Consider the following 56,195-nt stretch of genomic DNA (forward strand, 5'->3'; position numbering starts at 1 on the left):
AGTGTCCGGTCAGTTCCGTCTTGCGGTGGCGTCGCCGCCCGACCGCGCCTTCGCCGTCCCACACCAACACCCGGGGCACCGCTCCGAGATTGTGGATCAGCTGCCACCAGCCCGCGAACAGGTCTTCGGCGCCGCGGGTGGGGACCAGCACCGCGGAGAGCCAGCGGGAGTATCCGCAGGTCATCGTCAATACCGGCAGTTTCGTCGGGGTCCGGGATTGGCCGTGGTCGACGGGCAGGGTGATCGGGGGGAACCAGAAGTCGCATTGGGCGATCTCCCCGGGCAGGTAGGTGGTGCGCGAGGCCGGGTCCGGGGGCAGGTAGACCGGGCGCAGTTCGGCGATGCGGCCGCTGAGCACCCGGATCGAGTGGTCCCAGCCGATCCGTTCGGCGATCACCGTTGCCGGCATCGTGGGGAACTGTCTGAGCAGTTCACGGATGCGGGGTTCGTACGGGTCGACGATCGAGCCTGCTTTGGCGCGTTGGTATTTCGGAGGTCCGTCGGCGGCGAGTGCCGAGCGGACGGTGTTGCGTGATATCCCCATCACCCGGGCGATTGCCTTGATCGGCAATCGTTCGCTGCGATGCAGACGACGAATTTCGGCCCAATCTTCCACGGACAACATCCCTTCGTCCCTCCTGGCTCGACTCGAACCAGGATCGGTGGAGAGGGGGTCAAATTTGAGATGCCATGCCGGGGTCAGTATTCACGTGCCGTCGACAGAAGGCTTTGGTCGGTGAGGCGGACGCCGTCCGGACTTGCCGAGCTTGCCGCACACCTCGTGATAGATGCTCAGGCCGTCGAGCGACAGGTGACCACTGCGCGGTCCTCACTCGGGGCGTCACTGCACGTCGCCGTGTGCGTAGAGTCGGGCGACGTCGGGAGAGTCGAGCCACTTGGAGTAGGTGGGCGACTGTGGCCAGCCATCGGGCGAATCCTGCCATTCCTCCTGGCGGCCCCACGGCAGGATGTCGATCAAGGCGAAGGTGTAGCTGAGCTGTTCGGTGCCGCGGCCGGTGGTGTGCCAAGTGCGGTAGACCTTGTCGCCCTCGCGGAGGAAGACATTGACCGCGAATCCCCCGCCGGGCGGTGCGTCGACGTCGGCGGCGAACGAGCTCTCGGACGACGAATACCAGTCCATTTTGTTGCCGACCTTCGCCTTGTAGGCCAGTGCGTCTTCGATGGGCCCGTTGGTAACAATGACGAAGCGGGCGTCGTAGTTGTCGAGGATGCCCAGCCGAGTCCACTGCGACGTGAGGCTGGTGCAACCGCCGCACTGCCACTCCGCGCCGTCGGACCACATGTGGTTGTAGACGATGAGCTGTGAACGGCCGTCGAACACGTCGATCAACCGGATCGGGCCGTCCGGACCGATCAGTGTGTAGTCGGGTAGTGCGACCATCGGCAGTCTGCGGCGCTGTGCGGCGATGGCGTCGAGTTCACGGGTGGCGGCCTTTTCCCGCCGACGCAGGTCGTCGAGCGCTGTCTGCCAGGTCTGCTGGTCCACGACCGGGGGGAGGGAGTCGGCTGTCGGATGGGTCATCGTGCCTCCAAAGTCGAACGGATCTGCTCTGCAGTGTTGACCGGGAGCGGACCCGGAATTAATCGCGTTCGGTTCGGGCGAGGACAGCAACAGGGATCAGCGCTGCACTCGTCAATTCCGGATCTACCAGCGGTCCAGGTCGCCGGATGAACACCGGCCCGATAGGCCGTTGCGGCTCATCGGTCTTCGGCTTTCACTCTGATTGTGAGAGTGCCTGCCTCCGAGGAAGGTTCGACCGTCACCGTGGGCGTACTGGTCCGGATTCCGAGGTACGACTGGGCAATGGTGGCGCTGCTGGGATAGCTCAGCACCTCGACCACCGCAGCGGCCTCGCCCTCCGGTGACAGCCGGGCCGGCAATGCGCTGTGGTGCCACGGAGTGCCGGTTTCCACTCCGCTCAGATCAATCTGCAGCAGACACGAACCCGCGACCGGCACGACGGCGTCGGTGGCGCGCAGTCGGGACTCCTGCACGAAACGGGCAGACCACCCGATCACTCCGTCACCGCTGACCGCGAAGACGACGGTGTTGCCGTCGCCGAGTTCGACCGACTCCAGCACCGGATGGATCACGGGAGGAACGCCCTCACCGAGTTCGAGTGAGCGGTCCCCCGGAACGATGGTGGGTCGCGTCAACGCAGGATCCCCCACCCACAGTTGCCCCGAGAACGAATCGAAGCGATCACAAGACCCCGGCGCCGCTCGCTCGGATCCGGCGACGCTCGAACCGGTGACATCGACCGTGACGCACGCTGTCGTCACCGCACTGACCGACGCGGCCAGCGCCATGGACACGATGCAGCGTGTAGACCAGGTCATCGCGTCCTCTCTCTCCTCGGATACGGTCTCTCCTGCAACTGCTCACCGGTGAATGATCGTGGTCCCGAGCAGCAGCGTCCCGGACAGAAACGCGAAGACCTCATCGATCTCACCGGGTGTGCAATCCATCAGAACCTTGACCTCCACATCACGTTTGCCGGCATCGACCGTGAGCGCGGCCGCGGTGACACCGGCACCTGCGTTGCTGCCGACGAACACGTCCACTCCCTCACCATCGACAGTGGTGGTGCCCTCGAGGAAACCGTAGTCCAGCGGATAGGTCACGTCGGGGAATCGAGGATGCGCAGACCCTTCGGCTCGGTCGATCCGGATCGGCGCCGAGCGAGCGAGCGCGTCGAGGGCATCGAAGAACGACGACTGCATCGGCTCAGTATGCCCTTGTCGACGGCCGCATCGCGCATCGTCCCTAGAAGGCTGTCGGCCCTACCCCACCTCACGAGTCCCGCTCCTCGTAGTGCGCAGCGGTTTACTTCCAGTGGGATTCCAGCGCGTCGACGAGTTCGCGCGCTCGCTCGTCCGGGAAGAACAACCGTGCCTCAGGCACTTCCACGACCTCGGTCGCACCAGGAATCAGATCAACGAGCCAATCCGCCCAGGAACGACGAAAGAATATATCGCCGGTGCCCCACACGATGGCGGTCGGCACCTCGCACGCACCAAGAGCCGGCCGTATCGGAGCGAGCAAAGAGGGTGTCATCGACGAGAGCAGCGCTGTCATGAAACGAGCACCGTCGAGACTGCTCAGGGGCGGCGCCAGATAATCGATGATGACGTCGTCGGGCACAGCGGAGACGTTCTGGTAGCCGGTGCGGTAGATGTGCTTGGCAACTTTGGGAAGGCGAGAAAGTGGACGAGCTGCGTACAACATCCGGGCCTTGGCCGCCCACACGGCAGGCCGGAACGCCGGCGGCGGGAAGTTACCCTCGGTATCGCAGTTGGTCAGCACGCACGACGCGAACTGCCCCGGATCTCGGGTCAACACGATCTGGCAGACGGCGCCGCCGGTGTCGTTTCCGACGAGGTGAATGTCGCGCAGACCCAGCTCGCGAATAACGGTGTCGACCGCATCAGCGAGCCCCCACACCGAAGGATTCCCGAGCGGAGGCGTGTGTCCGTGGCCGGGGAGATCGATGCTGATGCAACGACGGTGATCGGACAGCAGTCGGACGCAGTTACGCCAGAGTCTGCCGTTGGTGAAGACACCGTGCACGAACAGCGTGACCGGGCCTTGACCGACATCGATGTAGCTGATGCCGCCTACGGCGTGTCGGTGGGCTGCGAATTCGTCGGTCATGCGTCTCCTCTATCTTGGCCTCTCGAGGCTCAGGCTGCCGCTGATGCGCGGCCGGTCCATCGCCTGATGCTCGGGACATCGGCGATGATGATCCGGGCCGACTGAACCGCAGGTGCGATCTGAGCGCAAGGTCAACGATGCGTGACGAGCTCAGAATCCGATGCAGTGAAGCGGCATCAGACTGCCAGAGCACAGAGCGCCGAGCACGAACTCTTCATGCGGAACCATCGGAGTCGGAAGTTCTTCTACATCGAACCATTGCAGAGCAGCTGCCTTCTCCGGTTCCATCAGTCGCGGCTCTGATGACCAACTGCGACACTCGACGAAGAAGTCCACGCGGTGGTCCTTGTAGGAGTCGCCGGGGAGCTGCCGGCGATGCAACGTGGTCAGCGACACCAGATCAGCAGGATCGACCGCGACTCCGAGCTCCTCGGCGCACTCGCGCACAGCGGCATCGAAGACCGACTCGCCCCGCTCGACGTGCCCTGCCGCAGCATGAGCCCAATGCCCGTCCAGGTAGCCGGTCCCCTCCCTCAATTGGAGCAGGACCTGTTCACGCCCAACGAGATTGCGACGAAGCAGCAGATATACAGCCGGCACCAACTGAAAGCGATCATTCACTCGCCCACGGTAGCGGCCCACGGCGACACACAATGCCAGGGTCAGCCGCCGGACACCTCCTCTCCCTGACCCCGCTATGCCTCCTACCGGTCACTGTCGGACCCCCGCCCATCTTCAGCCTTCAGCTCGATGATTCGCGCAGAAGCGTATCCAGGATGTCCGCAACGCCGGTCGGATAGAAAGGACGGTTCGCCTCAGCGATCGAGACCCATCGAATCGGGCTGCCTTCGTCGAGCACCCGCAACTGCGCGCTCCAAGGGATCGCATCGATCTCGACCGAGTCAACCGCGAAGACGTGGACGATCTCGTGTCCGCGGTTGCCCTCGTACTCGAAAATGTTCTCCACCACTGCGAGTAGTTCGGTAGCACCGAGAGTGACGCCCAGTTCCTCGGTGAATTCTCGTCGCAATGCGGTCTCCGCAGTCTCACCGAACTCGATGCCGCCACCGATCGCGCGGTGAAACGCTTCGCCGGTCACCCGGTCCACACCATCGAGCACGAGAACGTGCCCCGATCGGATGGGTAGCCCTACCGAGAGGTTCCTGATCGAGGACACGCAATCCACTGTAGGGCTGTGCGGTACCACCGTTGTCCTGGACGGAGTTCTCGAAGACGAACAGGTCGGCGGTCATTCGCTCGTACGCTGCTGCGACGACGCGCCCTTCGGTGCGCTCGAGCACTGTTCCCTCGGAGAAGAAGTCCATGAGCAAACGAGGCCTGCGCCCACGACCAACCCGTCCCTACCGCGGCATCCGCCGCCACACCGCGCGCGGCAGCAATCGCATCCCGAAGAACACCGGCCGCAGCACCGCAGGCACCCACACCTCACCGCGACCGCGGTGCAGTGCCCGCACCGTCGCGTCCGCCACCTGCGGCGCCGTGCTCGAGAACGGTGCCGGGCTCATCCCCTCGGTCATCCGGCCGATCACGAACCCGGGCCGCACCAACAGCAGCGACACACCGCTGCCGTGCAGGGCATCGGCCAGCCCGGATGCGAATCCGTCCAGGCCGGCCTTCGCCGACCCGTACACATAGTTCGCGCGGCGCACCCGCCACCCGGCGACCGAGGAGAACACCACGAGGCGGCCGCTGCCCTGCGCCCGCAGGCGCTGGGCCAGGACGGTGAGCAACCCGACCTGGGCGACATAGTCGGTGTGCACGACCGCGACCGCGTGCGCCGCATCGGTTTCGGCGCGGGCCTGGTCTCCGAGGATCCCGAAGGCGAGTACCGCCACATCGATGGGGCCGTGCGCAGCACTGATCGAGTCGAGCACCGCGGTGTGGGTGTCGAGTGCGTCGGCGTCGAATTCGACGGTGTGCACCGCCGCCGCACCCGCAGCCTGCACCTGTGCCACCGGCCCCGCGAGGTCGTCGGCGCGGCGCGCTGCCAGCACCACGATGCGACCCGGCGCCAACCGGGCGGCGATCTCGACGCCGATCTCGCTGCGTCCGCCGAACACGACGACGATGCCCGCTGCCGCCGACCCGGCTGTGGTGTTGCTCATGATGCCAGTGTGCCGCGCGGCTCTCTCGGAAACGAGTCGGGGTCGTGTCATAGGGTGCCGACGGCGCACTTCGGCCGACCTACTCCTCGGAAACGGAGCATCACCGGTGACGATCGACACCCCCACCAGCACCTTCGCTGGACTCCCCGTCGAGCACTACAGTTCGGACACCACGGCCCCCGCCGATCCCGCCGCGGTCGCATGGAAGGTCGCGACAGACTGGCGGCGCGGCGACGACGCATTCGTCGACGATCTCCTGTCCCTCGCGGGGCAACCCTGGGCCGGACAGATCACCACGCTGGTGTTCGGATGTTGGACCGAGGCCAGCGATCCACTGCCCGCAGACAAGGTGGTGCCGCTGCTCGCGGCGTTCCCCGCCGTGAGGCACCTGTTCGTCGGCGACATGACTTTCGAAGAGTCGGAGATCTCGTGGATCGACTGGGGTGATCTCGGCTCGGTCCTCGCTGCGACCCCTGAGCTCGAAACCCTCCAGTTGCGCGGCGGCAGTACCTCCATCGTCAACGATCCGGTCTCGTTCGCTACACCCACGCTGCCGCGCCTGCGGTCGCTGACCGTCGAATCCGGTGGGCTGCAGCAGGGCTACCTCGACGCGCTGCTCGCGATCGACGCACCCGACCTGACCGACCTCGAGCTCTGGCTCGGCGTCGACAACTACGGAGCCATCACCGATTTCGAGCCGCTCACCGGCCTGCTCGCCGGCGACCGGTTCCCGGCGATGACCCGCCTCGGGTTACGCAACAGCGACCTCGCCGACCGCATCGCCGCGGCACTGCAGCAGGCACCAGTTCTGCAGCGCATCACCGCGCTCGACCTGTCGAACGGCACGCTGACCGACACCGGCGCCGACGCGCTCGCCGCTGCCGATCTGGGAGCGGTGCGCAGCCTGATCCTCGACCATCATTTCGTGTCCGACGAGGCATTGACGCGGCTGCGCGCGGCGCACCCGCAGATCGAGATTTCCGCCGCCGACCGGCAGGAACCCGAAACGTACAACGACGAGGTCTACCTGTATACCGCTGTCTCCGAATGAGATCCACATCGGGGATGCTGGTGGTCGGGAACCCGGGCAGTCGCCGCACCACCCTGCTCACCGCGGCGTTGCATCGGGCGGGTTGCCCGGCGCCGCGGGTATTGAGCTGGCGGGCGGTCCTCGCCGACGGGCCCGCTCACGCGGGTGCAGTCCTCACCGAGGCCCTGGCCACACCGGGGGCGCCGACGCTGGTACGCATCGACTCCCCCGGCGACGACCCGGTCGTCGACCGGTTGTTGAGGGGTGCTCCCCGGTGCGCGCCGCACGGGACGATCACCGCCGGGCCCGCCTGGTATTCCGGGTTCACCACCGCCGCCCGCGGACTCGGTGCCGCTGCCGACTCGGCCGGCGCGCGGATGACCGCCGATCCCGACGACCTCGCGGTGCTGTTCGACAAAGCCGCCTGCCACGCGCGTCTCGCCGCCGCCGACATCCCGGTACCCGCTGCGCTCGACGAGCCCGGCATCACCGCGGTCGCTGGTTGGCACGAGGTACGGGCTCGGCTCCGCGACCGCGGTTGGTCCCGGGTGTTCGTCAAACCCGCACACGGCTCCTCGGCGTCGGGGGTGCTTGCGCTGCAACTGCGCGGGCAGGGCACCGGTGCGGACGTGCTCGCCCGTGGCCCGGTGCAGTGGCACGACGGGCAGCCGGTCAACAGCCTTCGTGCCGGAGTGTTCCGCGGCGACAAGGAGGTCGGTGCGCTCATCGATGCGCTCGCTCCGCAGCGACTGCATATCGAACAGTGGTTCCCGAAACTCGTGCTGCAGGGCCGGGCCGTCGATGTGCGGGTCTTGGTCGTGGCCGGCGCCGCGACCCACGCGGTGGTCCGCACATCGCACGGGTCGGTGACGAACCTGCACCTGGGCAACGCCCGCGGCGACGTCGCGGCGCTGCGCGCGGCGATCGGCGAACCGGGGTGGCGGCGGGTGCTCGAGGTTGCAGAGACTGCCGCCCGGCGTTTTCCCCGCACCCACACCGTCGGCGTCGATGTGCTCGTCGGGGCGAGAGCCGCATCGTCGGGGCCGCAGCCCATCCCGGTGGCCGTCGCCGAGGTGAACGCCTTCGGTGATCTGCTGCCGAACCTGCCCGGCCTGCGCTGCCGCGAGCACGACACCTACGACGCCCAGATTCACAGCCTGACCGGAGTGTTCACCGCATGACCCAGATCCCCGCGTTCCGCGACGTCGTCGGCACTCACGACATCGTGTTCGTCACCCTCGACACCTTGCGCTTCGACGTCGCCGCCACCGAACTGGCCGCCGGCCGCACCCCGCACCTCGCCGCGTTGCTTCCGGGTGGGCGGTGGGAGCGTCGCCATACCCCCGCGACGTTCACCTTCCCCGCGCATCAGGCGTTCTTCGCCGGGTTTTTGCCCACCCCGGCCGACGGCGGCGACCACGAGCGGTTGTTCGCCCCGGAATTCCCCGGACACACCGAAGCTCTCCTCGGGTCCGGCACCTGGCTGTTCGGCCAGGCCACGGTCGTCGAGGCGCTCGCCGCCGCCGGCTACCGCACCATGTGTATCGGCGGCGTCGGCTTCTTCAACCGGCAGACCGCCGTGGGTTCGGTGCTGCCCGATCTGTTCGAGGAACGCCACTGGTCCGAGGCCACCGGCGTGACCGACCCGGCCAGTGTCGATCATCAACTCGACATCCTCGAGCGCCGCCTCGCGGTCGACGATCCGCGGCCACGGTTCGTGTTCGTCAACGTCGCAGCCCTGCACCAACCGAACCACTTCTACCTCGACGGCATCGCCAGCACCCCCGAGACGCGCCGCCCCGACACCCTGGCCAGCCACGCCGCGGCCCTGAGGTACGTCGATTCGCGCATCCCGCGGCTGACTGCGCTGCTCAGCACCGCTCCCCGACCGGTGTTCCTGATCGTGTGCTCCGATCACGGCACCGCATACGGCGACGACGACCGGCACGGGCATCGGCTCGCGCACGACTGCGTGTGGACGGTGCCGTACGCGCACACCGTCCTGCCGCACCACACACCTGGAGTCCCCGCATGAACGACACGCGCATCGATCTGGATGCCTCCCCGTACCAGGGATACCTGTATGCGTATCCGCACAAGAGCGCCTACCGGCCACTCGACCCGGCACCACGCCTGCGGGACGTGTGGGCCGGGCAGGACCTCTCGTCGCTGTTCCTCTACGCGCACATCCCGTTCTGCGAGATGCGCTGTGGTTTCTGCAATCTGTTCACCACCGCCCGCCCACCCTCGGGCCGCGTCGCCGACTACCTGCGGGCACTACGCCGCCAGGCACGGCAGGTCCGCACCGAACTCGACGCAACCGGCCGCGATGCCCGCGTCGCCACCGCCGCGATCGGCGGCGGAACCCCCACCTATCTCGAACCGGTCGAACTCGACGAACTGTTCGACATCCTCACCGGCTTCGCCCCGGAACTGCCGCAGCTGTCGATCGGGGTGGAAACCTCTCCCGCGACGGCCACCGCCGATCGGCTCACGGTGCTCACCGACCGCGGGGTGCATCGCATCAGCATGGGGGTGCAGAGCTTCCTCGACCGGGAAGCACACGCCGCGGGCCGCCCCCAGCACCGCGCCGACGTCGACGCGGCCCTCGATCGCATCCAGGGCGGCCGCTTCCCCGTCGTCAACCTCGACCTGATCTACGGCATCGACGGGCAGACCCCCGACACCTGGCAGTACTCCCTCGACACCGCGCTCGCGCGACGCCCCGAGGAGATCTACCTGTATCCGCTGTACGTGCGGCCGCTGACCGGGCTCGGTCGCCGTGCCCCCGACGAGCAGCTGCCGGACCCGGAATGGGACGCCCGCCGCCTCGACCTGTACCGGCAAGGAGTTACCGCGCTCACCACCGCCGGCTATCGGCAACAGTCGATGCGCCAGTTCCGCCGCGCCGATGTGCCCGGCGACGACACCGACTACTGCTGCCAGGACGACGGCATGATCGGGCTCGGCTGTGGTGCCCGCTCCTACACCGACACCCTGCACTATTCGTTCGACTACGCCGTCGGGATCCCCGCGGTGCGGGCGATCCTCGACGAATTCAGCGCCACCACCGATTTCACCCGCGCCACCGTCGGGGTGCACCTCGACGCGCAGGAACAGCGCCGCCGCTGGCTGATCAAAACCCTGCTGCGCACCGACGGGATGCGCACCGCCGACTACACCGCCCGGTTCGGGACCGACCCGACCGTCGACATCCCCGAACTCGCCGAGCTGACCGCCCGCGGCTGGTCCCTCTACCGACCCGATCCGGCCGGTGGCACCCTGATCCGGCTCACCGACGACGGGCTCGCTCACTCCGACGTCCTCGGTCCGTGGCTGGTGTCGACGACGATCCGCGCGGCGATGGCCGCGGCCGCAACCCGATGACCAGCGGCCCTCGTTCACCCGAGCTGACGATTCTCTATCGCGGTCCGCTGGCGAGCTGCAACTACGATTGCCCGTACTGCCCGTTCGCGAAGCGCCGCGACAGTCCCGCGACGCTGCGTGCCGACCGGGCGGCACTCGCCCGATTCGTCGACTGGGTCGCCCGCAACCCGCACGGGCATCGGCAGCTCTCGATCCTGTTCACCCCGTGGGGCGAAGCGCTGACCCGCTCCTGGTACCGCGACGCGTTGGTGACGCTGTCGCACCTCCCGCACGTGGGGACCGTGGCGGTGCAGACCAACCTGTCGTGCCGCACCGGCTGGCTCGCTGCCGCCGACCCCACCCGGCTCGCCCTGTGGTGCACCTACCATCCCGGCGAAACCACCCGCGAGCGATTCGTGGCGCGCACCGCCGAACTCGATGCCATCGGGATCCGGCATTCGGTGGGGATCGTCGGGCTCGCCGACAACCTCGACGCCGCACGCGACCTGCGCGCGGCGCTACCTCAGCACACCTATCTGTGGGTCAACGCCGAAGAGGGCCGCAGTTACGACCCGGCCGAGGAAGCGGTGTGGACCGCGCTCGATCCGCTGTTCGCATACTCGGCGCACCCGCACCCGTCGGTGGGGCTGCCGTGCCGCACCGGGGAGAGCGTGATCAGCGTCGACGGTGACGGGCTGGTGCGCCGCTGCCATTTCGTCGCGGCGCCGCTCGGCAACCTCTACGACGGCACCTATCTGCCCGCACTACGGCCGCGTCCCTGCCCGAATACGGTCTGTGACTGCCACATCGGATATGTGCATCTCGAAACGCTGCCGCTCTACGAGGTGTTCGCCGGCGGGATCGTCGAACGCATCCCCACCGACTGTCGGGATCCCGCGGTCGTGTGCTGAGGGGTCATCTCGGCGCTGGCGGCAGGACGTCGACGTGCAGCGGGCTGCAGGTCTCGATGAGCCAGTCGAGGCCGGGGCCGGACTGGAAGATGCGGCCGAACGAGCTGTCCTGTCGAAGTGCGTTGCTGCAGCGGTCGCCGAACAGGACGACAGCCCGAGTGTCGTTGCATGTGCGGGAGGTCCACGCCAGCCCGTCGAAGCCCGCAGCGTGGGCAACCTCTGCCCACAGCACGGTGCGCGGGTATTCACTGGCCTCGGTATCGGTGACATGCCGGGCCTCCACGCCGAGGCGACGCAGGCCGAGGCCACGCAAATTGGCGAGCCGCAGGTTGCGGGTCACCTCGATCTTCCCCATCACTGTGTTCGCGTATGCGGCATACGGGAGGATGCCACCGCCTACTGGAATGTCGTACAGCAAGGACTCGGCCAGCGCTGCCTCTTCTGTATCAGCGGCGTACAGGACCGGCACCGCGGGTCTGCCGAAAAATGCGAATCGGGTTCGGCTGCCGAATCCGTGATTGAACTCGCCGACCGTGCGAGTGTTGTTGTGTACCCGATATAGGCGTTGACCTGCAGTGAGGGGGTTGGTGTCGGCGTCGAACGGCTGCGGCGGCGCGCCGGCCGCATTCACCAGGAGACTCCGAAAGCTTCCGTGGCGACCGCCAGGAGCTGGTCGGCATCATTGATGATGTCCACGGGCCGATCACCACCGAGGTAGGTCGTCGGCGCCATCATCCATTCGATCAGGCTCGCCTCATCCCAGCCGTGCTGATCCCCGATGTCGCGGAGCGCTGCGATCACGGGCAGGATGCCGACCGCCGCGAACTGGAAGGCCGGGTACAGCAGGTATTTTCCGCGTCGCAGCGCGAGTAACCGCCCCTCGCTGCGGGCTGCCGTGGCCGCGTTCCGCCGGGCAACGGCACGAGAGCTCATCCGGTCAGCGGCCTGCGCGCTGGTGAGTAGGCCGAATTCCGCGTCGATGCGGTCATACAGATTCTGCTGGGCCTGCACTGCCCGCGCCAACGCGGGCGATGCCGCTGTCAGCTGTGCTGCGCGGATCGCGGTGCCGAGCGCGGTGACATTGCGTCGAGTCTGTGCCAGGTCGGATGCGACGGCCATCGCCACGTCTTCCGGTGTTGCTGCGTCGGGGTGCATCACATACCTCCACATGCGTTCTGTGCAGTTGATGATGTCGCACTAAACGCATTGTGGCGGTCTGCCTTGCTTCTCCACCACGGGTTTCACCGTGCTGAGCCGAGCATCAGCCCGGCAACACCGTCAGCCCGTGCGGACGCCGATTGACCGACTCACACCCGGCGTCGGTGACGATGACGATGTCCTCGATGCGGGCACCCCATTCGCCGCGGAAGTAGATGCCCGGTTCGATGCTGAACGCCATGCCCGTCCGCAGCGGTTCGGTGTTGCCGCCGACGATGTACGGCTCCTCGTGCACCGACAATCCGATGCCGTGCCCGGTGCGGTGCACGAACACCTCCGCGAGGCCCTCGGCGGCGAGCAGATCGCGGGCCGCGGCGTCGATGTCTTCGGCGCGCGCGCCCGGTTTCACGGCGTCGACCGCGGCCTGCTGTGCGGCCTCGAGCAGAGCGATCTTCTCGGCCACCGCGGGATCCGGGTCGCCGATGCTGTAGGTGCGGGTCGAATCGGAGTTGTAGCCCGGCTCGACCGGCCCCCCGATGTCGATGACCACGATGTCTCCGGCGGTGATGACCCGCTCGGACACCTCGTGGTGCGGGTCGGCGCCGTGCGGACCCGACCCGACGATCACGAACGCGGCCTCGGTGTGGCCCTCGGCGAGGATCGCGGCGGAGATGTCCGCGGCGACCTGCGCTTCGGTGCGGCCCGGGCGCAGCCACTCACCCATCCGGGCGTGCACCCGGTCGATGGCAGCGCCGGCGCGGCGCAATGCCTCGATCTCGTCGCTGTCCTTGATCATGCGCAGTTCCCGGATGACCGACGTGGCGAGCACCGGGACACAGTCGAAGGTGGCGGCGAGCGGCACCAGGTGCAGCGCGGGCATCGCATCGGCGACCGCGATCTTCTCACCACCCGGAACAAGCTCCGCGACGATCGCATACGGGTTCTGCCCGTCCACCCAGTCGCGCACCGGCAGTGCCAGTTCGGCGACGGCGGACTCGGTCAGCGACGCCAGTTCCAGACGTGGCACGACGACCGCGGCGGTCGATCCGTCGGTGGGGATCACCAGGCAGGTGAGTCGTTCGAAGGATTCGGCGCGGGACCCGATCAGATACCGCAGGTCGGGGCCGGGGGTGATCAGGAGTGCATCGAGTCCGGCGGCGGCGCCGAGTTCGGCGGCGCGGCGCAGTCGGGCTCCGTAGCGGACGGCGGGGAAGCGGGACTCAGCGGTGCTCATGCCGTCGAGCCTAATGCCCGGCGGTGGATGGCAGGATGAGGTCCGTGACCGAACCCGACACTTCCGGACTTCACACCACCGAACCCGACACCCCGGCGCCGTCGCTGTTGCTGCTCGACAGCGCCGGCTTGTGGTTCCGCGCGTTCTACGGCGTGCCCGATTCCCTCACCGGCCCCGATGGCACCCCCGTCAACGCGATCCGCGGATTCGTCGACATGGTTGCGACGCTGATTCGCCGTCATCGCCCCACCCGGATGGTCGCCTGCCTGGACCTGGATTGGCGGCCCGCATTCCGGGTCGCGGCGGTGCCCAGCTACAAGGCGCACCGCGTCGCTGCCGACTCTCTCGACGGCACCGTCGAAGACGTCCCGCCCGCGCTGAGCCGGCAGATTCCGGTGATCCTCGACATCCTCGCCGCCGCGGGCATCGCCACCGGCGGCGCCGACGGTTTCGAGGCCGACGACGTGATGGGTACTCTCGCCGCGACCGAACGCACCGATCCGGTGGTGGTGGTCAGCGGCGACCGGGATCTGCTGCAGGTCGTCACCGACAGTCCGGTACCCGTGCGGGTGCTGTATGTGGGTCGAGGCCTGGCGAAAGCCGAGTTGTACGACCCGGCGCTGGTCGCCGACAAATACGGAGTGCCTCTGGACCGGGCAGGCGCCGCCTACGCCGAACTCGCGGCGCTGCGCGGCGACCCGTCGGACGGGTTGCCCGGCGTCAAAGGCATCGGAGACAAGACCGCCTCCGGACTGCTCATGCAGTACGGGTCGCTTGCCGCGGTGCGCGCAGCGGCGCTCGACGAATCGACGTCGATGGCGAAAGGCCTCCGCAGCAAACTTGTCGCCGCCTCCGACTACCTCGATGTGGCGATGCCGGTGGTACGGGTCGCGACCGACGCGCCGGTGCAACATTCGAAATCCGACGAATTGCCGTCGTCGCCGGCCGATCCGGACGCGTTGACCGCGCTCGCGCAGCGGTGGGGTGTCGAACGGTCCGTGGGGTCGCTCACCACGGCCCTTGCCGGACAGTAACCCGCATGGCCGACCAGAATCCGATCGGGACGATCGGACGTCTCACCCTGGCCACCCGCGGGGCCGACGGGCCCGGACAGGTGGAATTGACGATCCGTGGTGGCCGCGAGACCTACACCGCATGGTCCACGGAGCCGCTTCCCACGATGTCCACCGTCCTGGTGGTCGGCAGCCGCGGTGGTCGTGCCCTGGACGTCGAGCCGTGGCTGGATCTGAACTTCGAACGTGAGACAGGCAGTACCTAGCGAGAAGGAGATCGAATGTTCGGATATCGAGTACCCGCCCCCAACGAGGCCCTACTCATTTCCGGTGGGAGTCGAGGGGGCGACGGGGCACCGTTCCGTGTGGTCACCGGTCAGGGTGCGTTCGTGATCCCTGTCGTGCGTAAAGCAGACATCCTGTCGCTGGACCTGCACGAGGCCCTCATCAAGGAAACCTGCGTGACCACCCAAGGGGTGGAACTGTCGGTCAGCGCGGTGGTCGCATTCAAGGTGGGCAACGACAACGAATCGATCGTCAACGCCGCGCAGCGTTTCCTGTCCTCCCAGAAAGGTGCGATGGCCGGCACCGTCGGGGAGATCTTCGCCGGTCACCTGCGGTCCATCATCGGTTCGATGACGGTCGAACAGATCATCCGTCAGCGTGAAGTCCTCGCCTCACAGGTGCTCGACAGCTCCAATGTGGAGATGGGCCGCATGGGTCTGATCGTGGATTCGATGCAGATCCGGTCCATCGACGATTGCGGCTCCGGTTACATCGATTCGTTGCGCGCACCGCACCTCGCGCAAGTGGAGCGGGAAGCGAAGATCGCGCAGGCAGAAGCAGATCGGGCCTCCGCAGAAGCGCAGCAGGAATCCCGTCGCCGGCAGGCCGAATACACACGCGAGACTGCGATCAAGGAATCGGAGATCCAGGCCGAGACCGACCGCGCCAAGGCGGAATCCGCGCAGGCCGGACCGCTCGCGCAGGCCACCGCGCAGCGCGAGGTCCTCGAGGCGCAGTCGGAACTGGCCATCAAACAGGCGGAACTGCGGGAGAAGCAACTGCAGAGCGAGGTCATCAAGCCGGCCGAGGCGAAGGCCCGCGAGACCGAGATCCTGGCGAAGGCGAAGGCGGAAGAAATTCGGATCCTGGCCGAGGCCGCCGCCTCCAACGGTCGTGTCGCGCTGGATCAGACGCTGATCGAGCAGTTGCCGCTCATCGTGGAGGCCGCCGCGAAGGGCCTGGCCAACTCCAACCTGACCATCCTCAACGGTCAAGAAGGTGTCAACGACACCATCTCCGGCATGGTCGGGCAGGGCCTGGCCGTGTTCGGGGCGCTGCAGAAGGGCATCCTGAGCGGCGACAACGACGACGATCGGACAGGCCCGCACGAGATCACGGGGCTGACCCGGTAGTACCCCCGGCGCCTGGACACACGGCGCGGCGGCTGCCGCCCGTGTTCCGGCGTCTGGACTATGTTCCGTCGTCTCGCCTATCGGATGTGCGCGAGAAGCGCTCGGCCGGTGTTCCATTCACCGACCAGCGCGGGGCCGGTCGGTTCGGTGTCGACCGGGCGGTGGTGCACCACCACCGTCGTGTCTCCCGCCTCGATCACGGTGTCGGTTCCGGCAGCGGTTGTCCGTAGCTCGGTGACCGTCGGAACAGCCCCCGATCCGGACCCGGTGCCCCGGACGTGCACCGTGTTCTCGACCTTCAGTGGCTCCGTGCCGTCGACGTGCAAGAACTGCTCGGCTTCACGTCCGGCACCATCGATGGTGGCAAGCAACTGCCCGACGTAGACGGGGTCGGTCGTGGCGTCGTAGATGTAGCGGTGCCCGAGCACCGAATGCTCCATCTCCCCCACCGGTCGCGCTTCCGGCAGCGGTGCCCCGCGGTAGGTCAACGGCACCTGGAAGACGGACCCGTCCGCGTCGCGCACCAGATGGATTTCGATCCCGACTTCACCGTCGGGATCGTCGAAGCGGTACGCACCGACCTGCTCGAGCACAGGCGTCGTTCCCGGGTAGTAGTCGGCGGACGACAGCCAGGCGGCGATCACTTCCGGCTTGGTGGGCGATAATTGGGCTGCATACAGGAATGCCACGCCGTGAGCATAGCGGCGGCAGGCCTCCAGCTCAGGACAAGGCGAACTCCGCGTGCCACGTTCGAGGTGGATCCATCGTCTGTTCGAGGACGATGACGTTCTATGGTGGCTGCGGCATCTGGGACCGGCATTCGGGTCGGACCCGAAGATCCGCGGCGACGTTCTGGGCCGGTATGTGCTCACCGCCTACGCGTACGGAGCGAACCTCGGCGCAACGGAGGTGGCCCGGCACATGCGCGGCGAGGTGTCCGCCCACGAGCTGTACACCGCGGGCAACAAGCACTTCACCGCCGACAAGGTGCACCGGTGCTCGGCCGATGTGATCAACGCGCCCACCACCCTGGACGTGGCCGGGATGTGGGGCGACGGGCAGATCGTCGCCGTCGACGGCTTGCAGATCGGCACCTGAGAGGAACAACCTGCTCGCCGAGTCGCACATCCGCTACGGCGGCTACGGCAACCTGGCGATGCGGTTCGTGTCCGACTCCTACATCGCGCTGTTCAGTCACCTCGTGCCGTGCGGGGCGTGGGAAGCCGTCTGCATCGTCGATGGGTTGCTGCGCAACGAATCCGACGTCCAACCGGATACCATCCACGCGGACACGCGGGGCCAGTCGCTGCAGGTGGACGGCTACCGGTACCGCGCGACTCGGATAGACAGCAGCTCAATTGAGGACCACCGACCGATGCGCTCGGCACATGTTCCGAACAGAGGCGCTCAGTTCTCTGCTGCCGCAACATCACCGCTGGGGCGGCCGGCTGATGTCCGGTCAGAACACGGTCGCACATGGCGGGCGACTCCGTTCAGGCCCCAGACTGCGATGAGCACACCAGCGATACCGATTCCCATCGCAACAAAGCCGAACACGGTGTCGATGGTGCCAACCCCGAGTGTCCGGCCCAGCTCCGTCGCGGTGAGCAGGTTCGCGACGAGCACCACTGCCGCAATCGTGCTCATCGTGGTCGATCGCTCCGGAATTGCCAGGGCCAGTACCACGAGCGCGACGGCGAACAGGGGACCGAAGAACCCTGCGACGGAGGGCAGCAGGGACACGACCGCAACTGCGAGCACCCAGCGATAACGCACCGGAGTGGAGGTGCCGGCTCGATGCGCCCGCCACACACAGGCGGACCACAAGACCACGCATGCGAGAGGCGAGAGGAACCACCCGGCGATACCGGCTGCAGCGCTGCCGTTGATGAACCAGGTCAGTGCCCAGGCCAGGGTTGCCACTCCGAGAACGCTCAGGGACACATCGGCTACGAACCGGTCTCGATGTGCCGGAGGTTGCTCGGTTGCGGTGCACTGATCACTCATGTCCGTCACTCTAGAGGCGACGAAGCACGAAATGGAGACGGTCACGATACCGCTCGGTGCAGATGCAGAACCCCCACGGCCCAACGCCGTGGCAGTGCGTGATTGTCACGAAGTGGACTCCCGGTCCTTCGCAAAACCTGTTGCCCGGCCGCCGCGGCCACTGCTACTTTCCGGAGGCCGTGCGAGAGAACGAGGAGGTGGTACCCGTGAACGCAGTATCGACATGGGTGCTCCCCTCCGGGTCCACGGTCGGACGATAGGTCGTCCGGGAGCGCCATCATGAGCACTCCCGAAAGGCACGGCCATGTACTTCACTTCCGAACAGCGTCTCTACGGCAGCGTCCTCGAACGCGAATTCACCCTCGGCGAGATTCCCGGCATCCTGTGGACGCCCGCATCCGCCTCCACTCCGGTCCCGCTGATCCTGCTCGGTCATCCTCCACTCGGACTGGACACGATGTACCCGCGACTGGCGGCCCGGGCGCGTGCCGCGGTAGCAGAGGGATACGCCGCGGCGACCATCGAGCTGCCCTGGAGCGGTGACCGGCCTCGATCGACCGCCACCGATCAGGCCCGAACCGACCTGCACCGGGCGCTGGAAGCCGGCGGGCCGATCGACGACGAGATCGTCGACCGGCTCGTCCTCCCACTGGTCGACAAGGCCGTCCCGGAATGGCGGGCCACCCTGGACGTCCTGCTTTCGTTGGCCGAGATCGACGGCCCGGTCGGGTATTCCGGCGGGGTGATCGCCCTCGGCGTCCGGCTGGCGGTGCTCGAGCCGCGGATCTCTGCCGCCGTGCTGTTCGCGGGGAGTTTCGTGCCCCGCATCATCGTTGAGGAGGCCCGGCAGGTCACCATTCCGCTGCATGTCCTGCTTCAGTGGGACGACGAAGGTAACGACCGGCAATCGGCGTTGGACCTGTTCGACGCTTTCGGCTCCACGGAGAAGGCGCTGCACGCCAATATGGGCGGTCACGCCGGCGTTCCACAGCACGCGGGCGACGAGGCGAACCGGTTCTTCGGCCGGCACCTCAAGTGAGGGCCCACCCTCGGGCCGGCGGCACACCGTAGGCGTTGTCGGCCCGAGCGCCGTTCATCGAGGGCAGTTCCGGGCGGCACTCTTCGATGAGCGGTCGACGGGTGTCGTGGCCCGCCGGTGCCCCTCCCCGAGGGGTGCACAGTTTTCGGACCCCCGAAAATCTTGATCGTCATAATAGGGAATTATGACGATCAAGCCGATTCCATGCGCAATTACGCATATGAGTGCTCGATCTGTAACGGAACGCCACAATAATTCCCCATAGTCGGAGTTCGAAGGTTTCCCAACTGTGAGTTTGGTATTTCATAACGTTTCATTTCGTGTTTCGTTTCATGTTATGTACTCTTATAGTATGGTTGGAAACGGTCGAAAGGGACGCGAATGAGCGAAACCACGGATGTGGACCCCGCCACGGGCACAGAAGCCGAAAAGCCACGCGTCGGCCGACCCCGGAAATACGACTCCCCCGCCGACCGGGTCCGCGCCCACCGCGAACGCGCGCGGCGCCGCAAAGAAGCCGAACAACTCGCCGAACTCACCGACCCCGCCACACCGATCGATGCGGCCGCGAACCTCACCGCCGCAGTCACCGCACTGCGCGCTCTCACCGCCGCGAGCATCGAACAGCACACCGCCGTCGCCACGCAGATCAGCGCAGCCCTCGACAAACTCACCGACCCCGGCGCACTCGATGCGCAACTGCACCGGGCCGCCACCGAACTCGCGAAGGTCAAGGCCGATGCCGACGCCGTGATCGCCCGACTCAAAGAGCGACTCACTCAGGCCACCGACGACCGCGACAACGCCGACGCCGCCGTCGAGGCCGTCGACCGCGAACTGTCCGACGCCCGCGCCGCGCACAGCGAGAAGTTCCGAATTCTCGAATCCGAGCACCACGACGAACTGGCGCGCGTCAACGAAGAACATGCCGACGCCTTACGTCGACATCGCGACGAACACGCAGCCGCGGTCGCCGAGCACGAACAGACCGTGAACGAACTGCACGCGACGATCGCCACACAGCGCGAACACCTCGACGCTGCGACCAGCGAACGCGACCGTCTCCGCACCGATCTCGGCGAGACCCGCGACCGGCTTGCCCGCGCCGACACCGCCGTCGAACGCGCCCGCGCCGACACCGAGCGCCACGCCGCCACCATCGGCCGTCTCGAATCCGATCTCGGCACCGAACGGACCCGCATCGCCGAACTCCGAGATGCACTCGAAGAGGCACGGGTCACGTCCGCCACCGCGCGCGCCGCAGAAACCGCCGCCCGCGACCGCGGCGATGAACTCCGTGCCGAGATCACTGCGCTCCGTGTCGAACTGTCCGCACTGCGGTCCGACGCCGACACGGCCCGCGCGGAACTTGCCAGGATCCGCCCCGCACTCTCACCCACCGCCGCCGAACCCGACGTCTCCGACCAGTCGATGTGAACTCGCTACGTTCAAGGAGACGACGTGCAGGAAGTGCACCTGATCACAGCAGCAGGCGTCGAATTATGGGCGGAGGTCACCGGGAAAGGTTCACCGCACGTCCTCGTACCCGGTGCAGGCGGTGATCATTCCACTTGGGATCCGCTGTGGCCGCAGCTCACGGCGACAAACCGCTGGGTGCAGGGGTAGCCGTAGTACTCGGGAAAAATCGGGCGGATACGACTGAGCGAATATAGGAGAAAACACATGAACGATCAACTCGTCGACGCAGTCGAACGCACTGCCACCGACACCACACCACCGACGACGTACCAGATCAGTGTCGGGCGGTATCCGTTCGAGCACCTGACCATCACTCACTGGACGGAGGACTGATGAGCACTCAAGAAAGGGGTCCCGGTAGTAATGGCGCAAAAAACAACGAAGTTCGCGTAGTGCCTGGTCAGCGGCGATTTCTCGGTTCGGGCTGCGGGCCGGGGTGGTTGGTGCTTGGCTTGTCTGCCGATGAGGTTGGTCGGCGTGTTGGAGGCTGGGGTTCGTGGCGACGCGGGTATTCGCGGACGAGGAGTTGCAGCGCCTGCGGGAGTTCCCGGAGATCAGTCGTGAGGAGTTGTTCCGGTACTTCACGCTGACCCCGGCGGATCTGGCGTTTGTTGCTCCGCAGGGCAGGGGCCCTGCGGTCCGTCTGGGCCTGGCGGTGGCGTTGTGCACCTTGCCGTGGCTGGGGTTCGTGCCGGACAAGGTGCCGTCGGCGCCGCCGGTGGCGGTGGCCCGGCTGGCGGATCAGCTGAATATCGATGCAGCGCAGCTTCGTTCGTATGGCAAGCGGGCGCAGACGCGGACCGAGCATGTGCGGCTGGTGGCCCAGTATCTGGGGTGGCGGCCTGCCGGGGCGATGGAGTTGAAGGAGCTGGATGAGTTTCTGCTGGCGCGGGCGATGGAGCACGATTCGCCGACGCTGTTGTTCCGGCTGGCGTGTGAGTACCTGATCTCGGCGCGGGTGATCCGGCCGGGCCCGGAAACGGTGGTCCGCCGGGTCGCGCACGCTCGCACGCGGGCGCAGCGGGAGACCTACGACCGGTTGGCGCGCGAGTTCACGCCGCAGCGGTGTAAGGAACTGGATGCGTTGCTGGTCGTCGACCCGTCGATCGAGATGTCGCGGTTGCGGTGGTTGTCGACCGGCCCGGTGGAGGCGTCGGCGACCGCGGTGAAGGCCGAGGTCGAGAAGCTGGTGTTCCTGCGCAACCTGGGCGCGGATGAGCTGGACATGTCGGTGCTGCCGGCGGAGCGGCGGCGGTTCCTGGCGACGGTGGGCCGCCGCTTGACGGGCCAAGCCCTCGAACGCCGGGATCCGCAACGCCGCTACCCGATTCTGCTCACCGTGTTGGCGCAGTCGGCCACCGATGTGCTCGACGAGGTGGTGCAGCTGTTCGATCAGGCGATCTCGGCCAGGTTGAGCAAGGCCGAACGCCGGATGCGCGACGAGCTGGCCGAGCGCGGTAAGGCCGGAGAGGATCGGCAGGGGTTGCTCGACGACCTGCTGGCGATCGTCTGTGACCTGCAGATCCCCGACGAGGAGATCGGCGGCCTGATCCGGGGCGATCGGATCGGATGGGAGCGGTTGCGGGCCGCGGTCGCGCAGGCCAAGCCTCGGCTGCCGCGCGATCACGGGCACCTGGCCGCTCTGGACAGCTCGTACTCCTACCTGCGGCAGTTCACCCCGCAGGTGCTGTCGACAGTCCGGTTCGCCGGCGGCACCGCCGCGACCGAGCTGCTGATCGGGGTGCACATGCTGCGGGAGCTGAACGCGACCGGTACCCGCAAGGTGCCCGACGACGCGCCGACCGGGTTCGTGCCGACGAAGTGGCGCGGCTACCTCGACGAGGCCCGCAAAGCCGGTAACACCACCGCCTATCGGCACTACTGGGAGCTGTGCGTGCTGCTGGGGCTGCGTGACGGGTTGCGCAGCGGGGATGTGTTCGTGCCGGGGTCGCGCCGCTACGCCGACCCGGCCGCGTACCTGCTGACCCCGCAGGCGTGGGAGCCGCAGCGTGACGAGTTCTGCCGCCTGGTCGGCAAGTCCGCTGATCCCGCTCGCGCGCTGGCGACCGCCACCGACGAGCTCGACGCCGCTATGGGCGAGTTGGAGAAGGTGCTCGCCGGCGGCGACGGGCCGGTCCGTCTCGATGAGGCCGGTGACCTGGTGATCTCACCGCTGTCGGCGGAGGATGTGCCCGCGGAGGCGACGGCGCTCAAGGCCGAGCTGACGGAGATGCTGCCGTTCGCGCCGATCGTGTCGCTGCTGATCGAGCTGGACAAACGCACCGGCTACCTGGACTGCTTCACCCACGCCGGCGGCAAACAGGCCCGCAGCCCGGAGCTGAAACGCAACCTCATCGCCGTCCTGCTGGCCTACTCCACCAACCTCGGGCTGACCCGAATGGCCGAGGCGTCGGGCCTCTCCTACGACATCCTGGCCTGGACCAGCGAATGGTATGTGCGGGAGGAGACGCTGCGGGCGGCGAACCTGACGATCATCGACTACCACCAAAGGCTGCCGCTGACCCCGGTCTTCGGCGCCGGCACCCTGTCGTCGAGTGATGGGCAACGGTTCCCGACCCGCGGCAAATCGGTCACCGCCAGAGCGTTGAGCCGCTATTTCGCGAACGAAGGACTGAGCACGTATACCCATGTCACCGATCAGCACGCCACCTACGGCACCAAGGTCATCGTCGCGACGAGACGCGAAGCTCACTACGTGCTGGACGAAATCCTCGGCAATGCAACGGATCTGCCGATCACCGAGCATGCGACCGACACGCACGGCGTCACCCTCGTGAACTTCGGGCTGTTCGACCTGCTCGGATTGCAGCTCTCGCCCCGCATCCGGGACCTGGGCCGGATCACCCTGTATCGGGCGGCGCCTCGGGCCCAGGTGGAGTCCGCGTTCCCGCACGCCGGGCCGCTGCTGACCCGCAAGCTGAATCTGGATCTCATCGCCGAGCACTACGACGACCTGCTCCGGCTGAGCGGGTCGCTGAAGTTCGGGCACGCCACCGCGTCGCTGCTGGTCGGCAAGCTCTCCGCGTCGGGCCGGCAGAACGCCCTCGCGGCGGCGCTCAAGGAATACGGGGCGCTGCGGCGCACGATCTACGCCGCCCGGTACCTGTCCGACCCGGGCTATCGGCGCAAGATCTCCCGACAGCTCAACAAGGGCGAATCCCTGCACGCGCTCCGCCGCGACCTGCTCTACGCGCACGAAGGCGCCGTGCGCGCGAGGCACCTGGAGGGACAGACCGAACAGGCATGGTGCCTCACGTTGGCGACCAACGCCGTCATCGCCTGGACCACAGAGTATTACGGGCTGGCGACCGAACAGATGCGGCGGGCCGGGCGGCGCATCGACGACGAGGTGCTGACGCACATCTCCCCGGCCCACAGCGAGAACATCAACTTCTTCGGCGCCATCGAGGTCGACATCGACGCCGAACTCGCCCAGCTCGGCCCCACCGGGTACCGGCCGCTGCGCGTGCGGGACACCCTGTTCTGACCCGCAGCGCCGGCCCGGATCGGCGGCGGCGCGATCTAGCAGCAGGCGCTGGTTCCGGTGGTCGTGGTCGGGTCGGTGATCGCGTCGGCGAGGGGGCGGGCGAGCTGGTGGTAGGCGTCGGTGACCGGCAGCACCGTCATGCCTGGGAATTTCGCCTGCCAGTGGTGGGCGGCGTCGGAGGTGGCGAGGAACATCTGCGGGTTGCAGCAGGTGGCGCGGAGGTGACCGGGCTGGATCCGGTCGGGGTCGACGAAGGCCACCATCGCGGTGGCCGGTTCCAGGTCGCTGACCCCGGTGACGGGGTCGATGGTCAGGCGCACGGTGGTGCCCGTGATCGGGCAGTCGGATTCGATGCAGGCGGGTGCGCCGATGACGGCGGGGAAGATGAGGGTGTCGGGGGCACACCAGGTGTAGAGCTGGTGGCCACCGACGCTGAACCGGTGCGGGGTCGGGTTGAGGGTCAGGCCCCAGCCGACGATCCGGCCGGCCTCGTCGTATTCGACGTCGGCGCCGATCGGCGTCTGCGCGGGGTCGAGGTCGGGCACTCCCGCGGCGGCGGCGAGTTCGGTGACGGTGACCGGGGTGCCGTGGGCGAGCAGCCGCAGCGCGGCGCGCATCAGCGCCCGGTCCCGGCCGGCGGGCAGGATCTTGGCGAAAACGTCGGCAGTGAGGTTGTCGGTACTCATGGGATCGGACTCCTCGAGGGCGATCGGACAGTGACGGTGCCGACGGTAGGGTCTGTCCCCGGGGTGAGGGTCAAGCCCGTAGCTCGCATCCGCACGGGTCACCGGCCCAGCACAGGTCGTCGGTGGCCAGATGCGCACGGTGTGCGGTTTCGAAGGCGTCGATGCGGTCGAGGATCTGCTCGGCATCGGGCGCAGCCGCTGCCGCGACCGCTGCAGCAGCTCGGCGAGATGGGCGCCGACCGAACGGCCGTGGTCGTCACGGTCGGTGGAGGTGAGCTGGCAGATCTCGGCGATGGTGAGCCCGAGGCCGCGCAGCTCGCCGATGAACCGCACGCACCACTCCGCGTCGTCGGTGTAGAGGCGGTAGCCGGCCGGGCTGCGGCCCAGGGTGTAGATCAGGCCGAGGTCGGTGTACTCGCGCAGCGCCTTCACCGGCACCCCGGTGCGGGCCGAGAGGTCCCCGATCGTCATGTGTCCGTTCATCACTGCCTCCCGTCCGACGGCGTCAGCCTGCGCAGCAGGACAGTTTGGTGACGTCGGTGGTGAAAGTCTGCGCGGTCAGTTTCAGCGCTTCGGCCATGGTCAGGTACGGCGCCCAGGTGTGGGCGAGCCGGTCGACGGTCAGACCCGCGGTCATCGCATAGGTGGCGGCGGTGATCAGGTCCCCGGCGCCGTCGCTGAGGGCGTGCACGCCCATGATCCGGCCGGTGCCGGCTTCGGCGACGATCTTGACCAGGCCGCGGGTGTCCCGGTTGACCAGCGCCCGCGGCACGCTCGACAACCCCAGCACCCGGCACTGGCAGGCCAGCCCGGCCGCGGCGGCTTGCGCGTCGGTCAGTCCGACCGAGGCGATCGCGGGGCTGGTGAACGTCACGCGCGGCACCGTGGTGTAGTCCAGGACGCGATCGGCACCGGCCAGGGCGTTGTCGGCGACCAGGGTGCCCTGCGCGGCGGCCACGTACACGAACTGCGGATCCCCGGCCACGTCCCCGGCCGCCCAGATGCGCGGATTGCTGCTGCGCTGGCGGTCGTCGACCACGACCGCGCCCCGCTCGTCGACGGCGACGCCGACCGCATCCAGGCCCAGCCCGGCGGTGTTGGGGCGGCGGCCGGTGGCCATCAGCACCTGCTCGGCCCGCAGCTCGGTGCTGGCGCCGCCGCCGGTGCGCACGGTCACCACCTTGTGCCCGTCGTCGGCGAGGACCTTCTCGACGGTGGCGGTGGTGAGCACGTCGATGCGCTCGTGGGCGAAGACGGCCTCGAGCGCGGCCGAGATTTCCGGTTCCTCACCCGAGGTCAGCCGGCTACGCGCGATCACCGTGACCTTGCTGCCCAGGCGGGCGAACAGCTGGGCCTGCTCGAGCCCCACATAGCCCGCACCCACCACGATCAGCGACTCCGGCAGCTGCTGGAGGTCCATGGCGGTGGTCGAGGTCAGATACCCGGCCTCAACGAGGCCGTCGATCGGCGGAGCCCAGGGCGCGGCACCGGTGGCGATCAGATACTGGTCGGCCTCGATCACCCGTACACCGCCCTCGGCGCGCGCGACCCGCAGCACGGGTGCCTCGGCGCTGCCGTCGAACACCGCGGTGCCGGAGACGATCTCCCACCCGTAGTCGGCGGCCAGGTCGACATACTTCTCCGCCTGCAGCTGCCCGACCAGCGCGTCCTTGCCCGCGATCAGGGCGGGGAAATCCAGCGGCACCTCGGCGGGGGTGAGCCCGGGGAACCGGCCCGCCGCCTCGGCGGCGTGGCGGGCCTCGGCGGCGGCCAGCAGCGCCTTCGAGGGCACACACCCGACGTTCACGCACGTGCCCCCGACCGTCCCGCGCTCCACCATCACCACCCGTTTGCCGAGGTTGACCGCGGCGATGGCGGCGGCGAACGCCGCCGAGCCGGAACCGATGATCGCCAGATCGGCGCGGGAATCTGTCAAGGTCACGAGGGTGCCTCCTGGTCGGGCAACCGCTGAACCGACAACGGCTGCTATTCGTGTTGACGAATATCTACCGGAACCATATTATGCGTTTATCCGAATAGTTCAAGTCTCGTGGAGGCGATCCCATGGCCCGGTCCACCACCGCCACTGTCACCGTGCCCGGTGCCGAGTCGGCGTGTACGCATCTGGATACGACGGCGAAGTTTTTTCGCGCCCTGTCGGATCCGACCCGGCTCAAGCTCCTCGAATTCATCCTCGCCGGGGAGCGCACCTCCGCCGACTGCGTCGAACACGCCGGCATCTCGCAGCCCCGGGTGTCGGTACACCTGTCCTGCCTGGCCGACTGCGGGTATGTCCTCGCGCGCCGCGACGGGAAGAAACTGCGGTACTCCGTGGGTGATCCGCGGGTAGCTGACCTGGTGATGCTGGCGCGGTCGCTGGCGGCCGACAACTCCGCCGCGCTGGGCTGCTGCCCGCGCATCCCCGCCGCGGACGGTAGTGGGCGGCGATGAACACACCCGACAACAAGGCGATGAACACACCCGACAACGACTCGGGCGGGTTCGGTGGTCTGCTCGCAGTGGCCGGTGGCGTGCTGGTGATGGTCGCCTGCTGCGCCGGTCCCGCCCTGATCGCCGGCGGCGTGCTCGCCGGTCTCGGCGGTGTCTTGACCAGCCCGTGGCTGCTTGCCGCAGGCGTGCTGGTCGTGGCCGCCGCCGTCGGCTACACCCTGCGGCGCCGCGCCCGTAAGGCCACGGGGTGTTGTCCGCCCCGACCCGGATCCCCTCGGTCGGCTCCGGCCGACCGCGACCGGACGGAAACCCCGGCATGACCGTCTCGAACTCTGACACCCCGATGAGCGGTCGCGAGACCGCGCTGACACTCCCTCGCCCCCCGCACGAAAGGCCACTGTCCTCGAATGGCCACTCTGCCACGCTTTCGCCGCCCCGCCCTCGCCGCCGCCGCGCTGGCGCTGTCCGCAGCCCTGGCCCTCACCGGGTGCACCTCGACCGACACGACGGCGCAGGATCCGGTGGCGCCGGTGCAGGTCGACACCGTCACCGGCACCTCCATCAGCGTGCCCGGTGACAAGCCGACCGCGTTGTTCTTCTTCTCCGTCGGCTGCGGCGAATGCGTGGGCGGCGCGAAATCGGTGGCGCAGGCGGCCGGACAACTCGGCGACAAGGCGTCGTTCGTGCTGGTCGACATGGATCCGGGTGAATCCGCGCAGACGGTGGCCGGGTTCCAGGACTTCACCGGCACCCAGGCGCTGCCCGCCGTGATCGACACCGGCGCCACCCTCACCACACGACTCTCGGTGGCGTCGCTCTCGACGCTGGTCGTGGTCGATCCGGCGGGCAAGGTCACCTACCGCGCCACCGACCCGTCCGCCGACCAGATCACCACCGCACTGCGCGACGCGGGAGCGGCGTGATGGGCGGACTGCTGGCGCTGGCGTTCACCGCCGGGATGCTCGCCCCGGTCAACCCGTGCGGATTCGCGCTGCTGCCCGCCTGGATCACCCACACCCTCGGCGACACCACCACCGACGCGTTCCCGGTCCGCATGGCGCGCGCCCTGCGCGCCGGGACCGCGCTCACCCTCGGATTCGCGGGCACCCTCGCCGCGGCGGGCCTGGCCGTCAGCGCCGGCGCCCGCGCGCTCATCGCCGCGGCCCCCGCCTCGGCCTGGCCGTCGGCGCGGCGCTGGCGGTGCTCGGGCTGGTCATGCTCACCGGCCGTGGCCTTGGCCTGCGCCTGCCCCGCCGCGCTCAGCGCCCGCCCCGCGCATCGATGACCACCACCGGTATGGTGGCCGCCGGTGCCGGCTATGCGGCCGCGTCGCTGTCGTGCACCTTCGGGGTGCTGCTCGCCGTGATCGCCCAAGCCCAGGCCACCGCCGGATGGGCAGCGCTGCTGGTGGTGTTCGCCGTCTACGCCGCCGGGGCCGCGACGGTCTTGCTGCTGGTCAGCCTCGCCACCGCCGCGGCGGGCACCGCTGCCACCCGCTACCTCGCGGTGCTCGCCCGCCACGGCACCCGCATCACCGCCGTCGTGCTCGTCGCTACCGGCGCCTACCTCGTCTGGTATTGGTGGCCCGCCGCTATCGGCAGTACCGGTGGTGCCGCGATGGGCTCCACCGCCTGGTCCGCCGCGGTGAGCATCTGGATTCAAAACCACACCGGCACGGTCATCATTCTCGCCGTGGCGGCCGTGGCCGCCACGCTTGCCGCCACCGTCGTTGCCCGCAACACCCGGGCCCGACACCGCGACGCCACCCCCGACAACGACTGCTGCGCCCCCGCACCCGCCACAATCGAGGAGAAACACGCGCGCTGACCGCGCCGACCGGTCGACTGCCGTACCCCTTCCAGAGCGATTCGATCGAGGAAAGGCACCGAGCACATGAGCGAACGCTACGACACCCTGGTACTCGGCGGCGGCATGGCCGGCCTGCCGCTCGCGCTGCGCGCGGCCCGGCACGGCCGCGTCGCGTTCGTGGAGAAAGAACTGCTCGGCGGGACCTGCCTCAACCGCGGCTGCATCCCCACCAAGACCATGATCGCCTCCGCCGCCGTGGCGCACCAGGCGCGCCGCGCCGCCGAATTCGGGGTCCGCCTACCCGGACCGGTCACCGTCGATTTGGCCGCCGTGGTCGACCGCAAGAACACCATCGTCGACTCCATCCGCGCGGGCTCCTACCGCACCGTCGAGAAATCAACGGACCTCGACTTCTACCACGCCACAGGACATTTCACCGCACCCCGCACACTCACCGTCGACGGCACCGACCTGACCGCCGACCGGATCTTGCTGGTCACCGGCACCCGCAGCACCATCCCCGCCATCGACGGCCTCGACACCGTCCCCTACTTCACTTCCCGCACCCTGCTGGACCTCACCGACCTGCCCTCACATCTGCTCGTCGTCGGCGGAGGCTACGTCGGCTGCGAGTTCGCCCAAATGTTCCGGCGATTCGGCTCCGAGGTCACCCTCATCCAACGCGCCGACCGGCTGCTGCCCGGCGAGGACCCCGACATCTCCGCCGCCGTCAGAGAGGGCATGACCGCCGACGGCATCACCGTGCTCACCGGCACCACCTGCACCGCGGCCACCGGCACCACCGGGAACATCCGGCTCGGCTGCACCGGCAGCGAAGCCGACGACATCACCGGCAGCCACCTGCTGATCGCGACAGGACGCACCCCCAACAGCGACAATCTCGGCCTCGAGTACCTCGGTCTCGAACCCGACCCACAGGGCTTCCTCACCGTCGACGCCTCCCTGCGCACCGACGCCGAAAATGTTTGGGCGCTCGGCGATCTGCGCGGCGGGCCCATGTTCACCCACACCGCCCGCGACGACGCCGACATCGTCTACCGCACCATATTCCGAAGCCAGGACCGCACCACAACCGGGCGCATCGTGCCTCACGCGGTGTTCACCGACCCCGAAGTCGGCGCCGTCGGGCTCACCGAACCTGCCGCCCGCGCCGCCGGCTACGACGTCGTCGTCGGGCGCCAGGACTTCACCGGCGTCGTGAAAGCCCGCGCCATCGGCAACACCCGCGGCCTGGTCAAATTCGTCGCCGACGCCGCCACCGACCGTATCCTCGGCTGCCACATCGCCGGACCCGACGGCGGGAACCTCGTTCACGAGGCCGTCATCGCCATGACCACCGGCGCCACCTACACCCAACTCGCCCAAGCCATCCACATCCACCCCACCCTCGCCGAAGCGGTCAACACCGCCGCCGGCGGCGTCCACCGCGAAATCGGCGCATAGACACCCCATGAGCATCGCCCGGTACTCGGGTGAGGCCATTTTCCGACTGCCACGGATAACACCCTGTTATCTGTAGCATCATGACATCCGGCCTGCGCCGACTCCGCTCCGGCGGTGCGCGACGCGGACCTGTTATCTGCGGCAAGCCCAGTGAGGGAGGTACCACCGTGCCGTCCGGGATCACCGTCCGCGCCGCCGGCGACAGCTTCCTCGACTCGATCGGCTCCCCGAACACCCGCCGCGCCTACGGCATCGCCGTCGACAAGACCACCGCCACGCTCGGCGAGACCCGGCGGCTGGCCGACGTCGCCGACGATGAGATCGGTGAAACCCTCGAAACCCTGTGGGGCTCCTCAGCAGTCAACACCTGGAACGCCCGCCGCGCCGCGGTCGCGTCGTGGCTGGCGTGGTGCCGCGAGCACGGCCACACCGCCCCGGCGGTCCCGGCCTGGGTGAAACGCTCCACTCCACCGGACTCCACCACCCCGGTGCACTCGCGCACCGCGATCGACCGGCTCATCGCCCGCCGCGACATCGACCTCCGGGAGAAGACGCTGTGGCGGATGCTCTACGAAACCTGCGCCCGCACCGAGGAACTGCTCCAGGTCAACATCGAGGACCTCGATCTGGCCGGGCGGTGTTGCCCGGTGAAGTCCAAGGGCGCCAAGCCCCGCACCCGCCGCCGCGGTGCCACCTACCACGAGTACGCGCACGAGCTCGTGTACTGGGACGCGGGCACCGCCCGGCTCCTGCCACGCCTCACCAAGGGCCGCACCCGCGGACCGCTGTTCGTCACCCACCGCCGACCGGGCCCCGGAAAGGCCGCCGCCGACCGGGACATCTGCCCCGACACCGGGCTGGCCCGGCTGTCCTACGGCCAGGCCCGCGCCGTGCTGGATGCCGCCACCGCGACGAATGGGCCCGGCACCGGTTGGGATCTGCACGAACTTCGGCATTCCGGCCTGACGCATCTCGGCGAGGCCGGTGCCAGCCTGGTGGAGCTGATGGCCAAGTCCCGCCACCGCAAACCCGAGAACCTACGCCGCTACTTCAAACCCTCACCGGCAGCCATGCGCGGCATCACCAGCCTCATCGGCCCCGACCGCAGCCACCGATAGCGGCCACCAACAAGAGCGTCCGTCTACCCGCTGACCAGGCACTACGCGAACTTCGTTGTTTTTTGCGCCATTACTACCGTGACCCCAGAAACCGACGCTTCGGTTCCGGGCGCTGAGGGCAACGTAGACGGACTTTCTGCCGATTCCGCAACTCGGTTGGTACCCCCGATACTTCCCGGGGGCTCAGGGAGGCCAGGGACCGATACCGCACCGAGCGGGACGCTGCCCGCGAGGAGGTGGCCGACACTCAGGCTCGCATCGAACAGATGCAGTGTGCCGAGGTCGAACGGCTTGCAGGCGAGCACCTGGCAGTCGGTGCGGACCTGTTCGTGAACGGAAACGACCTCACGTCGTATCTCACCGAGGACGGTTTCGTCGACTCCGACCGCGTACGCGAGGACTCGCAGCTCCTGCTCGGAGAGCGTCCGGGCCTGCGGAAGAACGCTCCCGCGATCGACCCCACCCAGGGACTCGGAGGTTTCAAGCCGAAGCAGCCGACCCCGTCGTGGGGCGTGCTGTTCCAGTGATCTTCGAGTAAGCGGTCTGTGACCGCTACTTAACACAAATGAGGCTGTGCCTCAACGGGATTCGGTCTGTGACCGCCTCCTGATTCACCACCCATCAGGGCCTCTGGCAATTGAGCCAGGGGCCTTTCCTATTTGTCCAGGAGGACACCAACATGGCATTCACCAATTTCGCTACCGGTGTGGATCTCACTCAGGCAGCCGGTGCGTTCACTCCGGAAGATTTGGGCAAGCTTGTCGACGTGGCCGTCCAGGCCGACTCGGTGGCAGCGCGGACGATCACTCAGCCGGGCACCGGCAAGGATCTTGTTCGCTACCCGAAGCTCGTCAGCTTCCCCGAGGTGGCGCACTACACCGAGCTGGCCGAGATCGCTTTGGCCGATCCGAATACCGACGAGGTGCTGGTACCGATCTACCGCACCGCCGGAGCACACCGCACCTCACGCGAGCTTGCGGAGGACTCCACTCCGGACACCGCAGAAATGGTGGCGAGTGTGCTGGTCAACCAGATCATCCGCTCGGTCGACGCGGCCTACCTGGGTGAAACGACCGTGAACGGCCCGTCAGGCCTTCTGAGCACCGCGTACACCACGGTCGAGACCGGGGCGTCGCTGTCGAATCTGGACGCGTTCATCGACGCGAAGTTCGCCGCCGAGGCCAACGGCGGCAAGCTGACGTCGTGGATCATGCGCCCTGCCGTTGCGAACTCGATTCTCAAGCTCAAGAAGCTGGGCACCGGTTCCAACGAGTCGTTGCTGTCGTACAACGACGCGGGCGATCTGGTGATCGCCGGCCTCCCGGTCATCACCTCGGCTCAGGTCGACGAAGCAACGATGTTCTGGGGTGTCAGCAAGGCGCGGAACGTCCTGGTTACCCGGACCGGAACCTCGGTCGAGCGGTCCACTGATAGCGCATGCGCTCGACATCATGGCGAACTACCGTTACGGCATCGGTTTCCTGCACGAAGAGGCCAACGTTCGCGGCTACGACGCAGCCTGATGACTGAATGAGGCCGGTCGGGGGCGGCCCTCCACGTGAGCCGTCCCCTTCCGGTTGCCTCTCAGCTTTCGCCGGCTGCATCCTTCAAGAACTGCCTTGCGAGTCGAATGAGCTCGGGGACCTCGGCAGTTAGTTCCAGTTGGTATTTGCCGTACTCAACTACACCGTCGACTACGACACGGTCGTGTTTGAAGATGGTTAGAGCATCGGCATCAGGGCCCTTCGTTCCCAAGCCAACTGCTCGATCCTCGATATGCTCGTAGGAGTTCCGGATAGCCCGCAGGGGATCGCACTTTCTGGAGATCTCCCGCGGAACCCGCGAGGCGGCCCCAATCTTGGACCTGGCTTTGATGCACATGTCCAGAGCGCGGCTTAAAGCCACGACTGCCAACTCGGTCGCTCCTACAAGCTCGAAGATCGCACGACGGGTGGCAGGTGCCCCCTCCGGATCGGATTGGCGAAGTTGCTCGATCCGCTGAAACAACGTTTGGGCTTGATCGAGTCGACGTGCTGCCGCGAGTAGGTACCGACGCTTGTCGTCGGAATGGTGCGTTCCGAGGGACATCCAAGTAAACAGGACCGGCGTCAGCGGAACGTAGCCGTCGACCCCTTGGCTCTCCCACTCGTCGACATAGTCCAGTTGCACCTCCGGTTGAAGCACAACCTCGTCGCCGGGCTTTACGTGGCACCGACGACCGTCGTCTTCCTCGCCGTACCGCAAAGTCCTAACAACAACTTTGCCTGGTTCTTCCCGAACCGGAACGATCCGTTGGCTAATCAGGAATCCCTCCGCGCCCTCCTGCTGGGTGTGGATGCTGGCGTGCGAGAGGTGCTCCATCATGACCACCTCGTCGCCCTCGTGCACCGGGATAGGAGCAGAATCTGGGTCGCACGGGTCAGCTGCCCGGACATACAGCGTGCGACCAACGCGCGAATGAAGGACGGCACGTTCGGGCGCGTCCCAGTTGGCCCGTTGTATGAACTCAAGGGGCCTAGTTGGCTCTCCTCGACCGTCGCTCGGATCAGGTACTGTCCGCGCATTGATCTCCGATGTCATCGGCAGATATTCACAGCTCACGCAGTACGGCACAAGCGATCAAGCGGGCACCCGATGGTCTACCTACCCACGGGGGGAGCCCTTCCCCGGCCCTTCCGGATCGGTTGGTTATGCGTCTGAGCCATCGTGTGCGGCTTTCAGAACCTGATTTCTAACCAGATGCCCTGATCAGGGCCCATTTCCCACTTCAGATAGAGGAGTTGAAACGACTATGCGGCCACGAATGCCGAAGGGTTTCGGGTCGGCAGGCCAGAAACTCTGGAGAACCGTCCTGGACGAGTTCGACCTCGACAACGAGCCAGCCAAGCTGGAGATCCTCTTAGCTGCGCATCGACGACTGGCTGAATGCCGGCATCAACACATTGTGGGCTTGTGCCCACGCCGGTTCGCGGTTGAACGCTGTGAACAACCCGTCACCGGCAAGTTCGCGCAGATTGCTCACGGGAGGCACGACGGCCTTGGTGAATCGGGACTCGTCGAACGCCTCCGCCACAGCGTCGCCGCCTCCGACCACGATCAGCGTGCTGCCCACGATGCTGATCTCGAACACGTCGCCCAGTTCCCGCACGAACTCCATCTCGCGCTGGACCGCTTCGGATCGAGCCGCAATGCGTCGCCGATCACCGGCATCCGCCACGCGGGTCGTGGCATCGTCGGGTTGCACGCGTCCGCACATCAGGCGTCGCCGCCCCCCGAGGGCCGTTCATCTGGGGTGCCTGCCGTATGCACGCTGCCGTGGCTGGGTTTCGTACCCGATGACGTGACCTCCGTACCGCAGTCAGCGGTTCTCCGGCCGGCCGACCTAGCGTGCGGAAGTGCACTGACTTCCCCAGCGCGGCGGTCGGGGAACAGCCACCGGTTGTGCGGGGTGACCGTGATCGTGTCCTGGGCAGTCAGCGCCCGGTGGCGCCATCGACCTGTTCGCGGAGGATGTCGGCGTGGCCTGCGTGCCGGCCGGTCTCCTCGATCATGTGCACGAGTGCCCAGCGGACGCTGGGAGCGGGACGTTTCGACCGGGGCACGGGTCCGTCGAGATCGGTGCACCCATCGAGAGCTTCGTTCGCGCGCTCGACCGTCTCGCGGTAGCGGGTGACGACATCGGCCACGCTGTCAGCCGGTGAGGCTCGGAACGTCGCCTGCCAGTCGGTCACATCGGCCCCGAGGAATATCGCGCGTTCGACGAAGGTCAGGTGATTCAGCAGTCCGAGCAGGTTCGTACCCGACGACACCGTCGCTGTTCGTACCTGCGGTTCGGGGGCGCCGTCGACCTTCGCAGTAATCGAGGCCCGGAGGTAGTCGAGGAATGCGCGCAGAGTCGCGGTTTCGCTGCTCCCTGTCCGGGGCGGCGGGGTATCGCGGCGCCGGTTGGTGGTGGGCACGGCGGTCTCCTTCGTCGGTGGCGGATCAGACAGTGCGGCGGATCATGAGGACGTGGTCGGTGACCTCGGCGGTGCGCCCATCCGGTCCCGTCGCGATCCGGCGGAGTGCGTCGGCCCGCTCGACCAGCCACGTCGCCGGATCCAGAGCGATCCCCGCCGCGACTTCCTGCGGGCTCTGGTAGCGGAGGTCGGGGTCGTGATTCCACGACCACGGCGCGGTCGAGGCGTGGTCGACGACCAGCAGTCGCCCGCCCGGGCGCAGCGCGTGCGCGGCCGCGCGCAGGACGGTGGCCCGGTCCAGATCGAAGGGAGTATGTAGGTAGTGGGCGGAGATCAGGTCGAATCGTCCCTGCGGGAAGGATTTCCGCAGGTCATGTTGCTCGGCGGTGACGCGGTCACCGAGGCCGTGTGAGTTGGTGAGGTCGGTCAGCCGCGCGAGCGCCACGGCCGAGATGTCGACGGCGGTGACGTGCCAACCCCGGTCGGCGAGCCAGAGCGTGTCGCCGCCGTCGCCGCATCCGAGATCCAACACGTCTGCGGGTGACAGATCCGAGACCGTCTCGGTGAGAAGGGCGTTCGGCTGTGGGTCGGTTGCTGCTGAACGGGCTGCGTAGACGCCGTTCCAGAAGGTGACCGCATCGGTGGCGCTCATCAGGACTCCTTTGATCGGGGCACCCCCAGTGTTTCGGACCCAGCACGATCTGGCACGCAATCCTGCTGTTCCGGCAAGATGGACTCATGGATCGCGAAACGGAAGTCGTGCTCGACGTGGTCGGCCCGCGGTTGCGTGCGCTGCGTCGCGACCGCGGCATCACCCTCGCCGGCCTGGCGGCGCGGACGGGGATATCCGAGAGCACCCTGTCTCGACTGGAGAGTGGGCAGCGCCGGGCGACCTTGGAGTTGCTGCTGCCCCTCGCTCGCACCTATGACGTTCCGCTGGACGATCTCGTCGGTGCCCCGCGCACCGGCGATCCGCGAATCCACCTGAAGCCGATCCGGCGGTCGGGGCTGATCTTCGTGCCGCTGTCGCGGCGGCCGGGTGGGGTGCAGGCGTTCAAGATGATCATTCCCGCGGTGCCCGAGCCGCTCGAACCGACCCCGCAGACTCATGACGGTGTCGAGTGGTTGTATGTGCTCAATGGTTGCTTGCGGTTAGTGCTCGGTGAGCGCGAACTGACATTGACGCACGGTGAGGCCGCTGAGTTCGACACTTCCTTGCCGCACTGGCTCGGCAGCGCCGACGGCGGTGCGGTCGAACTATTGATCCTGTTCGGCGTGCAAGGGATGCGCGCGCACGTGCGCGCCGACGCACCTGGGTCATCGCACGGCTAGGGCCATACCCAGCTGTAACCGCACGAACACCACACCGCCGGCCATGGGAACGTCGGCCCGCACCATTCTTCGAGGTAGTGGTGTTGCGCGGCAGTTCATCCGTTGCGGGCGATGCCCGCCGCATCGGAGTCGGTGATGATCGCCAGTGGATGGCCGACCGCTAGCGAACGACCGCACGATCCCCTCAACGCCATTCGGCGTATTCGCCCTGTTGAAGCCCGGCGCGAACCTGCCGATCCCTGCCGGTGCGACACGACTCGAACTGCACTCGGCCAGGGCCGAGATGCTGGGTCGTGTCGCACTCGCTGACGATCCCGCGGGTGCGGTTGCCCTCCAGCGCAAGTTCACCGCCACCGTCATGGGTCAGGTCACCCCGCCGGCGCCGCCGGCGATCCCGCAGTTCACCAACGCAGATCTTCTCGGCACCGAGATCTTCGACAACCTCGATGAGGACCTGTCCAGCGCCCACCGATGTCTCACCCGTCGCAGGGCGCATGCAGGTCCTGGCCTATTCCATTGCCGACCATTTCTCAGCCGATTCGGATGCGCGTGCCAACGCGGATCAGTTCCTGAGGCAGACAGTGGCACCGGAGTTCAAGAAGTACGCACTCACCGAAACTGCGCCGTACATCAACAACTGGGTCGGAGGCGGCGCCTAGGGTAACTACGGCAGCGACTACGCCTTGCGGAGTGCTGTGAACATGGACGGTATCTGGGCAAACACAGCCGAGGAAGCCCTCTATTCCGTCTGCGCCCACGACAGCACCGGGCAGCCCTCTCTCCGGTGCCGGCAGCTACACCCTGCACTTTCCGGCCGACAAACTGCCCACCGACCCGGACAGCCCCTTCTCGCTGACGTTTCGCTGCTACCTGCCCAAGCCCTTCGTCGGTGGCGGCCAATGGGCACCGCCGCCGGTGGTATCGGACGACGAACAGGTCACGCAATGAGTTGAGCACTCACCGGGGTTTGTTCAGGGTGCAGTCTGCGGATCGAGACAGCGGGCGGCGTTGTTTGTCGGTGCGGACGAGGATCCGGGAGGCGGTCACGATCCAGACGCCGCAGGCCACAGCGGTAGGCACCCGATCGATCTGTCGGACGCTGCGGTCGGAGAGGCCACGCGCACCTTCCTGGACCCGTCCCCGCGACAGGTTCATCATGGAGAGGTGACCCGCTCACGGGGGCATCGACTCCGCGGCGAACGTATCGCCGCGTGGTCAAGCTCGTCGCGGGAAATCCCGCATTCATCGACCATCTCCGTGAGCACCGTCCCATTCACCGAACCCCGGAAGGAATGGCACCGTGTCCAAGAGCGAATCCGAGAACCCGGCGATCCCCTCCCCCACACCGAAAGCACACCGACCTCGAACGATCCGCGACTGGTGGCCCGACCAACTCGACCTGAGCGTTCTTCGTCCGCAGTCCCCTGCCACCGACCCGATGGGTGCGGACTTCGACTATCCGACCGAGTTCGCATCCCTCGACGTCGATGCGCTCGAGCGTGACGTCTTCGAGGTGATGACGACGTCGCAACCGTGGTGGCCTGCCGACCACGGCCATTATGGGCCGCTGTTCATCCGGATGAGCTGGCATGCGGCAGGCACCTATCGGATCGCCGACGGCCGCGGCGGCGGTGGTCAGGGCGCACAGCGGCTCGCACCGCTGAACAGCTGGCCTGACAACGCCAGCCTCGACAAGGCCCGTCGGCTGCTGTGGCCGGTCAAGAAGAAGTACGGCAGAAAGATCTCCTGGGCCGACCTGATCATCTTCGCCGGCAACTGCGCCTACGAATCGATGGGCTTCACGACCTTCGGTTTCGCGTTCGGCCGCGAGGACATCTGGGAACCGGACGAGGTGTACTGGGGTCCGGAGGACACCTGGCTCGGCGACGAACGCTACAGCGGCGAAAGGGATCTCGCCGGTCCGCTCGGCGCGGTGCAGATGGGTCTGATCTACGTCAACCCGGAAGGCCCCAACGGCACCCCGGATCCGATCGCCGCCGCCGTCGACATCCGCGAGACCTTCGGGCGGATGGCGATGAACGACGTCGAGACCGCCGCGTTGATCGTCGGCGGCCACACCGTCGGCAAGACCCACGGCGCCGGTCCCGCCGACCTTGTCGGTCCGGAACCCGAAGCCGCCCCGGTCGAACAGCAGGGTCTCGGCTGGAAGAGTTCTTACGGGACCGGCGTCGGTGCCCACGCGATCACCAGCGGCCTGGAAGGCACCTGGACGCCGACTCCGACGACCTGGGACAACTCGTTTCTCGACACTCTCTACGGCTACGAATGGGAGCAGACGACGAGCCCCGCCGGCGCGTACCAGTGGATCCCGAAGGATGGCGCCGCGGCCGATGCGGTGCCCGACGCGCACGACCCGTCGAAGCGGCATCCGCCGGTAATGCTCACCACCGATCTGTCGTTGCGTTTCGACGAGATCTACGGTCCGATCACCCGCCGCTGGCTCGATCACCCCGAGGAACTCGAGGTGGAGTTCGGTAAGGCCTGGTACAAGCTGCTGCACCGCGACATGGGTCCGATCACCCGCTATCTAGGCCCGTGGATTCCGGAGGCGCAACTGTGGCAGGACCCGGTGCCCGCGGTCGATCACCGGCTCGTCGGCGACGGCGACGTCACCGCGCTCAAACAGGCGATCCTCGACTCGGGCCTGTCGATCCGGCAACTGGTGACCACCGCGTGGGCGGCCGCGGCGAGCTTCCGCGGCACCGACAAACGCGGCGGCGCCAACGGGGCACGCCTGCGGCTGGCACCGCAAAAGGATTGGGAAGTCAACGAACCCGCCGACGTGGCGGAGGTCCTCGCGGTGCTCGACCGGATCCGGCAGGAATTCGACGACGGGCAGACCGGCGACACGAAGGTCTCGCTCGCCGATCTGATCGTCCTCGGCGGATGCGCTGCCGTCGAACAGGCCGCGACGGCAGCGGGACACAATGTCACGGTCCCGTTCACGCCGGGCCGCACCGACGCCACACAGGATCAGACCGACGCGGAGTCGTTCGCGGTGCTCGAACCCAAGGCCGACGGATTCCGCAACTACCTGCGGGCCGGCGAGAAACAACCACCGGAACGGCTCCTTCTCGACCGGGCGAATCTGCTCACCTTGACCGCACCCGAGATGACGGTGCTGCTCGGCGGGATGCGCGTGCTGAACACCAACCACGGCGGAGGCTCTCATGGTGTGCTGACCGACCGGCCCGGGATGTTGACCACCGATTTCTTCGTGAACATCACGGATATGGGTATCGAATGGTCGCCCTCGACCACCGAGGAGTACCTCTACGAGGGCCGCGACCGGGTCACCGGTGCCCACCGAGGGACCGCGACCGCCGTCGATCTCGTCTTCGGTTCGAACTCACAGCTGCGCGGCATCGCCGAGGTGTATGCCTGCGATGACGCCCAGCCGATGTTCGTCCGAGATTTCGTGGCGGCGTGGGACAAGGTGATGAATCTGGATCGGTTCGACGTCGCCTGAATCTGCGGCGATCGTTCAGCCCAGGTCGGATACTGCGGTGTTGGCGCCGCAGAGAACCACACACAGGGTCCGGCCCGCGGTCGCGGTGACCGCCCCCGTCAGGACGGGTGCGAGCGCCGCGGCCGTGCCGTGTTCGACGACGATGCGCAGTTCGTCCCACAACCAGCGGCGCGCCTCGACGATGCGGGTGTCGTCGACGACGAGGCTGTCGATACGGCCGGTGCTCGCCGCCGCCCACGCGAGGTTCCCGATGCGGGTCGCACCGAGCGAATCAGCGGCGATGCTGTCGAGCTCGATGTCGATCGGTGTTCCCGCGGCGAGCGCGCGATGCAGGGCTGCGGCTCCAACGGGCTCGACCCCGCGGATCCGGTCGGTGTCGTGGGCGCCGGCGGCGATTCCAGCGACCAGGCCCCCACCACCGACCGCGACGAGATAGTCCAGGGGCGTGGACAGCTGCTCGGAGAGTTCGAGCGCGATGGTGCCGGCGCCGGCGACGATGTCGGGCAGGTCGTAGGCGTGCAATTGCAGGGCACCGAGCTCACCGGCGAGGGTCGCAGCGCGCGCGGCCGCCTCTGCGTAGGACGACCCCACTCGGTGGACGGTCGCACCGAGCCGCTGCAACCGTTCCAGTTTCGCCGGCGGCGCAGATTCGGGAACGACCACGGTGCACGGTGTGTCCCAGTATCGCGCGGCCCACGCGGCACCGATCGCGGCGTTGCCTCCGGACGCGATGAGTACACCCGCGTCGGTCAGTGTGCCGCTCTCACGGGCATGGCCGAGTGCGTTGAGGCTGCCGCGCACCTTGAACGACCCGCCGTGCTGCACATGTTCGAGTTTGAACGCCACCTCGATCGGGCCGTTCGGGGTGGGGACCGTCGCGGTGAGTACCGGGGTGCGTCGCACGACCGGGGCGATATGGCGCGCGGCGTCGATGACGGCGGGGCGGTCGACCGCCGCGAACGACGGCGCTGCCTCGTGTGGGATGTCGGGATGGAAGCTCACCGGTACACGATCCACCCGAAGAGCCGGAATTGCACAATCGCGTCGCCACTGTCACACATCCGGACGCGTCGGCTGACGAGCATCCGGAGCGCCGACAACGCGCCGCCCCTGGTGTAACAACTGGTGCAGTCGACGCAGGGCGGTTTCGGTCATCGCTACGAACTTGCGTGACACGGCAGATTTGCTTGTTGCAGAGGATGTTTCGGTCGTTCCCTACTGGTTCGAGGCCGATCGGGGAGCGGAGAGTCGACAGGCCGGCGAGCATCTTCTCCATCGCCATCTTGCCCAGGACCTGAAGTCGAGGTGAACAACTCGTACGGCGGTGCCGGCAACGCCCCCTCGCCTGCTGCGATTGCGGAGACTCTCGCCCTCGTCGGCGACAAGCGTGTGCGTGCGCTGATCTACAACGTGCAAACCGAAGGTGCGGTCACCGCGAACCTGCGCGACGAAGCCCAGGCGGCGGGTGTTGCCGTTGTCGAGATCACCGAGCCCCTTCCCGAGAACACCGACTACATGGCCTCGCTTCGCGCCACCCCGCAGCGTCGTCGCACACGAGACGAGGTGGTCGACGACGCTGCACGGCAGATATCGAACGGTGCGCGGGTGCGTCATGGATGCGCCGCTGCGAGCAACTCCTCTTCGTCACCCCACGGCACGACCTCACCTGCGTCTATCCGGAACACAGTGTCACACAGCCGGAGAGTGGACGGGCGGTGTGTGATCCACAGGACCGTGCGATCCGCCCACGCCGACTGCAGGCGATCGAGTACGCGTGCCTCGGTTCCCTCGTCGAGTTGGCTGGTCCCCTCGTCGACGATGACGAGCCGACCGTCGTGGAGCAGTGCGCGCGCCAGTGCCAGGCGTTGGCGTTGACCGCCGGACAGTTCCGCACCGCGTTCGCCGACGCTCGTGTCCAGTCCGTCGGGCATCGCCCGCACCGTATGTTCGAGATCCACCGAGCGTAGAACGTCCCACAGAGCAGAGTCGGAGGCGTCCGGTGCGGCGAGCCGAAGGTTGGCTGCGATGGAGGCACGCAACAAGAACGGCTCCTGGTCCACCACGGTGACTCGGCGGCGCAGCTCGGCGAGCGGGATGTGTCGCAGATCGTGCCCGTCCCACAGCACCCGGCCACCGGTCGGATCCCATATCCGCGCGAGCAGTGCCCCGATCGTCGACTTGCCACTGCCGGTGGGGCCGAGCAACCCGACGGTCGCGCCGGCCGGGATCGTCAGCTCGGTCCGGGTCAGCACCGGCGCCCGACCGCTCCCGCCGGGATGGACGAAGTCGACATTGTCCAGGTGAACCTGCGGAGCCTGCGTCCCGGGGATCCATGCGGTCGATGCATCCACGTCAGGAGTATCGGGCTCCTCGTCGGCGATGGCGCGCACACGCTGCACCGAGGAGCGGGTACTGCCGAGCAGTGCTGCGAACCCCTCGACAGCAGCGAGAGCAGGAAAAGTCGCCACGGTGACCGCAGCCATCGCCGCGACAACCGCGCTGTCGACGTCGACAGCATGTCCGATCGCGACAACCGTCAGCACCACTGCCACCTGGGTCACACGCGTGACAGCCGCGCGCACGGCGACCCACCGGGCCACCACCCCACGCCGGGACGCGGCCTCGTCGTCGAACGCAGCCTGTTCGGCGAGCCGCCGCTCGCCGGCGCCGTACGCCGTGACCTCCCGCAGCCCCGCAATCGTGTCTGCCAGGTGCGCCGAGACCACACCCCCGAACCGCACGGTCTCCGACTCCGCTCGCTGTGCGCCCTGTCGACCCAGGAACGGAACAATCGCCCCCAGCGCGACGAAGAATGGGGCGACCGCGGCCGCGACCACCGGCGAGCCCGCCGCGGCGAACCACACGAGCACACCGGCCGGCATGACCACCGCAGCGACGGCGGGCACCACCGAGTGGGCGAAAAACACTTCGAGACGATCGATATCACGCGTGACGCGGGCGAGTAGGTCGCCGGTGCGATGCCGGTAACTCACGGCGGGCGCAAGCGCGGCCAGCCGCTCGTAGAAAAACACTCGCATCATCGCCAGGACCCGGAAGGCGACCCAGTGGCCGGTGTAGTGCTCGAGATAGTGGAACAACCCTTTGAGCGTCGCCAGGGCCACGACGACAGCGAATGCCGTCGCCGGCGATCCGGTGCCGGTCGAGATGGCGGTCACCGCCGTATAGGCCGCGAATCCGAGCAAGGCGGCGCCGGCGGTGAGTTCGGTGACGCGGCACAGCGCAGAAATCACCAGCGGCCACAACACCGGACGCCCGAAGGCCAGGAGCCATCCGGTCATCGACCTACCGCTGTCGAGTCCGGTGTCGCGGGGGAGGATCACAGCTGGGCTCCGATGTCGAGGGTACGGTCGGCGAGGCTGAGCAGGCCGGGGGAATGGGTCGCCAGGACCAGGGTCTTGTGCCCGGCGAGGGACGCGAGGGTGTCTGCGATCAGCAGTTCCGAGCGGGAGTCGACGTGACTGGTCACCTCGTCGAGAAGCAGCACGGGAGCGTCGTATAGCAGCGCCCGCGCCAGTGAGAGCCTTTGTGCCTGACCACCCGACAGTCCGGTACCGAATTCGCCGAGTTCGGTACCCAGGCCGTGGGGCAGGGCGCGAATCTCGTCGGCCAGGTGCGCACGCTCGAGCGCGGTCCACAACTGTGCATCCGAGGCGGCGGGACAGGCGAGGCGAAGGTTGTCGGCGACGGACCCGGTGAACAGGTAGGTGTTCTGGTGTACGGCAGCGGTGAATGTTCGGGGATCTGCTGGGGCGCCGTCGAATTCGACGGTACCGGTATCGGGGCGCAGGTCACCGGACAGCAGGGCGAGCATCGTGGACTTGCCGCTTCCCGACGGCCCGGTCAGGACGACTGTTTCACCGGCCGCGACGTCGAGGGTCACGGCCGAAAACGTCGTCTCCCGGCCGGGATAGGTCACAGCGACGTTGCGGAGGGCGCAGGACACCGGAGCCGTCCGGGGGGTGCGCGGCGCCGCCGGGACCGGTGCCCCGCTCTCGCCGATCAGGGCAGTGGCCTCCCTTTCCGCTGCGGCACCGGTCATCCCGATGTAGAAGAACTGGCCGATGTAGTCGATCGGTGCGGTGAGCAGCACCGCCAGCAGGATCAGGGCCAGCGCCCGACCGGCATCGAGGTCACCGGTCGTGCCGAGGTGGACCGCCGCGGCGGTGGCGGTACCGATGACGACGCCGTAGAAGACGATGTCGGTAACGAAGAGAACCACCTGGTTGCCCAACAGCAAGCGCATGACGGTCCGTCGCTGCCCTTCGCTTTCGGCGGCCAGGTGCGCGGCCTGCTCGGCGGTACGCCCGTGCAGCGACACCGTCCGAAGGCCCCGCAGCGCGTCGAGGAACTCGCCGGCCAGTCGCCGCGACTGGGCGCGGTGGTCCGCGGACGTGCGCCGGAACAACTGCTGAACACCACCGGCCGCCACGGGCGCGAGCACCACGAGCACCAGAAGCAGGGCGGCCAGTGCCCAGTCCACCGCCACGGCGACGATCACCAGCACGATCAGCGGCGCAGTGGCCGCTGCCGCGATCGACGCCACGAAACTGCCACGTAGAGCAGCGATCTTGGCGGCGCCGTCGGTGCCGGTGGACACGATACGACCCGCCGCGGGCAGCTGCGACCGGGCGATCGCGGTGTCCGCAGCGAGGATCCGCCGCTGCAACGCCACGCGCACCGCATGCTCGACGCGGCGCTGGGCACGCTCGTCGACGAGCGGTATCGCGGCGGCAGTCGCGGCCATCACGCCGGTAGCGCATCCCGCGATCCACCAGGGGTTCGAAACGGTCGGACCTGCCGCGATGTCCCCGACGGCAAGGTACATCAGGCATGTCGCGACCGTGCCGAGCCAGGCCGAGATCACGCTCGCCCGGACGAAACCGCAGATGGGGAGACGCCGTCCCAGGGAACTCATCTCGCCACCACCTCCTCTTAACGTTAATGACAACTGTTATCGTTTATGACGATATCGGAGCTTAGCGCACGAAAGGCCCACTCCCCGTGCCCCCCACCAGCCTCACCGTCGACCCCGACTCCGCCGAGCCGGCCGACCCGCCGAGACCCCCTCGTCGACGTACCCGCAGCGCCACGATCGGCGCACCGGCACTCGTTCTGATCACCGTCATGATCGCGGCGATCTCCCTCGGCCCCGTCACCGTCCCTTGGGATCACGTCCTGAAAGCGTTCATCGACAACGACATTCCCTACGCCTCCCTCGTCCGTGATGTCCGCGCCCCCCGTGTTCTCGTCGCCGCGCTCGTCGGCGCCGCACTGGCGGTCGTCGGCGCCGTGATGCAGGCGGTCTTCCGGAACCCCCTCGCCGACCCCGGCATCACGGGCGTCGCCTCCGGCGCCGCCGTCGGCGCAGTCGCCGTTCTCGTCACCGGCACCTCGATCCTCGGCGCCGCGACGCTTCCCATCGGCGCATTCACGGGTGCCGCGATCACCACCCTCGTGCTGCTGATCGTCGCCCGGGTGCGACGGGACACCTCCCCGGTGACGTTCGTCCTCGTCGGCGTCACCATCGGATCGTTCTGCTCGGCACTGACCGCAGCGCTGGTTGCGAATGCCCCCGAAGACTCCGCGGTCCGCTCGGTGATGTTCTGGATCAACGGCGATCTGACCGCCCGCACCTGGAACGACGTGGCCCTGTGCGCCGGACCGATCCTCCTGGGCACCGCGGTGCTGCTGAGCCGGCACCGAACCCTCGACACTCTGCTCCTGGGCGAGGGGACCGCCACCAGCATGGGCATCGACGTCCGCAGACAACAGTTGGTGCTGTTGCTCACCGGCGCCGCCGTCACCGGGGCCGCGGTCGCCGTCGCCGGCGTGATCGGGTTCGTCGGACTGGTGGTACCCCACGCGGTGCGGCTGCTTCTCGGCTCACGTCACGCCCTGCTACTGCCGGCCTCGATGTTCACCGGCGCTGCCTTCCTGGTCCTCGCCGACCTCGGAGCCCGCCTGCTGTTCGACCCCGTGATCCTGCAGACCGGCACGGTCGCCGCACTGATCGGATCACCGGTCTTCGGCTACCTCGTCCTGCGTAACAGCGGCTCGCACGGAGGCCGCTCGTGACTACACCGTTGCTCTCGCTGCGCGGACTGCGCATCGATCGAGGCACACGCACGGTGCTGCACGGACTCGATCTCGATATCGAACCCGGTACCGTCGTCGGTCTGATCGGACCCAACGGCTCCGGCAAAACCACCCTGCTGTCCGCGCTCGGTGCCGGTACTGCGATCTCGTCCGGCTCGATGCTCTGCGCAGGCATCGATCTCACAGCCCTGCGCCCGCGCGCCCGCGCCCGCCACGTCGCCTTCGTCCCGCAGCACACCCGCCTCGACTTCGACCTGACCGTCCGGGAGATCGTCACCCTCGGCACACTCGTGACCGGCGACGCTACACACCGCGACCGGATGGTCGACACCGCACTGCGACGTGCGGGATGCGAGTATCTGTCCGACCGGCCCGCAACGCGGTTGTCCGGCGGCGAATGTCAACTGGTGCACATCGCCCGCGCCCTGGCCCAGCACGCGCCGGTCCTGGTGATGGACGAGCCGATCTCCGCGCTCGACCTCGCCCACCAGATCACCGTTCTGACCCTCGCGCGTGCCCACGCCGACACCCCACCGGACGACCACCGCGGCGCGGCGGTGATCGTCAGCCTCCACGACATCGATCTTGCGGCCCGATACTGCGACCGTCTGGTGCTGCTCCACGCGGGACGGATAGTGGCAGCAGGAACTCCCGCCGACGTGCTCGACCCGAACCGCCTCGAGCGGGTCTACGGCGTGCCGGTGCACATCCACCACGACCGCACCACCCGTTCACTCCGCGTCACCGCCTTCCCCGGACCATCGCCTGCAGGAGCATCATGACCGTCTCGTCCCGTCCTCGCCTGATCTCCGGCACCGTCGCCGTCGCCATGATCGGCTTCCTCGCCGGATGCACGAGCACCTCCGGCCCAGCCGACGCATCCACCGATCCCGCTGCCCCCCAACGAATCGCGGCGATCTCGCCCGATGTCGCCGAAACCGTCGCTGCGCTCGGTGCAGGTAATCGGCTCGTTCTCGTGCCCGACACCCAAACCCGCCCGGCCTTGACCAATCATCTGCCTGTGATGCAGTCGGTCGGCACGACCTTTGCAGCTCATGGGGCGGCGGATCCCGAACAGATTCTCGCGGCCGACCCGGATCTGGCAATCATCACTCCACGACACGAAGGCGAATCGGATACGGCCGCTCTGCTCGAAGCATCGTCGGTGCGGGTTCTCACCCTGCCGAATTCCTGGCGGACCGTCGAGGAGATGCTGGCCAACATCACCACCATCGGTACCACCATCGGAGCGTCGGAGCAGGCCACCGTCCTGACCGCGGACATCGAGCGTGATCTCGCAGGCATCGCCCCGGTATCGGGGCCCGGCCCGTCGGTGCTGGTCCTGAGTAATCAAGCCGGACGGCCGATGATCAACGCGGGCAACGGCTTCACCCTCGATCTGCTCGCCCGTGCCGGCGGCCGTAACGCTGCCGACAGCACCGGACTGACCCGCACGGGGTTCGCCGACCCCGAACACCTCGTTCGGGCACAACCGGACGCGATCCTGCTGGTCGACCTGCTCGGTGCCGGACGAGAATCGTTCGACTCGATTCTGTCCAATCCTGCGGTCAGCGAGCTGGAGGCGGTGCGTACCGACCGCATTCTCGTGCTCGAGGGAAAACATGCCCAGGCTCTCGGGCTGCAGACGACCACGGAAGGAGTCGAACGGATACGAGACTGGCTCGCCGACCTCGACCGGCCCTGACCGCTGCAGTCAGTGGTGCCGCAGCAGGGCCTCGCATGTGTTCTCCGCCTACGGTGCGCCTCGCATCCATGCCGAACTGCGCGAACTCGGGGTGTGTATCAACCGCAAACGGGTCACGCGGTTGATACGACGTGAACCGTTTCGACGTTCGGCCGATACGGCTGCACGATTCCCTGTACAGGAGAGGGCGGACCGTCGATCATCGACACCAGAACCTCGAGCCACGCCGCCATCGCATCTCCTTCACGGTCGATCTCGTTGTCCGAGAATCTGTCTCGCGCACCGTCGCAACAACAGCGAGATCCCCGCTCACTTCGGTAGTGAGCGGGGATCTCGGATGACACGCATCTCCTGTCGAGACGGTCAGTTCGGTCGGCTGACCTCGTAGGTGCCGTTGTCGTCGGTGAAGGTCAACGTCACCGACCGGTGCTGCCCGTCGACGGTGAGGGTGCACTCGAAGCTCGCACCGGCCGCGACCGTCTGATCGTCGGGGCATACGACGTCGCCGACCTCTTCGGCGCCGTACGACTCGGTCAGGACCTGCGCGACACCGGCCTGCGCGGCCTCGGAATCGAGGGTGGTACCGCCGCCGAGGGTCATGAACGCGATCACCGCGACGATCACCACCACGACAAGGGCGCCCACACCACCGAGGATCAACAGCAGCTTCGAATTAGTGCCCCCGGACGCGCCGTCGGGTTGCTGCTGCGGCTGCCAGGGACCGCCACCGGGTTGTTGTTGCTGACCCCATGCGGGCTGACCGCCCTGCCCGACTCCGGGCTGCTGCCAGGACTGGCCGGGCTGACCTTGCGGAGACCACTGCTGGCCGCCCGCCGGTCCGGGCTGACCGGGAGGCTGTCCCCACCCGGGCTGCGCGGGAGGCGGCGCAGGAGTGCCCCAGCCCTGCGGACCAGGTCCTTGACCGGGCTGGGCGCCCCACTGCGGCGGCTGCTGCTGGCCCCACTGTCCGTTCGCCTGCGGAGCCTGACCACCCTGCGGCGGTCCCCACGCGGCTCCGCCGGCCTGACCTTGCTGCGCCGCTCCCCATTGCTGCTGCGACTGCTGTCCCCACTGCTGGGTGGGCGCCGCGGCATCGCCGCCGGGAGCGGCACCCCACTGCTGCGTCGCTGCGGCAGGGTCACCCCCGGGCGCGCTTCCCCACTGCTGGGTCGGAGCCGCCGGGGAGTCGCCCGTGGGCGCACCCCACTGCGGTGCAGCTGCCTGCGGTGAGGCGTGGTCGGCGCCGGACGCGGGTGGGGCCCACGGGTCACGTCCCTGCTCGTTGCCGTGCGGGTCCTGCGGATCGTTCGGCCCGGTCATCGTCGCCTCCACTCGCCATCGTTCATACGTTCACCGTAATGCCCACCAGCGACCGGTCCCCCGTGTGGCAGCGCGCGTATCAAACCACACATACCGGACGGGTGGGAGGCCGCCCACGTCCCGGACACCCGTGCGGCACCGCTCATACCGCGGTCGCATCGACGGCGACGACCCCCCGGCGGATCGCGCCGACCGCCCGCCCCGCCGCCTTCGCCAACGCCGGGTCCTGCGAAGTCGTGCGGATCTGATCGAGCAGATCGATCAACTGCCGGCACCACCGCACGAAGTCACCCGGTGACAGTTCACTGCCCGTGGTGACAGCCGCGAGCAGCGACTCAGTCAACGATGCGGTCCCTGCCCACGTGTATGCGGCGGACACGAACCCGAAATCCGGTTCGCGGGTCGTCGGCAACCGATGCCGCAGCTCATCGGCCCGCAACTCGTCGCACAACCGCACCGTATCGGCCAACGCCCGCCGGATCGGCCCGGTCGGACCCCGCACCTCCGGCACCTCGTCGCCCCGCGACTCGAAGATCACCGTCGAGACGACCGCCGCAAGCTCCGCCGGCGACAACCCCGCCCACACTCCGGTGCGCAGACACTCGGCGACCAGCAGATCCGATTCGGTGTAGATCCGGGCGAGCCGTTCCCCCGCCTCGGTCGCCGCCGGATCGTCCCCACCGGTCAGATAACTCCGCTCCGTCAGCAACGACACGATCCGCTCGAACGTGCGCGCCAACGAATCGGTGGTCGCCGCGGTCTTACGTCGCTGATGCTCGGTGTCGCGCGTCAACCGGTTGTAGCGCTCCCCGACCCGCGCCAACGCCTCCACATCCGGGTTCTCCCGCGCCGGATGCCCGCGCAGCGCACGGCGCAACGAATCGATCTCGCGGGTGTCGCCGCCACCCGTGCGGGACCGCTTGGTGCGGCGCGGCGGCACCAACCCCTTCGACCGCAACGCCGACGAGATGTCCCGCCGGCCCCGACCGGTGCTCGGATCGGCGTGCCGCGGCAACTTCAACCGTCCCACCACCACCGCGGGGGTGGGAAAATCGCCCGCCGAGAGCCGACCCGCCCACCCGTCGGCGGTCACCACATACGGACGCGGATCGCTCAGATCCCGGTCGGGGTCGATGATCACCGCCAACCCGGTGCGCCGGCCCGCCGGGACCGCGACGATCTCACCGGGCCGCAACGCCACCAGCGACTCGACCGCTTCCTGCCGACGATTCTGGCGCTTCGTGCGCTCGTGCTGCCGCTCGGCGTCGGTCAGATCCGCCCGCAACCGCACATAGTCGAAGATCTCGCTGTCGGCGCCGCCGAGTTGCTCGCGCATCTTCGCCAGCTGTGCCTCGTTGCGTTCGATGCCGCGGGTGGCGCCGACCACCGACTTGTCGGCCTGGAACTGTGCAAACGACATCTCCAGCAGCGCGCGGGACCGCTCGACGCCGACCGCGTCGATGAGATTGACCGCCATGTTGTACGACGGGCGGAACGAACTGCGCAGCGGGAACGTGCGCGTCGACGCCAGACCCGCCACCGCGGCCGGCTCCACACCCGGCTGCCACAACACCACCGCATGTCCCTCGACGTCGATACCGCGACGTCCGGCCCGCCCGGTGAGCTGCGTGTACTCGCCGGGAGTGAGCTCGGCGTGGGTTTCCCCGTTGTATTTGACCAACCGTTCGAGCACCACGGTGCGTGCCGGCATGTTGATACCCAAGGCGAGGGTCTCGGTGGCGAACACCGCCCGCACCAGACCCCGCACGAACAGTTCTTCGACGGTGTGCCGGAAGGCGGGCAACATTCCCGCGTGATGCGCCGCGATGCCACGTTCGAGCGCGGTGCGCCACGACGCGAACCCCAACACCTCGAGGTCGGCGCGCGGCAACTCGCGGGTGTGCTCGGTGACGATCCGCCGGATCTCGGTGGCTTCCTCCTCGGTCGTCAGGTGCAGCCCGGACCGCAGGCACTGCGAGACCGCCGCGTCGCACCCGGCGCGGGAGAACACGAACGTGATCGCAGGGAGCAGCCCCTCCGCGTCGAGGCGGGCGATCACATCAGGGCGCGGAATCGGCCGGAACGTGCCCCGCCCGCGGGACTGCCAGCGGTCGCCGTCGATGCTCGCGCGGCGCCGCACCTGCGCCGCCAATTCCGGATCCACCACGACCCCGCGGCGACGCTCGGCCGCGGGCGTGTCGGCGGGTTCGGCGCGGGCGTCGAACAGGTCGTAGAGACGGGGCCCGACCATCATGTGCTGATGCAGCGGGATCGGACGCACCTCGTCGACGACGACGGTGGTGTCGCCGCGCACCGTGGTCATCCACTCACCGAACTCCTCGGCGTTGGACACCGTCGCCGACAGACTCACCAGCCGCACATCCTCCGGCAGATGCAGGATGACCTCTTCCCACACCGCACCGCGGAACCGGTCGGCGAGGAAATGCACCTCGTCCATCACCACATGGCTCAGCCCGATCAGCGTCGGCGACGACGCGTACAGCATGTTGCGCAGCACCTCGGTGGTCATCACCACCACCGGCGCGTTCGGGTTGATCGACTGATCGCCGGTGAGCAACCCCACCCGGTCTTTGCCGTGCCGGGCACACAGATCCGCGTACTTCTGGTTGCTCAACGCCTTGATCGGGGTGGTGTAGAAGCATTTGGTGCCTGCCTCGACGGCCAGATGCACCGCGAATTCCCCGACCACGGTCTTCCCGGCGCCGGTGGGCGCACACACCAGCACCGAATGCCCGCCCTCGAGCGCGCGGCACGCCTGCTGCTGGAACGGGTCCAGCGGAAACGGCAGACCGGACGCGAACGTCTCCAGGTGCGGCGCCGCCATATCCGCCCGCGGCGTATCGGAGGGGCCCGTCACAGCGTGTCGGAATAGTCGGTGGGTGCCGGAGCCGAAGACGGCTTCTCGACCGGAGTCGGAGACGGGATCGCCGAACCCTCCTCGTCGTCGAGATCACCCCAGCCTTCGGCGCGGGCCTTACGGGCGCGCCGTTTGTCGTTCAGGCGCGCGATCTGGATGGCGATCTCCACCAGAAGGGTCAGGGCCAACGCCAACGCCAGCATCGAGAACGGATCCTGCCCGGGGGTGGCGATCGCAGCGAAGACGAACACGGCCATGATCAGGCCGCGGCGCCAGGCCTTGAGTTTCTCGTAGGAGAGCATCCCGACCGCGTTGAGCGCCACGATCACCAGCGGGATCTCGAACGACACCCCGAAGATCACCAGCAGATTGATCATGAACCCGAAGTACTCGGTGCCGGACAGTGCGGTGACCTGCACGTCGTTGCCGACAGTCAACAGGAACGACAACGCGTGCGTGACCACCAGGTACGCCAGGACCGCGCCGGTGACGAACAGGACCGCGCCGGAGGTGACGAACCCGATCGCGTAGCGGCGTTCCTTCGAATACAGGCCGGGGGTGATGAACGCCCACAGCTGATACAGCCACACCGGGCACGCGAGCACCACACCGGCGGTCGCGGCGACCTTCAACCGCAACATGAATTGCTCGAAGGGGCCGGTGGCCAACAGATAACAGCCTCCGTCGCTGCTGAAGTCGGCGCGGGACGCGGCCGGCAGCGAACAATACGGTTCGAGCAGGATCTCACCGAGACTCGACGTGCCGAACGGGCCGTGGCTGTACCAGAAGAACCCGGCGATGGTGGTGACGATCACCGCGGCGACGGCGATGAGCAGCCGTGTGCGCAGCTCGTAGAGATGCTCGACCAGCGACATGTTGCCGTCGGGATTGGCCTTGCGCCGACTACGGCGTGGATCGAACGGGATGCGCACGGTGCGGATCTCAGCTCCTGTCAGGGCCACCACCGCGGTGGGGCACTGGGGTCAGCGGAAACCGGGACACCCGGCGGGTGCCCCGGTGGGGAGAACTCGGTCAGGCCGACCGCTGGTCGGGCTGAGCTGCCTGCTGCGTCGGAATCTGCTGCGTCGGCTCCGCCGCTGCGGGCAACGGGTTCGGCGCGGGCTGCGGGGCCGTCGTCGACGCGCCGTCGTTCTGCATCTCCTTGACCTCGCTCTTGAAGATCCGAAGCGAACGGCCCAGACCGCGCGCGGCATCCGGCAGCTTCTTCGAGCCGAACAAGATGATGACGACCAACGCGACGATGGCCCAGTGCCACGGGCTCATTGCACCCATTTACAACCTCCACTGATTGGCTCTGCACGATGCTACCGGACCCACAGCACATCGACGGCCCGGCAGAAGCGGTTCCCCCCACAGTTCGCGCAGTGTTCACACGACGGTGTCGGCTCTACACGGCCGTGTCGCCCCCGAGGGCCACGTAGGCGTCGAGCGCCGCGGCCGCCCGGGCCTGCACCGCGTCGCGCAGTGGTGGCGGGCCGAGCACCCGCACGCCGGCACCGAGGCCCACCACCAGCCGCACCAGCCACTCCGGCGACGCGAACCGCAGCACCGCCTCACAACTACCGTCGGGCAGCACGGTCACGTCGGTGAGCGGGTAGTAGTCGAGCAGCCATGTGTACGACGGGGCGATCCGCAGCCGGGCGGCAGGCAACGACGGGTCCCCGGCGAACAGTTCGAGGTGTTCATCGTCGTCGAGGGCCCGTTGCGGGGGCCGCGCAGGTTCGTCGAGGACCCGAGCCTCGTCGATCCGGTCGAACCGGAACAGCCGCACGCCTTCGGCGGTGCGGCACCACGCCTGCAGATACGTGTGCTCGTCGATGAGCACGATGCGGATCGGGTCGACATCGCGTTCGGAGACGGTGTCGCGGGACGCCGAATAGTAGGTCAGGTGCACTGCACGCCGGTCGCGGACGGCCGCGCGCACGCGTGCGGCGACGGGATCGTCGGGGACCGGAGCAGCCGCGATGTCCGCGCCCGCCGCGGCGCTCCCGGCGGCCGCCTCGATCTTGGCGATGGCGCTCTGCGCTGCCGTCGGATCGACCACCCCGGGCATCTCGAGCAGGGACCGTAGTGCGACGAGCAGCACCGTCGCTTCGGTAGAGGTCAACCGCAACGGGCGGTCGATGCCCGCGGTGAACGTCACCACGATGCTCTCCTCGGAGAACGACAGGTCGATCAGGTCACCGGGGCCGTAGCCGGGCAGCCCGCACACCCACAGCTGATTCAGGTCGTCCATGATCTGTTTCGGGGTGACACCCAGATCGCGGGCGGCCTCGGCGGCGCTGATCCCCGGCCGGGCCGTGAAGTACGGCACCAGATTCAATAGCCGGGTCAAGCGCCCGGCCAGTCGGGTACTGCTCATCGACGTTCCTCCCCCACCGTGTCGTCCCCCGCGCTGCGGTCTGCCGCGTTGTGATCGGCTGCGTTGTGATCGGCTGCGTTGTGATCAGCTGTACCGGCGTGTTCTGCCGTACCACCGGCGGCGACCCGCGACAGGATCTGCCGCACCTCGTCGCGCAACTCCGGCGGGTCGAGCACCAACGCGTCGGCGCCCTGCCCCGCAAGGGTGCGGGCGATCCATTCCCCGGAGCGCAGCGGTACCTCGAACACGGAGCCGTCGCGGTCACCGATCTGCCGCGCCCCGAGCTCCCGTCCGAGCCGACGCACCTCGTACGCGCGGCCCGCAGCCACCCACACCCGCGCCGACCCGGTCACATCCCCGGGGCGGGTCGCGGCGAGCACCCGGGCCCGCAGATCCACCCCGACAGGGATCTGCACCGCACCCCGGTCCCCGACCACCGTGACCTCATCCGAGATGCGCGACAGGCGGAACGTGCGGGTCGCGGCACGATCCCGGTCATGCCCGACCAGATACCAGCGGCCGTGCACGGTCACCACACCCCACGGCTCGACCGTGCGCAGCGTCCACGGATCGGTGGGGGCACTACGATGCTCGAACTGCACGGCCTGCCGCTCGTCGACCGCGGCAAGCAACTTCTGCAGGGCAGGTTCGGAACCGCGGGCCCGCGCCGGGATCGCCGCGACCGTACCCGCCGGGTCGGCGTCGACCTGCACCCCGGCGGCCCGCAACTTGAGCAACGCGCCCTGCGCCGCCGACGTCAACTCCGGCGACTCCCACAGCGCCGCCGCGACCGCCACCGCGGCGGTCTCCTCCCGGCTCAGCTCGATCTCCGGCAACGCATAGGCGTCCCGGTTGATGCGATAGCCCTCGACGGTGGAGTACCGCGACGGCACCCCCGTCTCGAGCGGAATCCCGAGGTCCCTCAGTTCGTTCTTGTCGCGTTCGAACATGCGGCTGAACGCCTCGTCGCTCGCACACTCCGCATAACCCGCCACCGAGGCACGGATCTTCTCCGCGGTGAGGAACTGCCGGGTGGACAGCAACGCGATGACCAAGTTGACCAACCGTTCGACTTTCGAGATCGCCACGGGCCAACCCTAATGCCCCCGACGCCCACTCACCCGCCCGCATCCGTGCGGGTGAGTGCCGGGACTCGATACCGTGTCGCTCGGCGGCGGCCGCTACATCGACGCGATGAGCCGCTCTACCCGCTCGTCGACCGACCGGAACGGGTCCTTGCACAACACGGTGCGCTGCGCCTGATCGTTGAGCTTGAGATGCACCCAGTCGACCGTGAAATCACGGCCCGCCTCCTGCGCGGCGGCGATGAAATCACCACGCAGCTTCGCGCGGGTGGTCTGCGGCGGCGTGTCCACCGCCCGATCCACCGCATCGTCGGTGGTCAACCGTGTCGCCAGCCCCTTGCGCTGCAACAGATCGAACACACCCCGCCCCCGTTTGATGTCGTGATACGCCAAATCCAGCTGGGCGATCTTCGGATCCGACAACTCCATGTTG

At 67.8% G+C, this 56,195-nt stretch carries 59 protein-coding genes and 3 pseudogenes (1 of these 62 running past the window's edge); 31 read left to right on the forward strand and 31 right to left on the reverse strand.

Annotation, left to right across the window (positions count from 1 at the left end):
* From ACFWB0_RS10855 to ACFWB0_RS10890, 8 genes are all read right to left on the reverse strand, one after another.
* Window positions 1-625 (reverse strand): DDE-type integrase/transposase/recombinase (locus ACFWB0_RS10855; RefSeq protein WP_378490455.1); only part of this gene is annotated, 625 nt, incomplete at its 3' end.
* 216 nt (window positions 626-841) lie between these two features.
* The gene (locus tag ACFWB0_RS10860; RefSeq protein WP_378490456.1) at window positions 842-1,543 is read right to left on the reverse strand and encodes a DUF899 domain-containing protein; all 702 of its coding nucleotides are present in this window, start codon (window positions 1,541-1,543) and stop codon (window positions 842-844) included.
* Window positions 1,544-1,719: 176 nt separating this feature from the next.
* The gene (locus ACFWB0_RS10865) at window positions 1,720-2,361 is read right to left on the reverse strand and encodes a hypothetical protein (RefSeq protein WP_378490457.1); all 642 of its coding nucleotides are present in this window, start codon (window positions 2,359-2,361) and stop codon (window positions 1,720-1,722) included.
* A 42-nt stretch (window positions 2,362-2,403) separates the two neighbouring features.
* Window positions 2,404-2,745 carry an inorganic pyrophosphatase gene (locus ACFWB0_RS10870; protein ID WP_378490458.1) on the reverse strand — a complete coding sequence of 114 codons (342 nt, stop codon included), beginning with the start codon at window positions 2,743-2,745 and terminating at the stop codon, window positions 2,404-2,406.
* Window positions 2,746-2,848: 103 nt separating this feature from the next.
* Window positions 2,849-3,676 carry an alpha/beta fold hydrolase gene (locus ACFWB0_RS10875; RefSeq protein WP_378490459.1) on the reverse strand — a complete coding sequence of 276 codons (828 nt, stop codon included), beginning with the start codon at window positions 3,674-3,676 and terminating at the stop codon, window positions 2,849-2,851.
* A 150-nt stretch (window positions 3,677-3,826) separates the two neighbouring features.
* Window positions 3,827-4,297, reverse strand: coding sequence for an NUDIX domain-containing protein (locus tag ACFWB0_RS10880; RefSeq protein ID WP_378490460.1), 471 nt, complete (start codon window positions 4,295-4,297; stop codon window positions 3,827-3,829).
* A 121-nt stretch (window positions 4,298-4,418) separates the two neighbouring features.
* Window positions 4,419-4,853, reverse strand: a complete 435-nt coding sequence (locus ACFWB0_RS10885) for an NUDIX hydrolase (protein WP_378490461.1) — start codon at window positions 4,851-4,853, stop codon at window positions 4,419-4,421.
* 184 nt (window positions 4,854-5,037) lie between these two features.
* Window positions 5,038-5,802 (reverse strand): SDR family NAD(P)-dependent oxidoreductase, encoded by a 765-nt coding sequence (locus ACFWB0_RS10890; protein WP_378490462.1) that lies wholly within the window; start codon window positions 5,800-5,802, stop codon window positions 5,038-5,040.
* A 106-nt stretch (window positions 5,803-5,908) separates the two neighbouring features.
* Between ACFWB0_RS10890 and ACFWB0_RS10895 the strand changes: the two genes are divergently transcribed.
* The 5 genes from ACFWB0_RS10895 to ACFWB0_RS10915 are packed head-to-tail and all read left to right on the forward strand — an operon-like array spanning window position 5,909 to window position 11,109.
* A complete protein-coding gene (locus ACFWB0_RS10895; protein WP_378490463.1) occupies window positions 5,909-6,853 on the forward strand; it encodes a hypothetical protein in 945 nt (314 codons plus the stop codon).
* On the forward strand, window positions 6,850-8,013 hold the full coding sequence (locus tag ACFWB0_RS10900) for an STM4014 family protein (RefSeq protein WP_378490464.1): 1,164 nt from the start codon (window positions 6,850-6,852) through the stop codon (window positions 8,011-8,013). The genes ACFWB0_RS10895 and ACFWB0_RS10900 overlap by 4 nt, the downstream gene beginning before the upstream one ends.
* Entirely contained in the window at window positions 8,010-8,867 is an 858-nt protein-coding gene (locus tag ACFWB0_RS10905; protein ID WP_378490465.1) for an STM4013/SEN3800 family hydrolase, read from the forward strand. The genes ACFWB0_RS10900 and ACFWB0_RS10905 overlap by 4 nt, the downstream gene beginning before the upstream one ends.
* Entirely contained in the window at window positions 8,864-10,219 is a 1,356-nt protein-coding gene (locus tag ACFWB0_RS10910; protein WP_378490466.1) for an STM4012 family radical SAM protein, read from the forward strand. Before ACFWB0_RS10905 ends, ACFWB0_RS10910 begins: the two co-directional genes overlap by 4 nt.
* Window positions 10,165-11,109 (forward strand): STM4011 family radical SAM protein, encoded by a 945-nt coding sequence (locus tag ACFWB0_RS10915; RefSeq protein WP_378490467.1) that lies wholly within the window; start codon window positions 10,165-10,167, stop codon window positions 11,107-11,109. The genes ACFWB0_RS10910 and ACFWB0_RS10915 overlap by 55 nt, the downstream gene beginning before the upstream one ends.
* Before the next feature lie 4 nt (window positions 11,110-11,113).
* Here ACFWB0_RS10915 and ACFWB0_RS10920 read toward each other — a convergent pair whose 3' ends face one another.
* From ACFWB0_RS10920 to ACFWB0_RS10930, 3 genes are all read right to left on the reverse strand, one after another.
* Complete coding sequence (locus tag ACFWB0_RS10920) at window positions 11,114-11,740, reverse strand: RES family NAD+ phosphorylase (protein WP_378490468.1); 627 nt, start codon at window positions 11,738-11,740, stop codon at window positions 11,114-11,116.
* The gene (locus ACFWB0_RS10925; protein WP_378490469.1) at window positions 11,737-12,264 is read right to left on the reverse strand and encodes a hypothetical protein; all 528 of its coding nucleotides are present in this window, start codon (window positions 12,262-12,264) and stop codon (window positions 11,737-11,739) included. The genes ACFWB0_RS10920 and ACFWB0_RS10925 overlap by 4 nt, the downstream gene beginning before the upstream one ends.
* Window positions 12,265-12,370: 106 nt before the next feature.
* Window positions 12,371-13,501 (reverse strand): M24 family metallopeptidase, encoded by a 1,131-nt coding sequence (locus ACFWB0_RS10930; RefSeq protein ID WP_378490470.1) that lies wholly within the window; start codon window positions 13,499-13,501, stop codon window positions 12,371-12,373.
* A gap of 35 nt (window positions 13,502-13,536) precedes the next feature.
* Between ACFWB0_RS10930 and ACFWB0_RS10935 the strand changes: the two genes are divergently transcribed.
* The 3 genes from ACFWB0_RS10935 to ACFWB0_RS10945 are packed head-to-tail and all read left to right on the forward strand — an operon-like array spanning window position 13,537 to window position 15,932.
* Entirely contained in the window at window positions 13,537-14,535 is a 999-nt protein-coding gene (locus ACFWB0_RS10935; RefSeq protein ID WP_378490471.1) for a 5'-3' exonuclease H3TH domain-containing protein, read from the forward strand.
* 5 nt (window positions 14,536-14,540) lie between these two features.
* Window positions 14,541-14,780, forward strand: a complete 240-nt coding sequence (locus ACFWB0_RS10940; protein WP_378490472.1) for a hypothetical protein — start codon at window positions 14,541-14,543, stop codon at window positions 14,778-14,780.
* Between the two features lie 15 nt (window positions 14,781-14,795).
* Entirely contained in the window at window positions 14,796-15,932 is a 1,137-nt protein-coding gene (locus ACFWB0_RS10945; protein WP_378490473.1) for a flotillin family protein, read from the forward strand.
* A gap of 77 nt (window positions 15,933-16,009) precedes the next feature.
* Here ACFWB0_RS10945 and ACFWB0_RS10950 read toward each other — a convergent pair whose 3' ends face one another.
* Window positions 16,010-16,621, reverse strand: a complete 612-nt coding sequence (locus ACFWB0_RS10950) for a hypothetical protein (RefSeq protein WP_378490474.1) — start codon at window positions 16,619-16,621, stop codon at window positions 16,010-16,012.
* Window positions 16,622-16,673: 52 nt separating this feature from the next.
* Here ACFWB0_RS10950 and ACFWB0_RS10955 point away from each other — a divergent pair, with 52 nt between their 5' ends.
* Complete coding sequence (locus ACFWB0_RS10955) at window positions 16,674-17,030, forward strand: Tn3 family transposase (protein WP_378490475.1); 357 nt, start codon at window positions 16,674-16,676, stop codon at window positions 17,028-17,030.
* Between the two features lie 58 nt (window positions 17,031-17,088).
* Window positions 17,089-17,184 (forward strand): annotated as a pseudogene (locus ACFWB0_RS10960) (Tn3 family transposase); the annotation flags it as partial.
* Window positions 17,185-17,339: 155 nt separating this feature from the next.
* Here ACFWB0_RS10960 and ACFWB0_RS10965 read toward each other — a convergent pair.
* The gene (locus ACFWB0_RS10965) at window positions 17,340-17,939 is read right to left on the reverse strand and encodes a hypothetical protein (protein WP_378490540.1); all 600 of its coding nucleotides are present in this window, start codon (window positions 17,937-17,939) and stop codon (window positions 17,340-17,342) included.
* Window positions 17,940-18,243: 304 nt separating this feature from the next.
* Here ACFWB0_RS10965 and ACFWB0_RS10970 point away from each other — a divergent pair, with 304 nt between their 5' ends.
* From ACFWB0_RS10970 to ACFWB0_RS10990, 5 genes are all read left to right on the forward strand, one after another.
* Window positions 18,244-18,978: an alpha/beta hydrolase gene (locus ACFWB0_RS10970; RefSeq protein WP_378490476.1), complete on the forward strand. Its 735-nt coding sequence runs from the start codon at window positions 18,244-18,246 to the stop codon at window positions 18,976-18,978.
* A 381-nt stretch (window positions 18,979-19,359) separates the two neighbouring features.
* A complete protein-coding gene (locus ACFWB0_RS10975) occupies window positions 19,360-20,415 on the forward strand; it encodes a hypothetical protein (protein ID WP_378490477.1) in 1,056 nt (351 codons plus the stop codon).
* Between the two features lie 24 nt (window positions 20,416-20,439).
* Window positions 20,440-20,604: an alpha/beta fold hydrolase gene (locus tag ACFWB0_RS10980; RefSeq protein ID WP_378490478.1), complete on the forward strand. Its 165-nt coding sequence runs from the start codon at window positions 20,440-20,442 to the stop codon at window positions 20,602-20,604.
* Between the two features lie 57 nt (window positions 20,605-20,661).
* A complete protein-coding gene (locus ACFWB0_RS10985) occupies window positions 20,662-20,790 on the forward strand; it encodes a hypothetical protein (protein ID WP_378490479.1) in 129 nt (42 codons plus the stop codon).
* Window positions 20,791-20,953: 163 nt separating this feature from the next.
* A complete protein-coding gene (locus tag ACFWB0_RS10990) occupies window positions 20,954-23,965 on the forward strand; it encodes a Tn3 family transposase (RefSeq protein WP_005203168.1) in 3,012 nt (1,003 codons plus the stop codon).
* A gap of 35 nt (window positions 23,966-24,000) precedes the next feature.
* Here ACFWB0_RS10990 and merB read toward each other — a convergent pair whose 3' ends face one another.
* The gene (gene merB / locus ACFWB0_RS10995; RefSeq protein ID WP_017681707.1) at window positions 24,001-25,122 is read right to left on the reverse strand and encodes an organomercurial lyase MerB; all 1,122 of its coding nucleotides are present in this window, start codon (window positions 25,120-25,122) and stop codon (window positions 24,001-24,003) included.
* A gap of 34 nt (window positions 25,123-25,156) precedes the next feature.
* On the reverse strand, window positions 25,157-26,593 hold the full coding sequence (gene merA / locus ACFWB0_RS11000; protein ID WP_004018625.1) for a mercury(II) reductase: 1,437 nt from the start codon (window positions 26,591-26,593) through the stop codon (window positions 25,157-25,159).
* A gap of 122 nt (window positions 26,594-26,715) precedes the next feature.
* Here merA and ACFWB0_RS11005 point away from each other — a divergent pair, with 122 nt between their 5' ends.
* The 9 genes from ACFWB0_RS11005 (at window position 26,716) to ACFWB0_RS11045 (ending at window position 33,027) form a co-directional block, all read left to right on the forward strand.
* Window positions 26,716-27,102 (forward strand): helix-turn-helix transcriptional regulator, encoded by a 387-nt coding sequence (locus ACFWB0_RS11005; protein WP_004018626.1) that lies wholly within the window; start codon window positions 26,716-26,718, stop codon window positions 27,100-27,102.
* Window positions 27,099-27,422 carry a hypothetical protein gene (locus ACFWB0_RS11010; protein ID WP_005180211.1) on the forward strand — a complete coding sequence of 108 codons (324 nt, stop codon included), beginning with the start codon at window positions 27,099-27,101 and terminating at the stop codon, window positions 27,420-27,422. Before ACFWB0_RS11005 ends, ACFWB0_RS11010 begins: the two co-directional genes overlap by 4 nt.
* Window positions 27,423-27,509: 87 nt before the next feature.
* Window positions 27,510-28,025 carry a hypothetical protein gene (locus tag ACFWB0_RS11015; RefSeq protein WP_005180213.1) on the forward strand — a complete coding sequence of 172 codons (516 nt, stop codon included), beginning with the start codon at window positions 27,510-27,512 and terminating at the stop codon, window positions 28,023-28,025.
* Window positions 28,025-28,387: a hypothetical protein gene (locus ACFWB0_RS11020; protein WP_235194086.1), complete on the forward strand. Its 363-nt coding sequence runs from the start codon at window positions 28,025-28,027 to the stop codon at window positions 28,385-28,387. The genes ACFWB0_RS11015 and ACFWB0_RS11020 overlap by 1 nt, the downstream gene beginning before the upstream one ends.
* Window positions 28,384-28,929, forward strand: coding sequence for a cytochrome C biosynthesis protein (locus tag ACFWB0_RS11025; protein ID WP_235194085.1), 546 nt, complete (start codon window positions 28,384-28,386; stop codon window positions 28,927-28,929). The genes ACFWB0_RS11020 and ACFWB0_RS11025 overlap by 4 nt, the downstream gene beginning before the upstream one ends.
* Before the next feature lie 66 nt (window positions 28,930-28,995).
* On the forward strand, window positions 28,996-30,375 hold the full coding sequence (locus ACFWB0_RS11030) for an NAD(P)/FAD-dependent oxidoreductase (protein WP_005206419.1): 1,380 nt from the start codon (window positions 28,996-28,998) through the stop codon (window positions 30,373-30,375).
* Between the two features lie 167 nt (window positions 30,376-30,542).
* Window positions 30,543-31,493 (forward strand): site-specific integrase, encoded by a 951-nt coding sequence (locus ACFWB0_RS11035; protein ID WP_005195278.1) that lies wholly within the window; start codon window positions 30,543-30,545, stop codon window positions 31,491-31,493.
* Window positions 31,494-31,729: 236 nt separating this feature from the next.
* Window positions 31,730-32,020, forward strand: coding sequence for a hypothetical protein (locus ACFWB0_RS11040; protein WP_378490480.1), 291 nt, complete (start codon window positions 31,730-31,732; stop codon window positions 32,018-32,020).
* A gap of 152 nt (window positions 32,021-32,172) precedes the next feature.
* Complete coding sequence (locus ACFWB0_RS11045; RefSeq protein WP_378490481.1) at window positions 32,173-33,027, forward strand: phage major capsid protein; 855 nt, start codon at window positions 32,173-32,175, stop codon at window positions 33,025-33,027.
* A 50-nt stretch (window positions 33,028-33,077) separates the two neighbouring features.
* Here ACFWB0_RS11045 and ACFWB0_RS11050 read toward each other — a convergent pair whose 3' ends face one another.
* The 4 genes from ACFWB0_RS11050 to ACFWB0_RS11065 form a co-directional block, all read right to left on the reverse strand.
* Complete coding sequence (locus ACFWB0_RS11050; protein ID WP_378490482.1) at window positions 33,078-33,881, reverse strand: light-mediated development protein DET1; 804 nt, start codon at window positions 33,879-33,881, stop codon at window positions 33,078-33,080.
* Window positions 33,882-34,392: 511 nt separating this feature from the next.
* Window positions 34,393-34,737 carry a hypothetical protein gene (locus ACFWB0_RS11055; protein ID WP_378490483.1) on the reverse strand — a complete coding sequence of 115 codons (345 nt, stop codon included), beginning with the start codon at window positions 34,735-34,737 and terminating at the stop codon, window positions 34,393-34,395.
* A gap of 229 nt (window positions 34,738-34,966) precedes the next feature.
* A complete protein-coding gene (locus ACFWB0_RS11060) occupies window positions 34,967-35,452 on the reverse strand; it encodes a DinB family protein (protein WP_378490484.1) in 486 nt (161 codons plus the stop codon).
* A 25-nt stretch (window positions 35,453-35,477) separates the two neighbouring features.
* Window positions 35,478-36,104: a methyltransferase domain-containing protein gene (locus ACFWB0_RS11065; protein ID WP_378490485.1), complete on the reverse strand. Its 627-nt coding sequence runs from the start codon at window positions 36,102-36,104 to the stop codon at window positions 35,478-35,480.
* An 86-nt stretch (window positions 36,105-36,190) separates the two neighbouring features.
* On the opposite strand from ACFWB0_RS11065, the gene ACFWB0_RS11070 reads away from it, so the two are divergent.
* Window positions 36,191-36,784 carry a helix-turn-helix domain-containing protein gene (locus tag ACFWB0_RS11070; protein WP_378490486.1) on the forward strand — a complete coding sequence of 198 codons (594 nt, stop codon included), beginning with the start codon at window positions 36,191-36,193 and terminating at the stop codon, window positions 36,782-36,784.
* 184 nt (window positions 36,785-36,968) lie between these two features.
* Here the strand turns inward: ACFWB0_RS11070 and ACFWB0_RS11075 are convergent, their stop codons facing one another.
* The gene (locus ACFWB0_RS11075) at window positions 36,969-37,280 is read right to left on the reverse strand and encodes a hypothetical protein (RefSeq protein ID WP_378490487.1); all 312 of its coding nucleotides are present in this window, start codon (window positions 37,278-37,280) and stop codon (window positions 36,969-36,971) included.
* Between ACFWB0_RS11075 and ACFWB0_RS11080 the strand changes: the two genes are divergently transcribed.
* Entirely contained in the window at window positions 37,279-37,443 is a 165-nt protein-coding gene (locus ACFWB0_RS11080; RefSeq protein ID WP_378490488.1) for a hypothetical protein, read from the forward strand. The genes ACFWB0_RS11075 and ACFWB0_RS11080 overlap by 2 nt on opposite strands.
* Before the next feature lie 641 nt (window positions 37,444-38,084).
* Window positions 38,085-40,274, forward strand: coding sequence for a catalase/peroxidase HPI (gene katG / locus ACFWB0_RS11085; RefSeq protein WP_378490489.1), 2,190 nt, complete (start codon window positions 38,085-38,087; stop codon window positions 40,272-40,274).
* A gap of 15 nt (window positions 40,275-40,289) precedes the next feature.
* On the opposite strand, the gene ACFWB0_RS11090 is transcribed toward katG, so the two are convergent.
* From ACFWB0_RS11090 to ACFWB0_RS11105, 4 genes and pseudogenes are all read right to left on the reverse strand, one after another.
* Window positions 40,290-41,258: a serine/threonine dehydratase gene (locus ACFWB0_RS11090; RefSeq protein ID WP_378490537.1), complete on the reverse strand. Its 969-nt coding sequence runs from the start codon at window positions 41,256-41,258 to the stop codon at window positions 40,290-40,292.
* Between the two features lie 144 nt (window positions 41,259-41,402).
* A pseudogene (locus tag ACFWB0_RS11095) lies at window positions 41,403-41,662 on the reverse strand (IS256 family transposase); the annotation flags it as partial.
* A 222-nt stretch (window positions 41,663-41,884) separates the two neighbouring features.
* Window positions 41,885-43,573: a thiol reductant ABC exporter subunit CydC gene (gene cydC / locus ACFWB0_RS11100; RefSeq protein ID WP_378490490.1), complete on the reverse strand. Its 1,689-nt coding sequence runs from the start codon at window positions 43,571-43,573 to the stop codon at window positions 41,885-41,887.
* A 38-nt stretch (window positions 43,574-43,611) separates the two neighbouring features.
* The gene (locus ACFWB0_RS11105; protein WP_378490491.1) at window positions 43,612-45,210 is read right to left on the reverse strand and encodes an ATP-binding cassette domain-containing protein; all 1,599 of its coding nucleotides are present in this window, start codon (window positions 45,208-45,210) and stop codon (window positions 43,612-43,614) included.
* Window positions 45,211-45,296: 86 nt separating this feature from the next.
* Between ACFWB0_RS11105 and ACFWB0_RS11110 the strand changes: the two genes are divergently transcribed.
* From ACFWB0_RS11110 to ACFWB0_RS11125, 4 genes and pseudogenes are all read left to right on the forward strand, one after another.
* A complete protein-coding gene (locus ACFWB0_RS11110; RefSeq protein WP_378490492.1) occupies window positions 45,297-46,370 on the forward strand; it encodes a FecCD family ABC transporter permease in 1,074 nt (357 codons plus the stop codon).
* Window positions 46,367-47,173 carry an ABC transporter ATP-binding protein gene (locus tag ACFWB0_RS11115; RefSeq protein ID WP_378490493.1) on the forward strand — a complete coding sequence of 269 codons (807 nt, stop codon included), beginning with the start codon at window positions 46,367-46,369 and terminating at the stop codon, window positions 47,171-47,173. Before ACFWB0_RS11110 ends, ACFWB0_RS11115 begins: the two co-directional genes overlap by 4 nt.
* Window positions 47,170-48,096 carry an ABC transporter substrate-binding protein gene (locus tag ACFWB0_RS11120; RefSeq protein ID WP_378490494.1) on the forward strand — a complete coding sequence of 309 codons (927 nt, stop codon included), beginning with the start codon at window positions 47,170-47,172 and terminating at the stop codon, window positions 48,094-48,096. The genes ACFWB0_RS11115 and ACFWB0_RS11120 overlap by 4 nt, the downstream gene beginning before the upstream one ends.
* Before the next feature lie 43 nt (window positions 48,097-48,139).
* Window positions 48,140-48,226: pseudogene (locus ACFWB0_RS11125) on the forward strand (IS3 family transposase); the annotation flags it as partial.
* 233 nt (window positions 48,227-48,459) lie between these two features.
* On the opposite strand, the gene ACFWB0_RS11130 reads toward ACFWB0_RS11125, so the two are convergent.
* From ACFWB0_RS11130 to pafA, 7 genes are all read right to left on the reverse strand, one after another.
* Window positions 48,460-49,416: a DUF4333 domain-containing protein gene (locus ACFWB0_RS11130; RefSeq protein ID WP_378490495.1), complete on the reverse strand. Its 957-nt coding sequence runs from the start codon at window positions 49,414-49,416 to the stop codon at window positions 48,460-48,462.
* A 142-nt stretch (window positions 49,417-49,558) separates the two neighbouring features.
* Window positions 49,559-52,261 (reverse strand): DEAD/DEAH box helicase, encoded by a 2,703-nt coding sequence (locus ACFWB0_RS11135; RefSeq protein WP_378490496.1) that lies wholly within the window; start codon window positions 52,259-52,261, stop codon window positions 49,559-49,561.
* 29 nt (window positions 52,262-52,290) lie between these two features.
* A complete protein-coding gene (tatC, locus tag ACFWB0_RS11140; RefSeq protein ID WP_378490497.1) occupies window positions 52,291-53,226 on the reverse strand; it encodes a twin-arginine translocase subunit TatC in 936 nt (311 codons plus the stop codon).
* 100 nt (window positions 53,227-53,326) lie between these two features.
* Window positions 53,327-53,587, reverse strand: coding sequence for a Sec-independent protein translocase subunit TatA (gene tatA / locus ACFWB0_RS11145; protein WP_378490498.1), 261 nt, complete (start codon window positions 53,585-53,587; stop codon window positions 53,327-53,329).
* Window positions 53,588-53,702: 115 nt separating this feature from the next.
* The gene (locus ACFWB0_RS11150; protein ID WP_378490499.1) at window positions 53,703-54,677 is read right to left on the reverse strand and encodes a helix-turn-helix transcriptional regulator; all 975 of its coding nucleotides are present in this window, start codon (window positions 54,675-54,677) and stop codon (window positions 53,703-53,705) included.
* Complete coding sequence (locus tag ACFWB0_RS11155; protein WP_378490500.1) at window positions 54,674-55,765, reverse strand: helix-turn-helix transcriptional regulator; 1,092 nt, start codon at window positions 55,763-55,765, stop codon at window positions 54,674-54,676. The genes ACFWB0_RS11150 and ACFWB0_RS11155 overlap by 4 nt, the downstream gene beginning before the upstream one ends.
* 93 nt (window positions 55,766-55,858) lie before the next feature.
* Window positions 55,859-56,195, reverse strand: the end of a protein-coding gene (gene pafA, locus ACFWB0_RS11160; protein WP_378490501.1) for a Pup--protein ligase. It continues 1,022 nt past the right edge of the window; only the last 337 of its 1,359 coding nucleotides appear in the window; the start codon falls outside the window, past its right edge — the gene reads right to left on this strand; its stop codon occupies window positions 55,859-55,861.

Origin of the sequence: Rhodococcus sp. NPDC060086, from assembly GCF_042730275.1 — a bacterium.
GTDB lineage: Bacteria > Actinomycetota > Actinomycetes > Mycobacteriales > Mycobacteriaceae > Rhodococcus.

Bases quoted from the DNA above. Each gene is read 5' to 3' on its own strand.
- ACFWB0_RS10860 (WP_378490456.1), bottom strand. From the start codon at position 1,543: ATGACCCATCCGACAGCCGACTCCCTCCCCCCGGTCGTGGACCAGCAG.
- ACFWB0_RS10865 (WP_378490457.1), bottom strand. From the start codon at position 2,361: ATGACCTGGTCTACACGCTGCATCGTGTCCATGGCGCTGGCCGCGTCG.
- ACFWB0_RS10870 (WP_378490458.1), bottom strand. From the start codon at position 2,745: ATGCAGTCGTCGTTCTTCGATGCCCTCGACGCGCTCGCTCGCTCGGCG.
- ACFWB0_RS10875 (WP_378490459.1), bottom strand. From the start codon at position 3,676: ATGACCGACGAATTCGCAGCCCACCGACACGCCGTAGGCGGCATCAGC.
- ACFWB0_RS10890 (WP_378490462.1), bottom strand. From the start codon at position 5,802: ATGAGCAACACCACAGCCGGGTCGGCGGCAGCGGGCATCGTCGTCGTG.
- ACFWB0_RS10900 (WP_378490464.1), top strand. From the start codon at position 6,850: ATGAGATCCACATCGGGGATGCTGGTGGTCGGGAACCCGGGCAGTCGC.
- ACFWB0_RS10905 (WP_378490465.1), top strand. From the start codon at position 8,010: ATGACCCAGATCCCCGCGTTCCGCGACGTCGTCGGCACTCACGACATC.
- ACFWB0_RS10910 (WP_378490466.1), top strand. From the start codon at position 8,864: ATGAACGACACGCGCATCGATCTGGATGCCTCCCCGTACCAGGGATAC.
- ACFWB0_RS10925 (WP_378490469.1), bottom strand. From the start codon at position 12,264: ATGCACCCCGACGCAGCAACACCGGAAGACGTGGCGATGGCCGTCGCA.
- ACFWB0_RS10930 (WP_378490470.1), bottom strand. From the start codon at position 13,501: ATGAGCACCGCTGAGTCCCGCTTCCCCGCCGTCCGCTACGGAGCCCGA.
- ACFWB0_RS10935 (WP_378490471.1), top strand. From the start codon at position 13,537: ATGAGGTCCGTGACCGAACCCGACACTTCCGGACTTCACACCACCGAA.
- ACFWB0_RS10940 (WP_378490472.1), top strand. From the start codon at position 14,541: ATGGCCGACCAGAATCCGATCGGGACGATCGGACGTCTCACCCTGGCC.
- ACFWB0_RS10945 (WP_378490473.1), top strand. From the start codon at position 14,796: ATGTTCGGATATCGAGTACCCGCCCCCAACGAGGCCCTACTCATTTCC.
- ACFWB0_RS10965 (WP_378490540.1), bottom strand. From the start codon at position 17,939: ATGAGTGATCAGTGCACCGCAACCGAGCAACCTCCGGCACATCGAGAC.
- ACFWB0_RS10970 (WP_378490476.1), top strand. From the start codon at position 18,244: ATGTACTTCACTTCCGAACAGCGTCTCTACGGCAGCGTCCTCGAACGC.
- ACFWB0_RS10975 (WP_378490477.1), top strand. From the start codon at position 19,360: ATGAGCGAAACCACGGATGTGGACCCCGCCACGGGCACAGAAGCCGAA.
- ACFWB0_RS10985 (WP_378490479.1), top strand. From the start codon at position 20,662: ATGAACGATCAACTCGTCGACGCAGTCGAACGCACTGCCACCGACACC.
- merB (WP_017681707.1), bottom strand. From the start codon at position 25,122: ATGACGATCGGGGACCTCTCGGCCCGCACCGGGGTGCCGGTGAAGGCG.
- ACFWB0_RS11005 (WP_004018626.1), top strand. From the start codon at position 26,716: ATGGCCCGGTCCACCACCGCCACTGTCACCGTGCCCGGTGCCGAGTCG.
- ACFWB0_RS11010 (WP_005180211.1), top strand. From the start codon at position 27,099: ATGAACACACCCGACAACAAGGCGATGAACACACCCGACAACGACTCG.
- ACFWB0_RS11015 (WP_005180213.1), top strand. From the start codon at position 27,510: ATGGCCACTCTGCCACGCTTTCGCCGCCCCGCCCTCGCCGCCGCCGCG.
- ACFWB0_RS11020 (WP_235194086.1), top strand. From the start codon at position 28,025: ATGGGCGGACTGCTGGCGCTGGCGTTCACCGCCGGGATGCTCGCCCCG.
- ACFWB0_RS11025 (WP_235194085.1), top strand. From the start codon at position 28,384: ATGACCACCACCGGTATGGTGGCCGCCGGTGCCGGCTATGCGGCCGCG.
- ACFWB0_RS11030 (WP_005206419.1), top strand. From the start codon at position 28,996: ATGAGCGAACGCTACGACACCCTGGTACTCGGCGGCGGCATGGCCGGC.
- ACFWB0_RS11045 (WP_378490481.1), top strand. From the start codon at position 32,173: ATGGCATTCACCAATTTCGCTACCGGTGTGGATCTCACTCAGGCAGCC.
- ACFWB0_RS11065 (WP_378490485.1), bottom strand. From the start codon at position 36,104: ATGAGCGCCACCGATGCGGTCACCTTCTGGAACGGCGTCTACGCAGCC.
- ACFWB0_RS11070 (WP_378490486.1), top strand. From the start codon at position 36,191: ATGGATCGCGAAACGGAAGTCGTGCTCGACGTGGTCGGCCCGCGGTTG.
- ACFWB0_RS11080 (WP_378490488.1), top strand. From the start codon at position 37,279: ATGCAGGTCCTGGCCTATTCCATTGCCGACCATTTCTCAGCCGATTCG.
- ACFWB0_RS11075 (WP_378490487.1), bottom strand. From the start codon at position 37,280: ATGCGCCCTGCGACGGGTGAGACATCGGTGGGCGCTGGACAGGTCCTC.
- cydC (WP_378490490.1), bottom strand. From the start codon at position 43,573: ATGACCGGATGGCTCCTGGCCTTCGGGCGTCCGGTGTTGTGGCCGCTG.
- ACFWB0_RS11105 (WP_378490491.1), bottom strand. From the start codon at position 45,210: ATGAGTTCCCTGGGACGGCGTCTCCCCATCTGCGGTTTCGTCCGGGCG.
- ACFWB0_RS11120 (WP_378490494.1), top strand. From the start codon at position 47,170: ATGACCGTCTCGTCCCGTCCTCGCCTGATCTCCGGCACCGTCGCCGTC.
- ACFWB0_RS11130 (WP_378490495.1), bottom strand. From the start codon at position 49,416: ATGACCGGGCCGAACGATCCGCAGGACCCGCACGGCAACGAGCAGGGA.
- ACFWB0_RS11135 (WP_378490496.1), bottom strand. From the start codon at position 52,261: ATGGCGGCGCCGCACCTGGAGACGTTCGCGTCCGGTCTGCCGTTTCCG.
- tatA (WP_378490498.1), bottom strand. From the start codon at position 53,587: ATGGGTGCAATGAGCCCGTGGCACTGGGCCATCGTCGCGTTGGTCGTC.
- ACFWB0_RS11150 (WP_378490499.1), bottom strand. From the start codon at position 54,677: ATGAGCAGTACCCGACTGGCCGGGCGCTTGACCCGGCTATTGAATCTG.